A 54,566-nucleotide genomic window follows, 5' to 3' on the forward strand; every position below is an offset into this window, starting at 1 on the left:
ATGGAGCAGTCTGGTAGCTCGTCGGGCTCATAACCCGAAGGTCGTCGGTTCAAATCCGGCTCCCGCAACCAAACATCAGAAAAGGCCAATCGAAAGATTGGCCTTTTTTGTGCGCGTCTGTTTTTTTGGATCCAGCCGCATATTCCGGAAATCGTTCCGATTCCGAAACTTAGCGCTCCCCTGCGACCGTTTGCCGCGATTGCACACTTATTTGACCCTTCTCGGGATTATCGGTTGACACCCCGCCGTTCGCCTGTAGAATGCCGCCACACAGACGCGGGATGGAGCAGTCTGGTAGCTCGTCGGGCTCATAACCCGAAGGTCGTCGGTTCAAATCCGGCTCCCGCAACCAAACATCAAAAAAGGCTACTCGAAAGAGTGGCCTTTTTTGTATCTGTGGAAAAAGTCCTTTCGCAACAATGATCTGTCACTGTGCAGTGAACCGTTCAGGATCTGAAGGCCGGCCGAGTTGCGACTATGCTTCAAGTCGCAGGCAAGGCGCCTGCAATCCAGGAGCTGCCCTCGCCGATACCCGATGAGAGGCGTAGTATTTTGTGATTATTTTTTTCTACAGGGATTGGTAACTTGGCTGGATACCTCCATCCTGTCGCGCACAATCCAAGAGGTGATTGATGCGCGCCAACTCGTCTGATTCACAAGACACCGTCACAGCGAACCCACCGATCAAGCCTGAGCGTCTGCGCCTGCTGGATCGGATCAGCAAATACCGGCAACCGATCGGTCTGGCGGTCACTTTGCTGCTATTCGCCATTGCGCTGATTGCCTGTCGCCATCTGCTCAGCGAACTCGATCTCGACGCCTTGCACGACTCGATTCTCGACGTGCCGAAACCGGCCCTGCTCGGTGCCCTCGGTGCGACGGTCGTCGGCTTCATTATCCTGCTCGGCTATGAATGGTCGGCCAGTCGTTATGCCCGCGTGACGCTGGCGCCGAAAGTGCTGGCACTGGGCGGTTTCACCGCGTTTGCCATCGGCAACGCCATCGGCCTGTCGATGCTGTCCGGTGGCTCGGTGCGATACCGTCTATATGCACGCCATGGCCTGGGCGCTTCCGAAGTCGCGCACATGACCCTGTTCGCCAGCCTGTCGCTGGGCTGCGCCCTGCCGCCGCTGGCCGCGCTTGCGACCCTGAGCAACCTGCCCGCCGCCTCACAGGCACTGGGGCTCTCCGAGACCTTGTTGGGGACGGTTGCCGGCGTGGTGCTGCTGCTCGGCGCGATCCTGGCCATCGGCATCTATCGCCGGCGCCTGCCGGAACAACCTTATCCGGACAACCTGCTGGTCCGGGCCGGTCGTCGCACCCTGCGTCTGCCGGGTCGTCGGCTGACGTTCCTGCAACTGGTCATCACCGCCCTCGACGTGGCTGCCGCTGCGACCGTCCTTTATCTGCTGCTACCGGAAGCGCCGCCCTTCGGTGCGTTCCTGCTGGTTTATCTGCTGGCACTGGCCGCCGGTGTACTCAGTCACGTTCCAGGTGGCGTAGGTGTCTTCGAAGCCATTCTGCTCGCGGCGTTTGCCGACAAACTCGGCGCCGCGCCACTGGCGGCCGCCCTGCTCCTGTATCGCCTGATCTATGTGGTGCTGCCGTTGCTGGTGGCCTGCGTGCTGTTGCTGATCAACGAAGGCCAGCGCCTGTTTCAGTCGCAGACCATGCGTGCGGCTTCCGGTCTGGCAGCACCGATTCTCGCGGTGCTGGTGTTCCTGTCCGGCGTGGTGCTGCTGTTTTCCGGCGCGACGCCAGAGATCGACACCCGTCTGGAACACATCGGTTTTCTGATTCCTCACCGTCTGGTCGACGCCTCGCACTTTGGCGCCAGCCTGATCGGCGTGCTGTGTCTGATGCTCGCTCAGGGCCTGCGTCGCCGGCTGTCGGCGGCGTGGATGCTGACCACCATTCTATTGCTGGTGGGCGCCCTGCTCTCACTGCTCAAGGGTTTCGACTGGGAAGAAGCGACCCTGATGACCCTCACCGCCGCGCTGCTGGGGGTGTTCCGTCGCTCGTTCTACCGCCCGAGCCGCCTGACCGAACTGCCGTTCTCGCCGCTGTATCTGGTGGCCAGTCTGTGCGTACTCGGCGCCTCGACGTGGCTTTTGCTGTTCGCTTATCAGGACGTTCCGTACAGCCATCAACTGTGGTGGCAGTTCACTCTCGACGCCGACGCCCCGCGCGGCCTGCGCTCGCTGCTCGGCGCCGCCGTGTTGCTGCTGGTAATCGCACTGACCTGGCTGCTGCGCACCGCTCGCCCGGTGATCCATCTGCCGACACCGGATGAACTGGAACGCGCCTCGAAGATTCTGATGGCCTCCTCGCAACCGGACGGCGGCCTGGCCCTGACCGGCGACAAGGCGCTGCTGTTTCATCCCAACGACGAAGCCTTCCTGATGTACGCCCGCCGCGGCCGCAGTCTGGTGGCCCTGTACGACCCGATCGGCCCCGGCCAGCAACGGGCCGAGATGATCTGGCAGTTCCGCGACCTGTGCGACATCCATCACGCCCGCCCGGTGTTCTATCAGGTTCGCGCCGAGAACCTGCCGTACTACATGGACATCGGCCTGACCGCGATCAAGCTGGGCGAGGAAGCCCGGGTCGATCTGCATCGCTTTGACCTGGAAGCCAAGGGCAAGGAGATGAAGGACCTGCGCTACACCTGGAACCGTGGCACCCGCGACGGCCTGTCGCTGGAGATCCATGAGCCGGGCCAGGCGCCGATGGATGAGCTCAAGGTGATTTCCGATGCCTGGCTGACCGGCAAGAACGTGCGCGAGAAAGGTTTCTCCCTCGGCCGTTTCAGCGATGATTACCTGAAGCATTTCCGCATTGCGGTGATTCGCTTCGAAGGTCGCCCGGTGGCGTTCGCCAACCTGCTCGAGACCTACAGCCATGACCTGGCCAGTCTCGACCTGATGCGCGCGCACCCGGACGCCCCCAAGCTGACCATGGAATTCATGATGGTCGGTCTGATTCAACACTATAAGAGTCACGGATACGCGCGCTTCAGCCTGGGCATGGTGCCGCTGTCGGGGTTGCAACCCCGGCGCGGTGCACCGCTGACCCAGCGTCTGGGCTCGATGGTTTTCCGCCGTGGTGAGCAGTTGTACAACTTCCAAGGCTTGCGCCGCTTCAAAGACAAGTTCCAGCCTGACTGGGAACCCCGTTATATGGCCGTGCCCGCCGGACTCGATCCGCTGGTGGCGCTGGCCGACACTGCTGCCCTGATCGCGGGCGGCTTGACTGGATTGGTGAAACGCTGATGATTCAACGCTCCCTGAAGTACATCCTGGTCGCACTGCTGGTGCTGGCCGCGATTGCCGGTGGCGGTTTCTGGTACCTCAAACGCCCGGCACCGGAACCGACCCTCGAACAGCTCACCCCGGCCGATGGCGCCGCCATGACCCGGGTCATCCCCGGCACCAAGCCCAAGGCTCAGGTGCTGGTGGCGGTCAACGACGACCAGAAACTCAGCGACAAGCAACTGAGCACCCTGAGCCGCAGCGCTTCGGCGCAGATCGTTCAGGTGATTCTGCCCAAGGACTGCCTGCTGCAAAGCCGCGCCCTGCAAGCCGGCCTGCGTGAACTGAACGGCCCGGCGACCCTGGTCAGCGGCATCGGCCCCGGCGCCGTGCTGGCGTGGCGCTGGCTGTCCGAGCAGAAAGACGACAAGGCTCAAGCCGTATCGGTCGACCTGGCCCTGGAAAAACCCGGCTGCACTCACCTGCTGCCGAAGTCTGCCGCCCACGGCCATTGGCTGGTGGCGTGGAACGACAACCCGGACGACACCAGCGCCGGTTTCGTGCGCGATCAACCGAACGCCGAAACCAGCATCAGCGACTACGATATCAACCTGCCGCAAGTGCTGAACAACGAACTGCGCAAGATCCTCGTCGGCGGCGACAAGGCCAACGGCGGCCTGCAGATCCCGGTGGTGGAAGTCCCGGCCGGCCAGGCCAAGGACACCGTCACCCTGTTCCTCTCGGGTGACGGCGGCTGGCGCGACCTCGACCGCGACGTGGCCGGTGAAATGGCCAAGATCGGCTACCCGGTCGTCGGCATCGACACCCTGCGCTACTACTGGCAGCACAAGAGCCCGGAACAAAGCGCCCTGGACCTGACCGAACTGATGCAGCACTACCGCCAGAAGTGGGGCACCAAACGCTTCATCCTGACCGGTTACTCGTTCGGCGCCGACGTTCTGCCGGCCATCTACAACCGCCTGCCGGAAACCGAGCAGCAACGCGTCGACGCAATCATCCTGCTGGCCTTCGCCCGCACCGGCAGCTTCGAAATCGAAGTCGACGGCTGGCTCGGCAACGCCGGCAAAGAAGCCGCCACCGGCCCGGAAATGGCCAAGCTGCCACCGGCCAAGGTCGTGTGCATCTACGGTGAAGAAGAGACGGATGAAAGCGGTTGCACTGACAAGACCGCGGTGGGCGAAGCAGTGAAGCTGCCTGGTGGCCACCACTTCGACGAGAACTACCCGGCGCTGGCCAAGCGTCTGGTGGATTTGATCGAGAAGCGTCAGAACACGGCGCAGGTGGCGGAAGAGTGATCTGAAGCGCACCAACGAAAAGCCCCCGCAACTTCGCAGTTGCGGGGGCTTTTTCATTTCGAGGACTCCCACGATAAGCACAGGACTCAGTTAGATGTCAGCGCTTCCTGGCCATACCTCGCCCGCATGTCGTCGTGACTGATCGCTTGAGCAGGATCGAAATTGCTCAATCGCGCCTCGACTGCCGCTTGAACCCGAAGACTCTCGAGTTCATCCAGCCTTTCTTGCTCCGGTAACTCCGTCATGCAAATCGTCCTCGTGCACCGTAATGACTCTATGAGAGGCAGCCTACCAGCTACCAGAGAGGATGGGCGCCTGGAAACGTTTGGACACGGATACAAAAAAGCCCCCGCCAGCCACAAGGCTGACGGGGGCTTTTCAGTTGAGACGGGGGTTTACATCTCCACCTGCGTCCCCAACTCAATCACCCGGTTCAGCGGCAGATTGAAGAAGCGCAGGTTCCCGTTGGCATTCTTCAACATGAACGCAAACAGTGCTTCACGCCAACGGGCCATGCCTTCGAGTTTCGAGGCAATGACTGTTTCGCGGCTGAGGAAGTAGGTGGTGCGCATCGGGCTGAAGTCGAGGTCGTCGAGATGGCACAGCTTCAGTGCCTGCGGCACGTCCGGTTCGTCGGTGAAGCCGAAGTGCAGGATCACCCGGAAGAAGCCTTCGCCGTGGGCTTCGACTTCGAAACGTCGGGATGGTGGGACGCGCGGGATGTCTTCGTAGACCACCGTCAGCAGCACCACTTGCTCATGCAACACCTGGTTGTGCAGCAGGTTGTGCAACAGCGCGTGCGGCACCGCGTCGGAGCGGGCGGTGAGGAACACGGCGGTGCCCTGCACGCGGTGCGGTGGCTGCACGCGGATGCTGCTGATGAAGATCGGCAGCGGCAGCGCGCCCTCGTCGAGGCGCTCGACCAGCAGTTGCTTGCCGCGCTTCCAGGTGGTCATCAGCACGAACAGCGCGATACCGGCGATCACCGGGAAGGCACCGCCCTGGACGATCTTCGGCACGTTGGCGGCGAAGTACAGGCCGTCCACCAGCAGGAAGCCGAGCAGCACCGGCACCGCCAGAATCGGTGGCCATTTCCACAGCAGCAACATGACTGCCGAGACCAGAATCGTGGTCATCAGCATCGTGCCGGTCACCGCCACGCCGTAGGCCGAGGCCAGGGCGCCGGAGGATTCGAAGCCGATCACCAGCAACACCACGCCGACCATCAGCGACCAGTTCACGGCGCCGATGTAGATCTGGCCCTGCTCGTCGCTGGAGGTGTGCTGGATGTACATGCGCGGGATGTAACCGAGCTGGATCGCCTGACGGGTCAGGGAGAACGCACCGGAAATCACCGCCTGGGAGGCGATCACCGTGGCCAGGGTCGACAGACCGACCAGCGGAATCAGCGCCCAGCTCGGCGCCAGCAGGTAGAACGGGTTACGCGCCGCTTCCGGGTTCTCCAGCAGCAGGGCGCCCTGACCGAAATAGTTGAGCACCAGCGCCGGCAGCACCAGCAGGAACCACGCACGGGCAATCGGCTTGCGACCGAAGTGGCCCATGTCGGCGTACAGCGCTTCGGCACCGGTCAGCGCCAGCACCACGGCACCGAGGATGGCCACGCCCATGCCGGTATGAACCATGAAAAAGCGCACGGCCCAGACCGGGTTCATCGCGTGCAGCACTTCCGGGTAGTGGCTGATACCGTAGACGCCGAGGGCGCCGAGGACAAGGAACCAGGTGACCATGATCGGCCCGAACAGAATGCCGATCCGCGCCGTTCCGTGCTTCTGGATCAGAAACAACCCGACCAGCACCACCAGTGACAGCGGCACCACCCAGTGGTCGATGCCGTCGAAGGCCAGGCCCAGACCTTCAATGGCCGAGAGCACGGAAATCGCCGGGGTGATCATGCTGTCGCCATAGAACAGCGCCGCGCCGATCAGCCCGCAGACCACCAGCAACGTACGCAACCGCTTGCGCCCCGCCGCTGCCCGGCGAGCCAGCGCGGTGAGCGCCATGATCCCGCCTTCGCCCTGGTTGTCGGCGCGCAGGACGAACATCATGTACTTGATTGAAACGACCCAGATCAGCGACCAGAAAATCAGCGACAGAATGCCGAGCACTCCGTCGTGATTGACAGGCACGCCGTAAGCGCCGGAAAACACTTCTTTGAGGGTGTACAACGGGCTCGTGCCGATGTCGCCGTAAACTACCCCGACCGCCGCGACCAGCATGCTCAGCGGCTTGGTGGCCGAACCTTCGGCGCCTGCCGCGTGACTACTTGCCTGACCCATCCAACACTCCTGATTCCCAGACCGGCTTCTTAGATGAAGCACTATGCTTTGTGTGCAGCATGCGCGTTTTTACGCCCTGTAACAGACGTTTTCTTGACTGTAAAAATTCAGTAAAGCGCAACGGCGCGAAGCATAGCGCAGCACTCGTCGTATTTCCCTGCATAAAGCTGGTCAAGTGCGCTGCTCGTCGCTAGAATTGCGCACTTTTTGATCAGAGGCGCACTTCAAGCGCCCGTCCGTCGGCTTCTGCCATCAGGCAAGCGACGTCACAAAACACCGAGGTTAGACATGTCCACCACTCCTGCGCCGGCCAATCCAAAGGTTGGCTTCGTTTCTCTGGGTTGCCCGAAAGCACTGGTCGACTCCGAGCGCATCCTGACCCAGCTGCGCATGGAAGGCTATGACGTGGTGTCCACCTATCAGGACGCCGACGTGGTCGTGGTCAACACCTGCGGCTTCATCGACTCGGCCAAGGCCGAATCGCTGGAAGTCATCGGCGAAGCGATCAAGGAAAACGGCAAGGTCATCGTGACCGGCTGCATGGGCGTGGAAGAAGGCAATATCCGTGACGTGCACCCGAGCGTGCTGGCCGTCACCGGTCCGCAGCAGTACGAGCAAGTGGTCAACGCGGTGCACGAAGTCGTGCCGCCGAAGCAGGATCACAACCCGCTGATCGACCTGGTGCCGCCGCAAGGCATCAAGCTGACCCCGCGCCACTACGCGTACCTGAAGATTTCCGAAGGCTGCAACCACAGCTGCAGCTTCTGCATCATCCCGTCGATGCGCGGCAAACTGGTCAGCCGTCCGGTTGGCGACGTGCTCGACGAAGCCCAGCGTCTGGTCAAGTCCGGCGTGAAGGAACTGCTGGTGATTTCCCAGGACACCAGTGCCTACGGCGTTGACGTCAAATACCGCACCGGTTTCTGGAACGGCGCGCCGGTGAAAACCCGCATGACCGAACTGTGCGAAGCGCTGAGCACCCTCGGCGTCTGGGTCCGTCTGCACTACGTTTACCCGTACCCGCACGTTGACGAGCTGATCCCGCTGATGGCCGCCGGCAAGATCCTGCCGTACCTGGACATCCCGTTCCAGCACGCCAGCCCGAAAGTCCTCAAGTCGATGAAACGCCCGGCGTTCGAAGACAAGACCCTGGCGCGGATCAAGAACTGGCGCGAGATCTGCCCGGACCTGATCATTCGTTCGACCTTCATCGTCGGCTTCCCCGGCGAAACCGAAGAAGACTTCCAGTACCTGCTGAACTGGCTGACCGAAGCCCAGCTCGACCGCGTCGGCTGCTTCCAGTATTCGCCGGTCGAAGGCGCTCCAGCCAACGATCTGGATCTGGAAGTGGTTCCGGACGACGTCAAGCAGGATCGCTGGGAACGCTTCATGGCGCACCAGCAGGCCATCAGCTCGGCGCGCCTGCAAATGCGCATCGGCCGTGAAATCGAAGTGCTGGTGGACGAAGTCGACGAGCAAGGCGCGGTCGGGCGCTGCTTCTTCGATGCCCCAGAAATCGACGGCAACGTGTTCATCGACAACGGCAGCAACCTGAAGCCGGGCGACAAAGTCTGGTGCAAGGTGACCGACGCCGACGAATACGACCTCTGGGCCGAACAGATCTAAGCGCGAAAAATACAGAAAGCCCCGCTCTCTTTTACGAGATGCGGGGCTTTTTTACGGCTAGAGTTTGTGAGGGGAAGGACTCCCTCATCCATGACAAAGAGGCTATCGGGCATGCGTCACCACTCGGTCATCCACACGCCGAAACTCAGCGATTATCAGGAACTGACCCGGGTCTGGGAGGCCTCGGTCCGCGCGACTCATGATTTCCTGCCGGAATCCTACATCGAGCTGCTGAAGAATCTGGTGCTGACCCGCTACCTCGACGCAGTGATGCTGATCTGCACCCGGGACAGCCATCAGCGCATCACCGGGTTTGCCGGGGTCGCGGCAGGCAAGATCGAAATGCTGTTCATCGACCCGGCCCATCGCGGCCAGGGCCTTGGCAAGAAACTGCTGAAGTACGCGATGGAGCACCTGAACGCCGACGAACTGGACGTCAACGAACAGAACCCGCAGGCCCTGGGGTTTTACTTCAAGCAAGGGTTCGAGGTGATCGGCCGCTCGGAAGTCGATGGCATGGGCCAGCCGTATCCGCTGTTGCACATGCGCCTGAAACAACCGGAGCAGCGCGCCGTACGCGGCTAAAAGCCACACGGCGCAAATGCAATCGGGCTTAACCGGCCCCAGGCAGGTACAATGCCCACCCCTTTTTTTGTTACGGCCCCTGTCATGACTGACCCGATTCGCCTCTCCAAACGCCTCATCGAGCTGGTCGGTTGCTCCCGCCGGGAGGCCGAGCTGTTCATCGAGGGCGGCTGGGTCACCGTGGACGGCGAAGTCATCGACGAGCCGCAGTTCAAGGTCGGCGACCAAAAGGTCGAGCTCGACAAGGACGCCAAGGCCACCGCGCCGGAGCCGGTGACCATCCTGCTCAACGTGCCGGCCGGCATGGATGTCGACAGCGCCATGCAGTCGCTGAACGCCGAAACCCTCAGCGTAGAACACCGCTACGGCAAGCGTCCGCTGCGCGGGCACTTCCTGCGCCTGACCGCCAGCGCCGACCTGCAACCCAAGGCCAGCGGCCTGCTGGTGTTCACCCAGGACTGGAAGGTGCTGCGCAAGCTCACCGCCGACGCGGCCAAGATCGAGCAGGAATACGTGGTCGAAGTCGAAGGCGACATGGTTGCCCACGGCCTCAATCGCCTGCAGCACGGCCTCACCCACAAGGGAAAGGAACTGCCGCCGGTCAAGGCCAGCTGGCAGAACGAAAACCGTCTGCGCTTCGCCATGAAAAACCCGCAGCCGGGGATCATCGCCCAGTTCTGCGAAGCGGTCGGCCTGAAGGTCATCGGCATCCGCCGCATCCGCATCGGCGGCGTGTCCATCGGCAAGGTGCCGGTCGGCCAATGGCGCTACCTGTCCGGCAAAGAGAAATTCTAAGGCTCGCAAGCCACCCTACATTCCGGCATCGCGCCCCGCTCGGTGCCCACAGCGAACAATCAGGATTGCACACATGGTTCACAACGACGTTCTGCGCAGCGTGCGCTACATGCTCGACATCAGCGACAAGAAAGTGGTCGAGATCATCAAACTCGGCGGCCTGGACGTCACACTTGCCGATGTCGTGACGTACCTCGACAAGAAAGAAGAAGACGAAGAAGGTTTCGTGCGCTGCCCGGACGAAGTCATCGCGCACTTCCTCGACGGTCTGGTGATCTTCAAGCGCGGCAAGGACGAAAGCCGTCCGCCGCTGCCGATCGAACTGCCGGTGACCAACAACATCATCCTGAAAAAGCTGCGCGTGGCCTTCGAACTGAAGGAAGACGACATGCACGCGATCCTCAAGGCTGCCGACTTCCCGGTGTCCAAGCCTGAGCTGAGCGCATTGTTCCGCAAGGTCGGCCACACCAACTACCGCCCGTGCGGCGATCAGTTGCTGCGCAATTTCCTCAAGGGGCTCACGCTCCGCGTGAGAGCGTAAAGCAGCGACAGGCGTCGAGCTGCAAGCTTTTACTCGTAGCTCGACGCTCGCAACTTGAAGCTGGCCCTATGGCCTCCCATTCCTTCCAAAAATAGTGGCTCCGCTTTTCGCAGCCGGCGACTAGGGTGTACTGAACCCTAGCCCTCAGGATTCGCCATGCACCCGTATTTCTCCCTGCAAGGCCGCACCGCCCTGGTGACCGGCGGCACCCGTGGTATCGGCAAAATGATCGCCAAGGCGTTTGTCGAAGCAGGCGCCCGCGTGTACGTCTGCTCCCGTGACGCGGAAGCCTGTCATCAAACCGCTGAAGAACTCAGTGCCCTGGGCACGTGTCATGGCATGGCGGCGAATCTGGCGACAGAAGAAGGCGTGAAAGAGCTGGCCGCGCGACTGGGCGAGCAGATCACTCATCTGGACATTCTGGTGAACAACGCCGGCACCACTTGGGGCGCGCCGCTGGAGAGCTACCCGGTCAAGGGCTGGGAGAAAGTCATGCAACTCAACGTGACCTCGGTGTTCAGTTGCATCCAGCAGTTTCTGCCGTTGCTGCGCCAATCCGGGTCGGCGGCCAATCCAGCGCGGATCATCAACATCGGCTCGGTAGCGGGGATCTCGTCTTTCGGTGAACAGGCCTATGCCTACGGACCGAGCAAAGCGGCCCTGCATCAACTGTCGCGGATTCTCGCCCGGGAACTGGTGAGCCAGCACATCAACGTCAATGTCATCGCGCCGGGACGCTTCCCGAGCAAAATGACCCAGCACATCGGCAGCGACCAGCAGGCGCTGGCCGAAGACACTGCGCTGATCCCGATGAAACGCTGGGGGCGTGAGGAAGAGATGGCAGCGCTGGCGATCAGCCTGGCGAGTACCGCCGGGGCGTACATGACCGGGAATATCATTCCGCTGGATGGCGGGTTTAGTCTCTGATATCGGCGGTGAGGCTATCGCTGGTAAGCCAGCTCCCACAGGTCTTTTGGTGTACACACATGATGCGAACTCCCGCGAACCCTGTGGGAGCTGGCTTGCCGGCGATAGCGTCAGGTCTGCCAGCACCAGACTGGCGGCCGGACGGGTTATCATGCCAGCCCTGCTCCGCTTCGAATGCAAACCATGACTTACAGCGTTTCCCCAATCGGCTTCGTCCGCTCCTGCTTCAAGGAGAAGTTCGCCATCCCGCGCCAGCCGCAACTGGCCCCCGCCGCCCGTGGCGTGCTGGAACTGGTGGCACCCTTCGATCAGGGTGACGCGGTGCAAGGGCTGGAGCAGGTCAGTCATGTCTGGCTGCTGTTCCTGTTCCATCAGGCGCTGGAAGACAAGCCGCGACTCAAAGTCCGCCCTCCGCGCCTCGGTGGCAACAAGTCGATGGGCGTGTTCGCCACCCGCGCCACGCACCGGCCGAACGGCATCGGCCAGTCGGTGGTGAAGCTGGACAAGGTCGAGGCCAACCGCCTGTTCATTTCCGGCATCGACTTGCTGGATGGCACGCCGATTCTCGACGTCAAACCCTACGTGCCGTACGCCGACATCATTGCTGACGCTTCCAACAGCATCGCCAGTGCCGCGCCGCAACTGATCGACGTGCAGTGGACGGACGCGGCGCTGCAACAGGCGCACACGCACGCTCAGCGCCTGGCCGAGCCGCTGGTCGAGCTGATCGAGCAGTGCCTGGCCCAGGATCCGCGCCCGGCCTATCAGACGCCCGCGCCCGAACGCGAATACGGCGCGCAGTTCTGGGATCTGGACGTGCGCTGGCATTACCCTGTGCCTGAGCAGATCCGCGTCCTGGAAGTCATCCCCGCCGCTGACTGAATCGCGAAAACGAAAAAGCCCGCGCTGCCTTCTCAGGCAACGCGGGCTTTTCTTTGGCATCGTCGGGATTACTTCTCGACGAATGCGCGCTCGATCAGGTAGTCACCCGGCTCGCGCATACGCGCCGAGATCTTCAGGCCGAAGCTGTCGAGCACTTCGCTGGTCTCGTCGAGCATGCTCGGGCTGCCGCAGATCATCGCGCGGTCGTCCTGCGGGTTGATCGGTGGCAGGCCGATGTCGCTGAACAGCTTGCCGCTGCGCATCAGGTCGGTCAGACGGCCCTGATTCTCGAACGGTTCGCGGGTCACGGTCGGGTAGTAGATCAGCTTGTCACGCAGCGCCTCGCCGAAGAACTCGTTCTGCGGCAGGTGCTCGGTGATGAATTCGCGGTAGGCGACTTCGTTGACGTAACGAACACCGTGAACCAGGATCACTTTCTCGAAGCGCTCGTAGGTTTCCGGGTCCTGGATCACGCTCATGAACGGCGCCAGACCGGTGCCGGTGCTCAGCAGATACAGGTGCTTGCCCGGGTTCAGGTCGTCCAGCACCAGGGTGCCGGTCGGTTTTTTCGAGATGATGATCTCGTCGCCTTCCTTCAGGTGCTGCAGCTGGGAGGTCAGCGGACCGTCCTGCACCTTGATGCTGAAGAACTCGAGATGCTCTTCCCAGTTCGGGCTGGCGATCGAGTAAGCGCGCATAAGCGGGCGGCCGTTTGGCTGTTGCAGGCCGATCATCACGAACTGACCGTTCTCGAAGCGCAGGCCCGGATCGCGGGTGCACTTGAAGCTGAACAGAGTGTCGTTCCAGTGATGAACACTGAGGACACGCTCGTGGTTCATGTTGCTCATGTACGTGGGACTCCTGGAGATTGATCTGCGCCTGCCCGGCTCGTGTTGAAGAATGCCGACGGTGCGCAATTGCATCGCATTCTAATAGCGCCGACAATATCTGTTAACTGGATTATTAAGATAAGGGTTATCGGTTATATCGATATGCGATTTACTCTTCGTCAACTGCAAGTCTTCGTCGCTGTCGCTCAGCAGGAAAGCGTGTCCCGTGCTGCGGGTCTGCTCAACCTGTCGCAATCGGCCGCCAGCACTTCCATCACCGAACTGGAGCGCCAGTCCAGCTGCCAGCTGTTCGACCGCGCCGGCAAACGCCTGAGCCTCAACGCCCTCGGCAAACAGTTGTTGCCGCAAGCGGTGGCCATGCTCGATCAGGCCAAGGAAATCGAAGACCTGCTCAACGGTAAATCCGGTTTCGGCTCGCTGTCGGTGGGCGCTACCCTGACCATCGGCAATTACCTGGCGACGCTGCTGATCGGCGGTTTCATGCAGCGCCACCCCGAAAGCCAGGTGAAGCTGCATGTGCAGAACACTGCCAATATCGTGCAACAAGTGGCTCATTACGAAATTGATCTGGGTCTAATCGAGGGCGATTGCAGCCACCCGGACATCGAAGTGCAGAGCTGGGTCGAGGATGAACTGGTGGTGTTCTGCGCCCCACAACATCCGTTGGCCAAGCGCGGCAGCGCGACCATGGAGGAATTGACTCATGAAGCATGGATTTTGCGGGAACAGGGGTCTGGGACGCGCCTGACCTTCGATCAGGCGATGCGTCATCATCGCAGCGCGCTGAACATCCGGCTGGAGCTGGAACACACCGAAGCGATCAAACGCGCGGTGGAATCAGGTCTGGGGATTGGCTGTATTTCGCGTCTGGCGCTGCGTGACGCCTTCCGTCGCGGCAGCCTGGTGCCGGTGGAGACGCCGGATCTGGATCTGGCGCGGCAGTTCTATTTCATCTGGCACAAGCAGAAGTACCAGACCTCCGCGATGCGCGAATTCCTCGATCTGTGCCGCGCCTTCACCGCCGGGGTGCAGCGCAGCGACGAGATCGTTCTGCCGAGCATCGCTTAAAGCAGAATCACCGCCCACACCAGGGCGATCATGCTCAGTGCCACGAATTGCGCGGCACTGCCCATGTCCTTGGCGTTCTTGGACAGCGGGTGCAACTCCAGCGAGATACGGTCGATGGCCGCCTCCACCGCTGAATTCAACAGCTCGACGATCAGCGCCAGCAGGCACACGGCGATCAGCAGCGCCTGCTCGACCCGGCTGACATTGAGGAAAAACGTCAGCGGAATCAGTACCACGTTAAGCAGCACCAACTGGCGGAATGCGGCTTCGCCAGTGAAGGCGGCGCGCAAGCCGTCCAGCGAGTAACCGGAAGCGTTGAGGATGCGTTTCAGGCCCGTCTGGCCCTTGAAAGGTGACATAAAGTAGATAACCGACCGAAAGGAAGTGGGGAAGCTAGATCAACGAAAGTCAAAAAAGCGTGAAGACGCCAGTGCTTACTGGCTCGGAATTGACTCAAGTTGTTGCAGCAGTAAAGCTGCCTGGGTCCGGGTCCGCACGTTCAACTTGCGAAAAATCGCCGTGACGTGGGCCTTGATGGTCGCTTCCGACACACTCAGCTCGTAGGCGATCTGCTTGTTCAGCAAGCCTTCGCAGACCATGGTCAGCACCCGGAACTGCTGGGGTGTCAGGCTGGCGAGGCCATCGCTGGCGGCTTTGGCTTCATCCGAAACGCTGACCGCTTCGAACGCCTGGGGCGGCCAGAACACGTCGCCATCCAGCACTTTGCGCACCGCTTCCTGAATCACGCTCAGGTCGCTGGATTTGGGGATGAAACCACTGGCACCGAATTCCCGAGACTTGACCATCACCGAGGCTTCTTCCTGGGCCGAAACCATCACTACCGGAATCTGCGGGTACTGACCGCGCAGCATCACCAGCCCGGAAAACCCGAAAGCGCCCGGCATGTTCAGGTCCAGCAGCACCAGATCCCAGTCAGCCTTTTCGGTCAGGCGGGATTCCAGTTCGGCGATGCTCGCCACCTCCACCATGCGTACGTCCGGGCCAAGGCCCATCGTCACCGCTTGATGCAGTGCGCTACGAAAAAGAGGGTGATCATCGGCAATCAGGATGTCGTATGTGGCCATTTTTCAAATGATCCTGTTTTTGATGGCAGGCTCGCGCATTCGAGCCGTGCCAAGGCAAATCCAGACACCGCCCGGCAGCGGCATCCACAGGGGCACGTTCAACGCCAATCACGAACAAAAACGGCGTTTCAAACCTTGGCCGCACCCCAATCGGCGCCAAGCATGACCAGCGAAGCCGGGGTGGTCAAGCCGCACGGCCACTGCTTTAGCAGTATGGGCCAGGATCAGGCCGGTACTGGCGCCGCGTTTCGGATATAGGGCAGCAATTCGGCGTGGGCCGGCGTCGACACATTGACGTCCAGTTGCTGCTTGGCCCCCAGGTAATGCTGGCTGAACACATCGAAATAGGCATCCAGCGCCGATGCCGCGTCCGAATCACCGGCCAGCTCCAGGCACAGCGCCGCCACTTCGGCGGTGCACAGGTGCTCGCTGCGGGTCGAGCGGCGCAGGCGATAGCGCGAGAGTTTGTCGGGCAACAGGCTGAGTATCGGCAAACGGTCGAAATACGGGCTCTTGCGGAAAATCTTCCGGGCTTCGGTCCAGGTCGCATCCAGCAGGATGAACAGCGGGCGCTTGCTGCTATCGAGATCCACGGTGTTGGTCACCCGCGAAGGTTCGACGTACTCGCCGGGGAACACCAGATACGGCTGCCATTGCGGGTCGTTCAGCAGCGCCAGCAGTTGCTCGTCGGGCTCGGTCCGCGACCAGATGAAGGCATGGTTGTCGCGCACGATGTCGGCGATCAGCCAACCGGTGTTACTTGGCTTGAACACTTCCTTGCCGGTCATGATCAGGCAAACGCCCGAGCGTGTATCGACGGTTGGCCGCCAGGCGCACAGGCAATGGCTGATGATCACCCGGCAATCGCGGCAGCGCGGGGAGCGAAAGCCACGGGCCTGGATCGGCTTGATGCCTTCGTCCTCGCGCTGATCGCGCAGGCGGGCCACGGCGTTGGGGGCATGATTCATCGCAGGCGGCACCGGCAGACAGGAAAACTCGACACGAACGACACTCGGCAGGGCAATAAAGGGCGGCAGTTTACCAGAGCGACGGGCACAAGCCTGTACCCTCCCGACCGGCTCCCCTATAATTCGCCGCCACTGAACGCACAGTCACGTGGCTGGTCGAACCACCAGTCACTGAACCAGGAGAGTTTCATGCTGCGCCTTATCGTTCCCACCGCTGCCATTCTGCTGGCCTCGTCCTTCAGCGCTCAGGCTGCATCCCTGAGTGAGCAGAATCTGAACCGAGAGCTGCGCAATGTCGCCGCACAAAGCAGCGTCGGCACGCCACGGGCGATCAACGAAGACATTCTTGATCAGGGCTACACCGTCGAAGGCACCACGCTGGTCAATCACCTGAGCGTGCAAAAGAGCCACGCCGACAAAATGCGCGCCGATCCCAAAGCCGTGTATTTTCAGCTGGGCGCCTCGGTCTGCAACAATCCGTCGTACCGCAAGCTGATGGCCAAAGGCGCGATCATGCGTTATGAATTCACCGAAGTGAAAAGCAACAAGGCGATCGGCTCCGCCAGCTACCAGGAATCGGATTGCCCGAAAGCGGCTCCAGCGAAGAAGAAGTAATCATCTCGACGTGGCGCGCCGCTGTTCATCCTCGGCGCGCAGTTCGGCCAGCAAGGCCTGCAAGTACCGCGAGCGGCGATCCCCTCCCGCCAGGCGTCGGCAGCACTCCTCTTCGAGACTCACATGGTTGGTCTCGGCCGATGCTTTCAACAACCGATACAGCTGCGTATCGATCTCCAGAATGACTCTGGTCATGTGTCCTGCCTCCTTGCCACCCGCAAATCCTTGAATAGCGTGCACCTTGCGTACGGTCGTTGACGCAAAGTTATCGTACGGCGCCTTTAACTTAGTAAATCAGAGCATTCAGCCCTCGACGTGGCATCGGACGAGCGGTGAAAACACTTCGAAAAGCGGCAATAAGCAGTTGCCAGGAAAGACTTTGCGGCGCGATGTTCAATGAGCGAAAAATGCTTTGAGGGTCTAGATTCAACGTATTCCCGTTCATTTTTCTAACGGCAGGAAAGGAGCTGCCGGATGTTTGTTTTCTTGCAGCGCGGCACTGACGCCGCACGTCAGGGCCGGAAGCTCTGTGCAGAAGGAGAAGTTGCATGCCTTACCAACCGAATGACCTGCTCAGCCGCCATTTTCAGGAAAGCGGCCACGACCTCATCAGCAAGGTCGAAGAACAACTCAACCTGGTATCACCCAACAGCCCGAATTCCCCCATCTACCGCGACATGATCCTGACCGTGCTGCGCATGGCCCAGGAAGACCACAACCGCTGGAACGCCAAGATCACCCTGCAAGCCCTGCGCGAACTGGAGCAGGCGTTTCGCACGCTTGAACAGTTCAAGGGGCGACGCAAGGTCACAGTGTTCGGTTCGGCTCGCACCCCGGTCGAACATCCCCTTTACGCCATGGCTCGGGAACTCGGAGCCTCGCTGGCCCGCTCGAACATGATGGTCATCACCGGTGCCGGCGGCGGAATCATGGCCGCCGCCCATGAGGGTGCCGGCCGCGATCACAGCCTGGGGTTCAATATCACCCTGCCCTTCGAACAACATGCCAACCCCACCGTGGACGGCACCAATAATCTGCTGCCGTTCCACTTCTTCTTCACCCGCAAGCTGTTCTTCGTCAAGGAAGCCGATGCGCTGGTGTTGTGCCCCGGCGGGTTCGGCACCCTGGACGAAGCGCTGGAAGTGCTCACGCTGATCCAGACCGGCAAAAGCCCTCTGGTGCCGGTGGTGCTGCTGGACGCACCGGGCGGGACTTTCTGGCAAGGCGCGCTGGACTTCATTCGCCAGCAACTGGAGGAAAACCGTTACATTCTGCCGACCGACCTGAAGTTGGTGCGCCTGGTCTACAACGTTGAAGAGGCGGTGGAGCAGATCAACCAGTTCTACGGCAACTTCCACTCCAGCCGTTGGCTCAAGCGCCAGTTTGTCATTCGCATGAACCACAAGTTGAGCGATCAGGCCCTGGAGCATATGCAGGAAGCGTTTGCCGATTTGTGCCTGAGTGACCAGTTCCATCAACACGCCTACGCCGGCGAAGAGCACGACGATGCTCAATTCAGCCACCTGACGCGCCTGGCATTCGCCTTCAATGCCCGGGATCACGGGCGTCTGCGGGAGCTGGTGGACTACATCAACCTGCCGGAAAACTGGGCCCACTCAAAACCCCAAACCGCGCAACGCACTCGCGAACCGTCGAAGGTAACGTGAAGGCAAAAAAAAACGGCCCGCTATCGAAATAGCGGGCCGTTTTTATTTTTCAGATGAAGCTGAGCTGAAGCTGGAACAATTTAATCGTCCATCCCTCTGCCGCTGAACAAGCGGTTGATCATCTCCATCGAGAATCCCCGGTACGCCAGGAATCGACCTTGTCTGGCGCGTTCCTTGGCATCGCCAGGAAGCTGTCCGGAGAACTTCCGTTGCCACGTGTCTGTTAGCTGTTCTTGCCAGTTGATACCGCTCTCGCGCAAGGCGAGTTCGATATCGGCGCGTTGCAAACCGCGCTGGCTCAGTTCTTCACGAATCCGCAGTGGGCCGTAACCGGAGCGGGCGCGATAGGAAACAAAGCTTTCAAGATAACGGGCTTCGGAAAGCAGCCCTTCTTCCGTCAAACGGTCGAGGGCTGTTTCGATCATCTCGGGGGGAGCGCCACGCTGACGCAGTTTGCGCGTCAGCTCAACTCGACCATGCTCGCGGCGTGCGAGCAGGTCCATGGCGGTTCGCCGCACCGCGACGAGGGTATCGAGTACGGCGGTTGTCATCGGTGCAATCAGATGTCAGCGTCAGCCAGGTCGTCTTCGGTCTCTTTGACCGCAGAAGCCTTGGAGTCGGCGATCACGGCTGGCGACAGCAGTTTGTCACGCAGTTGCTTCTCGAGCTTGGCCGCGACTTCCGGATTGTCCGCCAGGAACTTGGCCGAGTTGGCCTTGCCCTGACCGATCTTGGTGCCTTCGTAGGCATACCAGGCGCCGGACTTCTCGACGAAACCGTGCAGCACGCCCAGGTCGATCATCTCGCCGTTCAGGTAGATACCCTTGCCGTAGAGAATCTGGAACTCGGCCTGACGGAACGGCGAAGCGACCTTGTTCTTCACAACCTTGACGCGGGTTTCGCTGCCGACCACTTCGTCGCCTTCCTTCACCGCGCCGGTACGGCGGATGTCGAGACGAACCGAAGCGTAGAACTTCAGCGCGTTACCACCGGTGGTGGTTTCCGGGCTGCCGAACATCACGCCGATCTTCATGCGGATCTGGTTGATGAAGATCACCAGGCAGTTGGCGTTCTTGATGTTACCGGTGATTTTACGCAGCGCCTGGGACATCAGACGGGCTTGCAGGCCCACGTGCATGTCACCCATTTCGCCTTCGATTTCAGCCTTTGGCACCAGTGCGGCCACGGAGTCGACGATGATCACGTCAACGGCGTTGGAGCGCACCAGCATGTCGGTGATTTCCAGGGCCTGTTCGCCGGTGTCCGGCTGGGAAACCAGCAGGTCGTCGACGTTGACGCCCAGCTTGCCGGCGTACTCAGGGTCGAGGGCGTGCTCGGCGTCGACGAAGGCGCAGGTCGCACCGGCTTTTTGAGCCTGGGCGATCACGGACAGCGTCAGTGTGGTTTTACCGGAAGATTCAGGACCGTAGATTTCAACGATACGGCCTTTTGGCAGGCCGCCGATGCCGAGTGCGATGTCCAGACCCAGAGAGCCGGTGGAAATGGCCGGGATCGCCTGACGGTCCTGATCGCCCATACGCATTACGGCACCCTTGCCGAATTGACGTTCGATCTGACCCAGGGCCGCAGCCAAGGCTTTCTTCTTGTTGTCGTCCATTAAAGTCCTCACGTAATCAATAAGGCCTGACGGCCAACACCTGTATAAGTAGCCAGTATTATTCCACAGCGTTCACGGATCGCCTACCCCTGATTTTCGATTTCTCGTGCCGCTAGTCGCAGCAAGCCCTCTAGCGCGGCCTTCACCGTTTGTCGGCGGACTTCGTCGCGGTTGCCGGGGAAGTGCTGGACCTCGCTGGAAACCGTGTCGCCCACACCCCACGCCAGCCAGACGGTGCCCACCGGTTTGTTCGGCGAACCACCGTCCGGCCCGGCCACGCCGCTGACCGCCACGGCAAACCGCGCCAGGCTTTTTTCCCGGGCGCCGCGCACCATGGCCTCGACCACTTCGCGACTGACCGCGCCCACGGTGCCGAACAGCTCCATCGGTACATTCAGCTGCTGGGTTTTCTGGCGGTTGGAATAGGTCACGTAACCCGCCTCAAACCACGCCGAACTCCCCGGAATGCGGGTGATGGCTTCGGCAATCCCGCCACCGGTGCAGGACTCGGCCGTCGTGACGTGGGCATTGAGCAATTGCAGACGTCGGCCAAGTTCGGCCGCCAGTTGGGTGATTTCTTTCACGGCGCGCTCCGGATCGGATGGAATGGGTACCACCGTACACGAGCCGGTTGCGCTTTCAATACACAAGCTTATTCAAAATGTGCAGGCGCCAGCGCTCTGATATAGGCCTGACAGGCCTGCAAGGCAATCAGTCCGCGGTCGCCTTCGCCGGTGATGGCGACAATTCGTCGAGCATGCGCCGGGTCAAGTCGGGCGCGTACGGCTGCATGATCCACGCCGCCGGCGCCGGAGGTGGCTGGCACACCGCAGCCTTGGGCAGCGTCGCCTGCGTCGATGAGGACTGACAGGCGCAGATCAGCAGTGGCAAGACGATCGCGCAGGCGATCCTGATCACGTTGGGCATCGTTCAGTGCTCGATAATGGGTTTGTTCACTGGCCGTGAGCCGTTGCTCCAGGGCCAGGCGCTTGTCCTGCTCGGCCTGTTGCGCTGTGGCGGCGGTCAGAGTCAATTGATTGAGGGCTTCGGCATGCAGCCGGGCCTGCTCGGCCAGCCGCCCTTCGTAGCGCCAGTCCTGGACCTGCCAGGCCAGCGTCGCCAAACCACCGGCCAGCAGCAAAGCGCCGATGACACACCAGAACTTCAGACCGAAGGCTGGCATAACACCGCCCTCGCCCGCGCCCAGATGTCGAGGCGATCCTGCAAGCCGTTCAACCCGCCGTTGATCCGCCGGGTAATGCTGTTGAACTGATCCTGATCCGCCAGTTCGTTCAAGCCATTCTTCTCCCAGAACCACGCCGCGGACTCCGCCGCCCATTGCGGTTGTTCGAGCAACTCAGGCAAGGCCAGCAGGCGCTCGTCACCGAAAAGTCCGAGACTGCACTGACGATAATTGCTGCGCCCGGTGATCTGGATCAGCCCGCGCCCGCGATACTTCTGCCCGTCGCCGTCAGCCTCGGGCGTGTTGCCCAGGCGCAAGGCCAGCGTACCGGTGTCGTATTTGCTCAGGTACTGGTTGTTGCCCAGCTCACGTACGTACTGCAATTGCCCGGACTCGTGTCCGATCTGAGCGAGAAACGTAGCGATGCGTTTCGGTGTATCGATGCGATGGCGGGCCATGGCGTCGTTGAGCGGTGAAACAAAAACGCCCGCTTGGCGGCGGGCGTTGGGCATGATGTTGAGTAGGTTGTCTTCAGTAATTTGCATAATGCTCGGTCCTCCCTGGATGCTCCGATTGAACCATGGCTGCAGGCTGATGCCAGCCAGCCATTTTTTGCCAGAATTTTCAGGAGTACCGTCGTTCGCTCCCGTGACTGACAAATGGAAAGGCGAAACCGAAGTGATCCGCAGGCACGCACTGTGCTGCCTGCGGTACCCGGTTCAGTACTTGATGACGTAAAGCAGCGCGACGTTTCGTGGGCGTGCTTCATTGCCCCCGTCTGCAGCGATCGTCACCGCGTGGGTGTGATCACCCACAGCGTTGACCGTGATCGCGTGCGAGTGATCACCGGCCGCGTTGATATAGAGACCGTGCGCGTGATTACCGCCTGGAGCCGTGACGGCGGCATAGTCACCAGGGCCACTGCCCGTACCCTGACGGCCATAGGAAGTGTTGTTACCCGAAGCCAGAATGCCGTGCTGGTGATCCCCGGACTCATTGGTGATACCGGAGTGGGCGTGATTGCCGGCAACGGACGCCGAAGCACCGTGGGCATGCGCCCCTGCCGCCGCCGCCGAAGCGCCGTGGGTATGCGAAAGGTTCTGACCGGCCTGGGCACTGCCCAGAACTCGAGCATTATCGACCTTGCGACCATCGTCCCAGCCCCGCACGAACTCGCCGCGCAGATCCGGCAGGGCAAAAGTCGTGCTGCCATTACCGGCCCCGAATCGCGTGCCGATCGCCGCAAAGAGCGCCGCATATTGCGTGCGGGAAACAATGTCACCATTACATTTGAGCCATCCCTTGGGCGGCTCTGCCGTGGCTACGGTTTTGATATCACCAATGTCACTGCCGGTCTGTTTGACCATGCCGGTGCTCGCGATCATCACCCATACGCCACCGGCAATGGTGCTGTTCCACTGCACCCACACGTCGCCGGATGCCGTGATCTCCCCTTCCTGAACCGCGTTGTGGTCAACCCCGACAATCGGTTTGGCCGCCAGTCCGTTGGCCGAGAAGGTACTGGCACCGGTGTTGGCATTGAGGGCCTTGAAACGCAGCACCAACCCGTCCACCACATTGAGAACGACCGGCGCATAGTTGGCGCGATAGGCATTGGCTGTGCCCGTGTCCATCGCGTAATCGACCAGCCCGGTCTGATTGATCCTGCGCACAGCCAGCAACAGTTGCCCCAGATCGACTTCGTCGGGAGTCACACCGGCGCCCTTGATCACGCCCAGCAATTCATCGGTGACGGAGTTGCCCCAGATCGCCGGAATCAGCGAACCGGGCGTTCCCGCCACCGGGTTTTCATCGACAAACTTGCCATTGACCAGTCCAACGCTGGGCACACTCTTTGGATAATCCATTATTCATTCCTTAGTCATAATTGATCTGCACCTGCGTATGAGCCGGTGCGCTGCGGTGAATCAGGCATTCCAGGGCAGAGCCCGGGTTCATGCCAAAACGTTCGCCCCAGTAACTGGCGCCATAACGACGGCCCAGCGACAGGCGCCCACCGGTGTTGAGTACCCACATGAACTGCGCCTTCCAGGTCCCGAAATGCGCCTGACCAAACCTTGAGCGCCCCATGCGGGGTGCCCGAAGTTCGGTGACGGTGGCGTCCGGATAGCCCTGGCTGCGAGCGATCTGAATGAAATACGCGGCCGTCTGTCCGCCCACCGCCAGCAATCGCCGGCGTACGGCAAGGCGTCGATCGTCGTACAGGGGCGTAGCGCCAAGGCACGGATCCGGCAGGTTCATGACCCGTTCCCAGTCCGGCACCAGCTCGCTGACGCCAGCCGGATCCATCTCGTTCAGCAGGACGATGGCGCGCGCATCCAGTCGTGCCAGCTCCGCAGCGATGCCATCGAGCACCTGGCCCAGTTCCGGCAGACGCTCCAGTTCCCAGGCCGGACCACTGGGCAGCAGGCTGCGCAGTTGACTGCGGTATTGCTCGGCATTTCTCAGGACAGCCATTCGCAACCTCCAAAGGTCAGCAACTCGTTGCTGGCGGCTGTCACGTTGGCTTTTGGAGAGGTGAGCGAGTGGTCGGTCTCACCGGTCGCACTGCTGATGGCTTCGGAGATATGGCTGAGCAACAAGGTCTCCCCCAGCCCGGCTTCTCGGTTGTGCAAGTCACGCAGCTGACTTTCGATCGCTGCCCGCACTGCGCTGGTATCGGGGGTGATGCGCAGCTTGTAGCTGACCAACACTTGCACCGGGGCGAGCACCCGCACATCCGCCGTCACCGGCCGCAACTGTTCGATATAGGCCTGTACTTCAGCGAGCTGCTCGTCATTGGGGATGGGCTGCGCATCGTCGTCCCGCATGACGAATACGCCGACCGTGCCCGGCCCCAGGAAGTTGCCGCGACACCATGCCCGGGTGATCCCGGGGCACTCCAGCGCCCATGTCTCGTAGTCCTGGGCCGAACCGCCGTGAGGAATGAGGCGGTAGGAGCGGATCACCCGCGAACGCAGGGACTCCAGACTTTCCCGGGCGATGCCGCCCGTCAGCCCGGGTGCCAGGACGGTAAAGCTGTTACCGGCAATGCCCAGAATCGGTTGCACCGGCACCAGTGTCAGCCCGGCATCGGCATTGCCCTGGCTACCGGGATCCAGGGCCGCAATGGTCGTGCTGTTGACGCCGTTGCTGGTGGTGCGTGCGGCAGTGACCCGGTAAGTCCGGCCGTCATTCGATTGCAACAACGTATCGACATCCAATACCGCTCCGGCGCTGGCACTGAAGCTGACGCTGCCGGTGGCAACCTGCGCGGATTTGCGCGGCTGGTTCAGGCGCAGGGCGGCGATCCGTTCCAGGGTCGACTCATCGGCCGTGTCGGGCAGGATCTGCTCGGCGATCCAATCGAGATAGCCATACAGTCCATAGACCGCACCACCGAGGGTGCGGGCCAGGACTTGCGCATCGGACTGGCGCAGCGAATCGCCGGCCAGGTCGCTTTGGGTGCGCTTGATCAGCACCGGCAGCGAAGGGGTTTCAAACGGCATAGATCACCTGCCAACTGTTTTCAGGGTTGATGTCCAGACGCTCGCCGTCGGCCAGGGTCAGGACCGTGCGCAGGTTCAGGCGCTGGGCGTCGAGGCGTTCGCTGATGATGTCGATGGCGCTGCAATGGCCGTCGTCGATCAGCCATTGCAAGGCTTCACGGGCGTAGAACTCGGCGTCCATCTGTGTCTGGCGGGTCAGCTTGACCCGACGCAGCAGCCACAGCCGCGAACCGATGCGGTCATTGGCCACGGTGGGAAAAGTGTCGCCCCACCAGCCGTAACGTTCCTCGTCGTCGAGGGCATCGTCGTCGGCAGCGCGGCGCCAGGTAAAAAGGCTGATCAACACCGCGCGAGTCAGCGCGGCGTGCAGGTTTTGACTGATAAACATCACTGGCCTCCCGCCGGCGCACCGGTCTGGCCGCTACCGGCCTGCACGCCGACGTGCACGTGCTTGATCTGGCTGATGCCGCCGGCCACCTGATCGCCGGTGGACAAGATCTTGCCGGTCTGGTTGATCACCGGTGTGTCGAAGTTCACGGCCGTACTTGCGCGGATATTGAGCGTGGCGGTTTCGATGTCGATGATCCGCCCGCGCTTGAAGTGGATTTTGTCGCCCTCGTCGGTGTAGATCGCCACCTCGCCGGCCGCCAGCGATTGCAGGCGGTAACGACGGTCAGCGACCACCAGGGCGATGGCATGAGAGCGGTCACCGCCGAGAAACGTGACGACGCCTTCGGCACCGGCCAATGGATGGCTGGTGAAACCGTAGGGTTCGAAGTGCTCCACGTCGTCGTTCACTTCACCGGCGGTGAGGCGCATTTGCAGCGATTGCAGCTTGGAGGCCGAACTGGCGAGCACGACAGTGCCGCGCGCCAGCAGGCGTGTCAGTAGGCTCATAGGGTTTCCTTGGAGGGAGGTGCCGGCTCAGGCTTTTTTCGGTGGGATCGGATTGGCGTCGAAGGTATGCGGCGGCGCCACTTGCAGGGTGGTCACCGAGCCTTGCGCCGACAACGAGTACGTGACCTTGGAAATCAGCATGTCTTCATCGAACCCGAGTACCGGATCCTTGACCTTCACCAGCGTGTTGTGGCGCCACAGATCGCCGTTGGACTGGCGCCAGCCCTGCACCTGATAGGTGGTGGTCAGCGCCCGGCCCATGCGCGTGGCGCTTTCCCACTGGGCCCGTTGCTGGGCCAGTTCGAACGTGAGTTGCGAGCCTTCGTTGATGATGGTGGTGCGTCGACGCTTGAACGTCAGATCGGTCGCACTGGATTCAACCTCGCTGACCGCCGCCCCGCTCTTCTTGTCGTTGCCCTTTTGCTGGCCGATCACCCGGTATTCGGAGAACACCTGGCTGTAATCCATCGGCGCGTTGGCCGACAGGATGTTCTTGCCCAGCACCAGCGCATCGCTGGCGCGGCCGCCGCTGCCCGGTCTGGCCAGCACCAGTCGACCTTCGGCGTCATCGGTGGAAAACACCCGGTACAGCGAGAGCAGACGATCGATCGACTGAAACACCGTTTCACCCGGGACGATCGTGTGCTTGCTCAGGCGTGCAGTCTCGGGAATCTCGTTGACCACAAACTGCGTGTATTCCCCGGCCAGGGCCTGGACGATGTTCAACAGCGATTGATCCTGCCATTGGCCGGGGATGTTTCGCGCCGCACAATCCACCAGATCCTGGGTCTTGGAACTGCCCTCGACACTCAGGCTGATCTGCCGCCCGTCATAGCTGATCGGGGCTTTGAAGACGTATCCGGTGAGGACCAGATCCTTGCCGATCCTCACCTCGCACGGGTCGCCGGCCTTGATCCGCTGATCGACGGTCTGTCCCGGCCATTGCCAGGTGATATCGAGTTTGAAGGTGCGGAACTGGCGCTCCAGATCGGCGCTGATTTCCACGCTTTTCCAGCCGCCATATTCCATGTCGCCGACCGTCAGTGTGACGTGGTTGTCCATCTCGTCCATGGCTCACTCCCTGGAGACTTTCACATCGTTGGGTGAGAACACCGGATGAGCGATGCCGTTGCGCTGGGTCACTTCCGTGACCCGGGTCGCATCGGCAAATTGCTTGTAGGCCACGACCAGCGCCGGCAGGCTTTCCTGAAACGACTTGCTGACCAGTCGCACACCGGACGACGCCACAGCCTTGAGGTGCGCGATCAGCGCTTCCTTCACATCGCTGATGGCTTGATAGTGCGCGGGATCGGCCTTGTTCTGCGCCAGCTGGAGCGCCTCGACCAGCTCTTTTTGCAGCAGTTGCAGATCGTCGGTGACCGGCACTTCCTGGCGGGTGACCGGTTGAATCGCCTGTTGCGCCACCGTGGGCGTCGACGTCAGTTTCACCGGTGTCGAAGCCACCGGCATCGAGGCGACCCACTGCGCCACTTTCACGATCAGCGTGTCCTGCACCAGATCGGCCATGGCCTGCGCCGCTGCCGTGGTGTCCTTGCCGGTGGTGAGTTTCGGCGCATCGGCCTTGCGGATGGCTTCGATCTGTTGGGACACGTCGGCAATCACGCCACGATAGCCCTCCTTCGCAAACGCCTTCAGCTCCTTGATATCGCCCAACAGCCCCTTGAACTCCGCCGCCACTTCCTTGGGCAGTTCCTTGACGGCCTTGACCAGCTCGGTGATCTCTTTGTACTGCTCGATCAGTGGCTTGAGCTGTTCCTTGATCACGTCATAGACCCCGGTGAGGCTATTGCGCAGATTGGCGATGCCGATCCGCGCAGCCTTGATCAGGGTCATGGCCTGTTCGAAACGTGCCACCGCAGAACCCAGCAAGGTATCAGCCTTGGCCAGAAGCACCTTCTGCGTGCTGACGGTGGCGGTCGGAAACGGCAAAGGACGGTCGGGATAGAACTTCAGTGCGAAAGTCACCAGCCCGCCGTCCTGGCGGGTGTGGGTCATATCGCATTCGCCGACCTTGACCTGCAGGCGCCCCAGCCACGGATGCACCAGTTCGCCGCTGCCTTGCTCCAGCGCCTTGAGCAGCTTGTCGCGCTGCTCGAGGCAATCGGGGCCGACGATAAAAGCCGTCAGGTCGTGGGTCTTGGCCTGCTGGCCCAGGTCCTCGAAAAACGGCAGGTCGCGTTGCGGATATTCGTGTAATTGCCCGTTGCGGCCGACCGGGGTTTTCGCCTGATCGACCCAAAAACCGACCCCACGAAAGGACGCCGGCACCAAACGGTCACGCCAGTTCATTGGAACCTCCCATGGACAGCGAGCGATAGCCGATGCGCGAAGACAGCGCCAGGCCCGGCTGATTGGTTTGCGGTTGATCGGTACGCAGCCCGGCCGGCGCATTTTCGAAGCGCACCGTCAGGCCGCCTTCGAGTTGCGTGCGGCTGTTGGCGGCACTTTGCTGGATCAGGGCGCTGGAGGACTGTGGCAACGGACTGTTCAACCCGGCCGCCCCCGCAGGTGTCGCAGCGCTGCCGGTTACGGTTTCGAAGAATCCGGAGAAATGGCCACCCAGCAGTTCCTTGACCTGTCCGAAGATGCTCTGCAGCCTCGTCCACATATCACTGAACCAGACGATGACGGGCTCCCACTTCTGTTTGATCGAGTCCAGCGGAGACTGGCCGAAAAGGTCACCGAACACACCCTTCACCGATTGCGCATCCGTGGTCAACGATGCCCACAAACCGGAAAAGTAGCCTGTCACGCCACCCCAGGCCGCCGTTGCGGACTCCACAGGCAAGACGTCGAACACTCGGCGCAAGCTGTCCTGCAACGAGGCCATGGAAGCCCCAACGACATCCCGCAGCGCCGAGAACACATCAGTGACCGGCTGCCAGGCTTCGTTGATGGTCTGGATCGGCGACCAACTGAACCGCGCCTTGAGCGACTCCACACCCGCCCCTGCGCTGGCTACCACGCCGTTGTAAAAATCACCGACCACACCACTGGCAGTGGCCAGCGCCTGGCTCAGCACTTCACGGGGCGAAAACGAGAACGAGGCCTTGAGTTTTTCGATGCCGGTCGTTGCATTGGCGACCGCACTGTCCCAGAAATCACTGACGACCGTACTGGCGGTTTTCAGCGCCTTGTCCATCACCTCGCGAGGCGAGAAAGAGAACTTCGCACTGAGTGCTTCGATACCCGCCTTCGTCCTGGCGATCGTACTGTCAAAGAAGTCACTGATGACTGTACCGGCGGTTGCCAGCGCCTTGTCCATCACCTCGCGAGGCGAGAAAGAGAACTTCGTACTGAGTGCCTCGATACCCGCCGTCGCGCTCGCCACGGTCTCGTCGAAGAACTTCGTGACGGTGTCGACGCCAGCGGAGAACAGCTCACGCGTCTCATCCCACGTTTTGCCGATCGAGGCGCCCATCGAAGCCAGCCCCTCCTTCACCGCCGTGACTCCGCTATCGAAGGCTTCACGGGTGGAAGTCCACATTTTGCTGAAGACCCCGGAAATCGAAGACCAGTTGTTGGTGATCAGGCGCGCACCAATCACAATCAGCGCCACAGCCCCGGCGATGGCCGCAGCAACCAGGCCGATCGGTGAAGCCAGGATGCCCAGCACTGCGACGAGCCCCATTGCACCGACCGTCACCACCGTGAACGCCACCGCCGCGGCAGCCAGTCCCTCGACGAGGTACGGATTGTTCGCGAGGAACTGACCAATCGAGGTGATCACCGGCGTGATAGCGGTGACGATGCTGTTGACTGCCGGCAACAGCGCCTGACCGATCTTCAGCGATACCTTGTCCAGTGCCTTGTTGAACTTCTCAAGGTTGGCCGAGGTTTCTCCGTGCACAACCTTGGGCACTTTCAGCCCCTTGTTCGCCCGGACTTTCTTCGCCAGCGCATCCTGCGCTTCGATGGCCTTCTTGATGCCGTCTTGAAACGGCTTGAGCAGGCCACCTTCGGAAATGAATCCGGCGACATCCAGCGGCTCCAGGCCGCTGTCTTCCATGCTTTTCTTGAATGCTGCGACCTTGCCGCGCAGCCCCTTCATCTCGGCCTCCATTTTCTCGGCGCCCTTGAGCACCACGAGCATGTTGACCGTGACGGGGAAGTTCTGCGGGATCAGGCTCAATTGTGTATTAGCCATCACTGCACCTGCTGCATCGCATTGATCCGTTGCGCGTGCTCCAGCGATTCGCGAAGCACATCCAGTGGCCTGGCCATCATCTGTTCGGGGTCAACCTTCCAGAACCAGGCCAGGTCATAGGCGACCGAAATCAGGTCGGTGATGGTTCCGACGCCGCACTCATGAAAAAACCTGCAACGGCCCAGCTCAGCGCGTTGAGGTCAGCCAGGTCCAGCTGGTTGACCGACGACGGCGGAATGCCGGCGCACACGGCGATGTATTTGGCCGCCACGTCCATGTCGAGGCTGACCTCTTCGCTCTTGTCGATCTTGTACGGCAGCGCCTTGATCGCTCGCACCTCCTGCACCGTCGGACGGCGCAGGACGAGTTCGGTCAGGGGCTCGCCGTGAGCTTCGATCGCAACTTGAAGCTTCACGGCGCCGCTCATTGCCAGGTCCCCTTGATGCCTTCGAATTTCAGTTCGATGGTGGCGTCATCGCCTTTGGAGACTGGCTCTTCGACCAGGTAGGCACCGGCCAGTACGTAGACTTTGCCGTTGCTGAATTCGCAGGTGACGGTGATATCGGTGCCTTCGATCAGCTTCTTCAGCGGGAAGTCGGCGGTGTGCAGCGCGGTCACCTTGAACGACGGCGCGACGTCGGTTTCCTTGTAGAAACCCGGCACGACGGTTTCGCGTTTGACGGCCATCAGCGGGGCTTCGCAGCCGCCGTTGATAGTCAGTTGTGCACCGTCGACCTTGACGTAGCAGGTGCCTGCAATCAGTTGACCCATGGTGTTACTCCCTTCAAATAAAAAGCCCACGCAAGGTGGGCTGAAATCACAGTGTCAAACGCGCCGATCAGGCGACGTCGTCGTACTGCAGTCGGAACTGGTTGAGCAGTGCGAACACGCGCAGACCGTTGATGTAATCCGGCGGGAACAGCACGTTCACGCGGCTCGGGTCCTGCACGTCGCGCTCGACGATCAGGTGCTCGGCGAACAGCTCGGCGTTTTCCACGTGGCCTTCGAGTTCGAGCTTGGCGTACTGGGCGATCAGCTCACCGCGAATGGTTGCCGGCGTGACGATCGGCTGGCCGGCGCCGAAGCGGGTGCCGTCGGAGGCCAGTTTGTGGCGACCGTATTTGCTGGTGATCACGCTTTGCAGACGACGCACGATGAACGCCGACTGGTGCATGGTTTCGCTGTCCAGGTATGAGTTGTCGGCCTGGCCGTAGGCGTTCTTCTGGTAGGTGGTGATCGAGCGCTGGATGCGCACGTAGCCGCCTTCGTAGTACGCGGTGGCGATGCCGTAGTTGAGCAGCGACTGACGCTCGGTCAGGGTGAAGCGCTCGCTGGCAGGGGCCGGGTCAACACCCGGCAGGCTGCCGCTCTGGGTCGGACGGCTGGCGTCGGCGGAAATGAACACGGCGGTGCGCGCAGTCAATGCGGCGGCTTGCACCCAGACCGGTTGCGGAACGCCCTGCTCCAGCGCCTGAATGGTCACATGCTGGTCGTTGCGCGCCTGACCGGCTGCCACCAGAGTGCCGACGGTGCCGCGCTTGGCGCTGTACACATGACCGAACAGTTGCTTGGCCCACGACCAGCGACCGGTGCTGTCGTCCATCACCGCTTGCCAGGTGTTGAGGGTGGCCAGGTCGGACCATGGCAGAGCGATAAACTCGAAAGGCTCGTCACCCAGCGCAGCAACCGCTGCCACCTGATCCGGCACGCCGACGCCACCGATCATCGGCGTGATCGCGGTGACCAGGCCGGCCGGCGTTTCTTCGCCGTTGCTCTTGCCCAGGCGATTGAATTGCAGACTGATGTCGTTACCGCTGTCGCCAGTCCATTTGGCGTTGAGCGTTACGACACCCTCTGCGACGGTCGCGCTCACCGGCAGATCGGCGGTGGCGTTGACCTTCTGCGCCAGCGAAGTGGCCGCTTGTGCGGCGGTGGCGCCGTTGGCGATAGTGGCCTGTACGCGGACGCCGCCGACATACAGGTTGAGCACGCCAGCCTGGGTCGCGGTGCCGGTCAGGGTCACGACGCCTTTGGCGATGGCGCCGGTAGCGTTGTGCAGCGGCAGGCACCAGATCTCGCCGATCGGGTCAGCCTTGCGGAAGGTTTCGTACATGGACGCGAGCATCGAGCCCTGGCCGCCAATGCTCTTGGCCAGCGCCACGCTGGAAACCAGCACCAGTTTGCCGACTTCGCCCGGAGCGATGTCGTCGTTGACCTGCGCCACGATCAGGCGACGCATGGACGAGGTCGCGCTATTGGCGGCCGAGTTGTCCATTTCGGCATAGAACAGCGGTACACGAATGTCCGCAGGGATGTTGCTGAATCCGATCGCCATTATTTGGCTCCCTTTTGTTTAGCTGTTGCGGTTTTGAGGGTGATATCGCCGTCGGCCAGACGCCGGCGCCACCAGGCGCTGTCCAGCACTTCACGGCCTTCCAGTGGCAGCAGGTCGCCTGCTTCCGGGTCCGGCACGGCACGGCCGGCAGCCGGCACTACGGTGATGCGGTTGCTCATGGGATTACGTCTCCAGAGAAAGTCAGTTCCACGCGCCCGTCAGGGCCCGGGCGTTTCAGGTTGGGGTCGGCCGGGTCGATCGCATCAACCCGCACAGTGGCCCCGGTAAAGGACGACAAACCGTCCAGTTCGCGTTCGTGCCAGCTCTCCGCAGGCTGACTTGGCAGATTGCGGCCCAGCTGGAACTCGGCAAAAAAGCGCAGCCGGTAGAACGCGCGGCTGCTGTTGATCGAGACCGTTTCGCCGCCGTCGTAAACGATGGCGCTGTAGTTGGAATCGGGTTTGAACCCCACCAGCGCACGCCACAGTTCGGCGCGCAGGTCGTGCAACAGATCCAGCGCTTTTGTGGCGTCCGTGGCATCCAGTGCCAGGATGATTTCGAAGCGGTCGCGGATCGGCTGGCTGAGGGAGTTCTGTGCGGTGCTGGCGCTGGCTACGTCAGCCAGCGGTAAAACATGGGCCGAGGGCATCGGCAGATTCGGGTCGCCTTGCAGAAGCACCAGGTCGACACCTGTCGCGATATGGCCGGCAAGGCTTGGGCATTGCGCACGCAGCTGCGTGAGGATCGGGGAGATCTTCATGGGGAGCGTTCCAGGATGTGTGAGTGGCCACAGTGAGGTGTGTGGCGGTGAGATCGGGGGATCAGTCCCTGGCTTTTGCCTCGGGATCCCGGCCGTTTGCTTCGATCAGACAGCGATAGCTTTCCTCGCGCTTGCCGCTGGCCGTGACCTTTTCAATCGACCAGCGCCCGCGCATGAAATCCGGCCAGGTATCGTCGAGCACCAGCAGACCTTCGGCCGCCAGCAACGGATCGCCCGGACAGGTGACCTTCAGCTTGTATTTCTCGCGCAGCATCTTGCGCACTTCGGCCTCGCCGATGGCTTTGGCTTCTTCTTCGCTGGCCAGTCTCTGGCGGATGACCTTGTAGGGTTCGGAACCGGTGACCACTTCGCGCAGTTTGCCGAGCGCACTGTCCCAAAAGGAGGTTTTGCAACCCTGATTCTGGGTTCGGGCGGTTTCTTCCAGCGTGGCGCTGATGAAGGCGTGATCGCCCGGTCGATTGTTATGGGTGACCGACAGCCTGACGTCCGGTATGACCTGTCCCGACAGGTTTTTCAGTTGCGCCGGTTTCGCCAGCACGTAGAGGTCGTTGAACGGCTTGGCCACCGCGTCGTACTTTTTCGCCAGGCGTGTGATGAAGCCCATGTCGGTTTCGTTCGACTGGTCGACATGGGCGATCCTGATCAGCGCCAGCTCGGGGTCGACGCGCGGCGAGAATCCGTGTCTCGAGACCAGCTCGCGAAACAGTCCGCCAAGGGTTGTAGGGCCATGACTGGCCGTGCGCCGTTCCTTGAATCCGGTGTCGTCCTTGCCGCTGAAAGGCGCGGCGGTCGCGACCAGCGTCAGGCGCAGCGGGAACAGCGTCGGCGTCAGTCGGGTCACCTTGAACTGGCCCTTTTCCACCAGTCCGGTCTCCAGATAACCCACCCGCAGGCCGATGGTTCCGCCCAGGCTCGGCAAGCCTTCGAGGCCTTCCAAGTCGAGCACCAGCGTCAGTTGATCGGACTCCATGCCGGCGGCATCGATGTGTTCCCAACTGATCAGGCGCTGGTTCAGCAGGTCCTTGTGGGCGCCGTAGATTTCGATCGCCGGCGTAAATCCCTGTGCCATGCAGCCTCCTTAATCCCAAGCCAGAACCGGTTTGATTGCAGCCGGTTTCGAGTCGAGCTCCGGCAGCGTCACCCAGACACCTGCCGGCAGTATCGGGCCGTGCTCGGCCAGGGTCGGGCTGAGTGTCCACAGGGCTTCTTCGGCGCTGTCATCGCTGCGACCGGTTTCGCGGTACAGCAAAAGATTCACCGAGTCACCGGCCACGCTTCGTACCTTACGCATTGTTGAACTCCGACAATCCGATGACCCACTTGATCACCATCGCGGTGCCGTCATCGATGACCTCGCTCTGGTTTTCGTCGATGCTGTTGATCCGCCACAAACCCCAGTTGCGGCCGATGCCGTCAATCAACGGCAGCGGTACTCGCAACGCTTGCAGCGCACGCAGCTCATCGAGCCGCTCCATCGCCACGGCGTACATCGAGGTGCCGGAGATGGTCAGGGATTCGGGCTTCTGTCCTGTCTGGTGGGATCTGGGTTTGCTGTTGAGAATCTGCAGGTCAGTCCAGCCGCCATCGGACTTTCGCGCCAGCGTGCTGTACGCAAAATCCCGGGACAGTCCGAAGATGAAACTGCCCAGTGCCATTTGTTGTTTCATGTGGCGACTCCATCGGTCAGGGCTGCGTCACGTCGTGTGGCGAGCGGATTGGTCGGCATGATCTGGCCCAACTGGCTCATCGTTGTCTGCACCACCAGATTGGCCAGTGCCTGGGCGCTGCCCTGATCCTGACCGTTGATGTGGATGGTGGAGTTGAACGTGACAGGCTGGCTCGCGGCTGTAGAGGCTGTGGTGGCAAGCGCCGCGGGGATCGTGGAGGTCGCCGAGGTCGCGATCAGGTCTTTACTGACCTGTGCAGGAGTGCCGAGACGATCGACTTGTTTCCCTAGCTTGTCGCCCAGGGAATCACCGATGGCCCCGCCCGTCATGCTCCCCAGCCAGCCGCCGACCATGGTGCCCACACCCGGCAGAATCAACGTACCCAGTGCAGCACCGACAGCGGCACCGGCAGACGACCCCGCTAACGATGCACCCGACGACACGACGGCACGCTTATCGCCCTTCATGACGCCGGTGACCATTTCGTATCCGGCGCTGAGCAACCGCAGCGGCGGTGCCCGTCTGGCAAGCAGTCTGCCTGCCCTGGCGTAAGAACCGGACAGTGGAGCGGCCGGTGCAGAACTGACGGCTGATGAGCCTGCAAATGCCGTCATGGTTCCCGGTATGGGCGTGCCGGACATGAGGGGCAAAACGGGTCGAGTCGGCGGCGCGAGCGGTGCCGACGGTGCACTGATCCGTGGTGCCCGAGGGGTCACCCGACCGATTTTTTCACGTCCGACTCGAGCCCTGATGCTTGACTGGCGAGGCTTGAGCTTGCCGCCTGTCCCGCCACCCAGCGGTTTGCAGCAGCAACAGTCATGGCCCGCGCTATTTCCGGCGGACGTTTTCTTCGCTTTCGGGTCTTCAATATCGGCAATCAGACCGCCAAGACCGAACGGCAATTTTGAAGCGACGCCCTTGAGCAGTTTGTCGGTGAAATTGCCGAATGCCTTGGCCATCACCGCGACTACGATGGCCGACAGTCCAGCGCCCGCAAGGGCCAATGCCGTCGAGGTCTTGGGATGGGCTTCAGCCATATCGGCCACGCCATTGGTCATATTCGTCAGCGAGTCCAGCGTGCCGGTCGCATCCGGCGCCAACGCCGTGATCAGACGATTGAGACTGGCATCGAACGCGTTCCAGCTTCGCTGCGGGTCTTTGCCCGCAGGCTCGGCGCTGCGTTCAATCGCGCCGCTGTAAGCCGGTGTCAGTGGATCATTGGGCTTGAGCAATGAAATCGGCGTCTGTGCTTCACCGGGCTTGCCCATCCATTGACGCACGCCTCCTTCACCCTTGAATGGCGATGCGAGGCTGCTCTGGGCCGCTTGCGAGGACACAAGCGTCGACGTTCCTTCCAGTCTGGCCGGAGCGACCAGCGCAAATGCTTTTTGCAGGTCTTCAGGTTTCGCCAGCAGTTTGCGTACACCGTCGTCGCCACTGAAAAGTGTCTTGACCAGCGCCGCTTGCTGCTCTGCCGGTTGTTGCTTCAATGTCGCCAACGCTTTGACAAGGTTGTCCGCTACGTTTTCGGTCAGCTTGCCGGGATCAAGCCCCAACGCCTTCCACGCCGACTGCTCGGCCGCCGAGCCTTGGGTGCCTTTGCCCAGGGCTGCGCTGATGCTTTTCACCGCTGCCCCGGCCCCGGCCTTGTCGACGTCAGCGTTGAGCAACGCGGCTGACAGCGCCGCCAACTGCTCGGGCAGAATCCCCGCTGCAACGGCCGACTCGCCGGATTGCTGCACGACCGAACCGATATCGGCAGCCGTCGCATTCAGTCCGCTGTTGCCCAGTTGCTGAGTCGCATCGGCCAGCAGTTGACCTTGAGCGCGATCCAGTTTCATCGAAACTTGCCAGGCCGACAGCATTTCACCGGCCGACTTCAGGCTGATGCCGAACGCCGACGCATTGACCGCTGCATCCTGGGCAAAGTCCAGCAGCACTTGTTCCTTGTCGGCGCCCTTGAGACCGGCGCCAATCCCGGATCTGCCAGCCGCGACCTCGACCTGCACCAGATCCACGACCGTCGCCCCACTGCCGGCAACCCGTTTGTCGGTGGCCAGTTTGAGGTTGGCTTTCGACAGCGTGTCGAGGTCGCCACTCAGGCCTTGAACCTGCTTGAGCTGGGCCATGGCGGTTTCCAGGGCCATGTCCGATTGCAGGTAGGCCGGCGGCGAGCGTTGTTCAATCTCAGCCTTGAGCTTTGACTTGCTCTCGCCGCCTGCCGCCGGCGCGGCAGTTACAACTGGCACCTTGAACGATGCCATGGCCGTGTTCAGCCCCAGGACAACGGCGCCGAGTTTGATCTGTTCACGCACCAGACTGCGGATGTCCAGGCTGGCCGTGAGCAGCGCCTCTTTCAGTTCGGACAGTGGTTTGATCAGGCTGTCCGTGGCCGATCCCCCTGCCGACAAACCGGAACCTGCGCCGCCGGTTTGCGCGGCGTACATCAGCGAAAACGATGTGTCTGCCATGCCGCTCTACTCCTGTTTCACGCCAAGGCGAGTGATCGCTATGTCGTAGCGGCGCAACGCCTTTTCGGCGTCCCACTCCAGAATTTCCGCCTCACTTACCGGGTAAATGAGCGGCACGATATCGAGGATTACTTCGATGTCGCGTTCTGAAAGAAGGCCGCCGGCTGGTTTAAAAAATCGTCGATGCGCACCTGCAATTGCGTCCAGTCCGGCACGCTCAACAGGGCCAGATCGGGGATCATCAGGCCGGTGCAATGGGCGGTGATGAACTCGGCGCGTTCCTTGGCCGTTTTCAGTTTCTTCATCACTTTGGTGGCCCGCAGCGCCGGCATTTCCAGACTCAGCGAAGTCACGGTGCGGCCGGTGACGGCGAGCGGCAACAGCAGTTGCACCTGATCGGGATCATCGGACTGTTCCGCGTCTTCGACCTGGTCGAGAAAGAACGACGCCGGACGGGTCGAGAATTCGTGCACGTACTGCGCGATGGTCACGTAGTCCGGGCGCTTGAGCTGGTCGAGTTCCTTGACCGACAAGCCGGTGGCCAGCAGCGCCAGTTCGAAGAACTGGTCGTCTTCATCGTCGCCTGCGCGTTCCAGCGCTTCTTTCTGGGCGGCGTAGAACAGCGGCTTGAGCTGGATCGATTCGATCTGCGAGCCGTCGTCACCGGTGATCGGCGACAGCAGGTCATGCTTGGGTGGCATCCACGACATGAAAGGAATTCCTTGGGTGTTCTTGAAGATTCCTGTGGGCATGAACGCCCACAGGTTTTGTGCCTGATCTGCCGAAAGGCTTACGGCATCAGTACCGCACGACGGGCATCACCGAGGATGTCGACGCCGTTGAGGACGAACTTCTGGGTACGCACGTCGATGTCGATCACCGGCACGCCGTTTTCCAGGCGGTTGTAGGTGCGGCAGGAAAACTCAAGCGTCGTCAGGGCTTTGCCACCCATTTTGATTGCTTCTTCACCCATGGTTTTGAGCTTGCCGCCAATGGTGTGATAGGTGAACCAGGTGTTGCCGTCCTGATCCTGACCGGCTTCACGCACGTTCAGCAGAATGTCGTCGCCCAGTTTCACTCCCATCGCCAGCAGCACTTCAGCGCCGGTGCCTTGCAGCTTGAGCGTGGCATTCAGCGCCTTGGCGCTCTTGGCCATTTCCTCGACGATGAAGCGACCGCCCGTCATGCTTTCCATGTCGAAATCGATTTTCGGCGGAGTGAATTCCTCCACGGTCGCCGACAGCGGCAGGCCTTGCAGGGTGGCCGCGATGGCCTGTCTTACGCGGTTGGTAAACATTAGAGAACGTCCTCCAGGAACTGCTCGATGATTTCATCGCGGGCGTTGAGTTGATAAACCATGTGTTCGTTCGGCGCGTAGCGGCCGTAGTCGATGACCACGTACCAGGTGCCGTTCTTGTACTTCTCGACGCTGTTGAGTTCCGGGTGCAGATACACGCTGCCGCCGGGAATGGTTTCGTCGGCGACCAGGGTTTGCAGCCAGTCGTTGATGCGTTTGACTTCCTGATCCATGAACGACTTGGTCAGGTTCTTGGCCATGGCTTTCTGGCCGGCTTTCACCAGCTTGCGGCTGATGGCGTCTTCGAGACCGACGTAGCTGATGAACTTGCCGGTGATCGAGCGGTTGCCCAGCAGCGAGAAGCCGCCAAGGATGGTGCGGGCGTAGTAGCTGACGCCGTAGCGGTTGAGCAGATCGCCTTCGGTGGAGGTGTCGAGGATGTTGTATTCCACGACCCGCGACACGTCTTCGGCGTAGGTCACCTGGTTGCCCGCGCTCTCCCATTGCTTGACCTTGGCCAGCGCGGCAATCGCCAGACTGGATGGCGCGAGGAACACGTTTTTCTTCGCGGCTTTCGAGTACACGGCCGGCATGTTGTGCACCACCAGGCAACGGTCGAAACCCAGATCCGCACCGCCCAGTTCCTGGCTGTACAGCACTTGGTCGGCGACCGAGACGTCCTTGCCATCCAGCACCACACGGGCCTTGATGCGCTTGCCGAACGAGGCGAACTCGCTGGCCACAGCCTTGGTGCCGGTGAAACCCGGCGCGCCGATGATGGTCAGGTCTTCCGGGACGCTTCCCAATGCGGCCAGACCAAGCTTGCGGCCGGTGGCCGGTTCAACACCGCCGATCACGGCGTTGACGGTATCGGCCGGGGTCGCGCCCGCTTCGACGATCACTACATATACCGGCACCTTGACCACTTTGAGGATCTGGTAAACGGCGTGGTACAGGGTGCCCTCTTCCGAGCCAGTCGGATCGAGCAGCGCGTGGGTGGTGAAGCTGTTGATGCGAAACGGTGCGTTGCGCGGAATCAGCGGATCGGCTTTCGGCGCGGTGCCGACCAGACCGATGACGTTGTCGCCCAGGCCACCCATGGCCTCGGGGGATTCGGTGGCATTGACGGTAATGCCGTTGTGCTCGAAGTTCAGAACCTCAGCCATAGTCAGTCAGCCTTCTTGGCAGCGGCCTTCACGGCCTTGGTGGTAGGTGTTTTCAGCTCCAGTCGACCGGCGCTGTGCAATGCGCTGGCTTCGACGTCGAGCAGATCGAGTTCCTGGCCGACGCTCGACCAGTGCCCACCGCCGGTGGGGAATGGGACGAGCACGGTGTAGGTTTGGCGGGTTGCCATTTTTCGTTTCTCCATAAACGGGAAAGCCCCTCGTTGGGAGGGGCTTGGCGGGTGTTGAATGAATTGGGCGTCAAAGAAAACGCCCCGGGGTGCGGGGCGTTTATCAGGTTTGGTCAGTTAGCCAGTCAGGTGCTACCGGGCGATGTTCAAGCGTTGGAAAGAGCGCGCCTTGAGGCCAAGTACGCAACTCCTGGCGATAGGCTTGGAGTTCTGCATATCGCTCAGCGGTGAACGTAGTTGCTCCGCCGGCCTCCAGTTCGTCGCGCTGGCGTGCAACGACTCCATCGGTCTTTAACAATTGTGCATTACGCCATACTCGCTCAAGCTCAGCCAATTGTTCAGCTTGAAGGGGTGGCCGTTCAATCAACGCAGGAGGATATGTATCAAAACTGATACTCAGAAACTGTGACTGACCGTTCAAAAGCTCAGCATGTAGTTCGCGCGATATTTCGATGGCATCCGACGGCAGATCGCCACCCAAATCAGAATCGTGAAAAAGACCGGTTTCCTTGCTGCAATAAATCATGTTTCACCTCTTTAAATTCCGAACGCAAGTACTCGAACTGCCGATGAACTGAATGCGTAGTTCGACTGCAAAATCACCTGCCCTCGACCATTTGCCATACCCGCAACAACCGGCGCTCCATCAGGGGCATAAATTGTGCTGTCGGTGAGCGATACCGTGCAGCCAAAGTTCATGTTCGGGAAAGCAGTCGGCAAATTAAAAGGTGTTGAAAGTGCCGCCTTTGAAAAATTTGCTGTCATCCACTGAATGATCAAACCGGAGGGCAGTCGCTGATAGCCGTTCGCTGACAGCAACGCAGAGAACTCATTCGAGTACTTCAGCGAAGAAACTCCTTCCTCAACGACATAATTGTTATCGCCGCAAGTAACGACAAGATTGGAACCGCTCTGAATCGTAATGCTTGTAAGCGTTTTAGCGAGCGCTACGATGGTGTCATTGCCCTGACGATTCAGTGTCACGTCAGCCGCTCCGATGTTGAGAATGTAGAACTTAGTCCCAACAGGGCTGGCTACCAATGGAGGCAATGTCACGGCTCCCGGCCCGGTAATAACGATTCTGCGCCCGGCCATGGCCGGAGTCAGCGAAGCCGGCAGAGTCACGATATTCGTCTGACCGCTGAAATTTCCTGCCGCACGCTGAACGAACTCAGTGGTGGCAAGTGCCTTGCTCGTGTCGAACTGTGGCTGAGTGGTGAATACCGGAGCGCTCATAACACTTGAATAGCGGACAGCGACGCTTCCACCTATCAAACGCCATTGTCCGTTTAACCTGATGAACTCTGCCGTATCCCCCAGACCAAGAACAATTGGCCCAACGACCCCGGTCGACGTATTCAGGGTGTCTCCACCAGCGTTTGCGGAAATCGTTACAGCCCCGGTACCAGCGCTGACTATTGTGATGATCGCAGTTGCGGTAGCGGGAACCGACGAGGTCGGCGGGAGGGTGCAATTGATCGGACCGGCATTCGAAAGACTGACCAGTCCACCAATGTCAGCCAGCGTCACGACGTAACTGGTTCCAACCGACTTGAACGACGAGTATTGCAATCCCTGGCGCCGCACAAACTCCGCGTTGACCAGCAACTGACTACCATCGAATTGCGCCGGTGTCGGACAAGTCGGCACACCCTCAAACGCGGGCGACATCAAACGAGCAAAACCCGCCGTCACGTCCTGGAACGTCAATGGGGTTGTATCAAGTACTATCGGGCCATCTGTTATCAGCTGCCAGATCGTATCAGCGAGGGTTGCCCCTGCTTCCACCGTAACCTCTAGATTAGGCGTTACCTTCGCACTGGTATCGGCATCTTTCGCCCGAATCCAGGCACCGTTTGCCGCAATGTAAATTCCGTTGTCTTTTGCTTGCGTCTGGTTTTTAACGAGCACGCGATCGCCTGAAATGACAGCAACCGCGTCAATCATTTGGGCGCCGCTCAAAACAATATTTGCCTTGGTTGCGACCCGTACCGACTGTTTTTTGTCGAGCTTAGCCAGTTCATCCGCCACGTAACCAGCCACCCACGCCCGAGTGGCCTTGACCACCGTGTCATCGATCAGCAGCGTCACCAGCGAGGCATTGCTGGTCTCGAAAATCGAGCGGATGTAGAACTCTTTGCCCGAGCCCGAGGTGGCCAATACCGGCTTGAACGACTCCGGGTATTTGACGATGGCGTAGAGAATGCCGGTGTCGGTCCACAGCCCGGCTTCACGCACATACCAGCCGCCGACGTCCGGCGGGATGGTGACTTCGGCGAGCAGCCAGCTCGGATTCTTCTCGTCCTGGAACAGCGCATTGAGCGGACCGCGCCAGACTTCGCGTTTAAGCGCAGTAGCCGTCGCGGCCGGGTTGTAGACCGCGCCGCCGCCGTCGCCGACGGAAATCTGCGTCAGCTTGATCGGTACGCCCGCCGCCTTGCAGGCAGTTTCGTAGGCAATCCCTGCGTTGGTGAGCAGGGTGTAATAGTCAGCCATTCAGGCCCCCTGAGGATAAATAGTGGATGTTTCGACGGTGTACATGCCTGCGCCCAAGAACGCCTCTCCCGAGGTTTCGAGCCCTTCAATGAACACCGGATAGACCGTGGTCAACTCACCGCAGAAGGTCGCAGCGCCAATGACGTGATTGCCAAAGGCGCTGAGGCCGACCGACACCGACAGCACGTCCCGCTCGCTCTTGGCATCGGCCAGGCGTCGGTCGAGACGGGCGTCGATGGCTTCGCTGTAGGGTTGTTCGGTGAAGGCCCGCACGGAAAAGCTGTAAGGCTCGCCGGGCGGTGTCTGTTCGTACCAGGCGCGGATTTCCGGCCTGAGCTGCAAACCCTTGGCGGCGTTCTCCAGTGCCTTGCGAGTGCCGGCCTGGCGCGCGGTGGGCCAGGCCAGTTCGACGGTCAGGCGCTTTTCCGCTTCCGGTGCGTCGGTGCTCCATTCGGCAACACCACGATCTGCCGCGAGATACGGCAGGAAGGCGACGGGAGTTGAAGCCGGATTCATCAGTTCGGGAAACGGCGGCGCGACGCGATCAAGTAGTGCGCCGAAGCCGATGTCGAGGGCCCGTTCCAGCGCCGAGCTGTTGGCTGGCAGCAGGGTCGGACGCGGTGTCTGATCGGTCATAGCGTCTGCACCTCGACTTCGACCGCCGTGCAGTACGGCGCTTGAAATGCGCTGCAGACGATGGGCGTCAGCGGTTCAAGAATCTGCAATTGCACGGCGCCGGCGCTGTGCAGCGTGTAGTCGATCCAGCTCGGATCGACCCGGCCCTCCAGGCGATGGCAGCTGTCGGCGTAGGCCTGCAGGTGTTGCTGCGCGGCGACCTTGGTCAGGCCCGAATCCGGACCGGAATTGATCTTCGCCACGACGCGGATTTTGTAGCGCTGAATCTCTGCGCCTTTGACCGTGACCTTGTCGGTTTCCGGACAGACGTCGGGCCGGGAAAAGTGTTGGCGCACGCCTTCAAGCAAGGTCGGGGACGGCGTACCGTCGCCCTCGCGGGCAAGCACGGTGACTTGCACTTCGCCAGGCGCCGTGCGGCGACCGTTGCCGTCCTTGACCTGCGCGGCGAGTCCGTCCCGGGCGAAGGTATAAGTGACGTTCACGACACCGGCATCGGTGGATTCGACTTTTACCGTCGGACGTTCGCCCAAGGTGAACACCTCGCGGCGGTATTGCATCCGCGAACCCGCCGCCGGAGCGTGGGGCGCCAGGTAATAACGCAGCCGCGCGTCGTCGTCGCTTTCGTAAATCGCTGGCACTGGCGGGAACGCCGCCGGATCGCCCGGGTCGAGCAACTGCCGCTCCAGGCCCATGTCAGCCAACCGCGCATCAAGGTTGCTGCCCGTTGCCCACCACGCCAGCATCTGCTTGATCCGGGCGTTGTATTTGCGTTCATGGGTTTGCAACCGAACGCAGAAAGCCTCAAGCGCCAGTGTCAGCAGTTCGCTTTCGTTCTCCAGGCTGGCCTTGAGTTTGGCCGCGCTCTGCGGCGAACGCGCGCCGACATACTCGACGACGAACGTCTTGAACTCGGCGAGCAAGTCTTCGAAAACGTCGACGGTGATCAGCGACGGTTCGGCCAACTGGTTCTGGCCAGGGATCAACATGCTCATGTCACGACCTCGAAAGTCTGTTGGCGGTTTTTCCAGGTGCCGGCAAATCGCAACAGCAAACCCGCGCCCTGTCGGGTGGCGACGATCACGCCGGGCTGAAAATCGCTGATGCCGTTTTGCGGGTTGTAGAACGCTTGAGCTGCGTGGCTCTGGGCGAGCAACAGGATGTCGTCGCCCAGGTTTTGCCCTAGCAGCGTGGGTATCAACGAACCATAAAGGGGCCTTTTTTGCCGGGTGCCCAGCGGCGTGGTCAGGGCTCGTGTCGCGCGCTGCACGAATTGCAGCCAGTCGTCGACCGTGGCCCCGCTGTCTCTATCGATTCCGATCATGGGAGGCTCTTGATTCAGGGGCTGATGACGCGACCCTGGTGATCCACCAGCGGGCCACTGAAGTGCACGCCAGAGGCGTCGATGGTCAGCCCGACAGCACCCAGTTGCAGGTTGATCAACTGGGGCGTCATCGCCAGCCGCGCCGGGCCGATGCTCAGCTCAAGCGATTCGCGAGAACCGTTGAAAGCTGCCGGACCGTTTTGCCAGTGCAGGGTGTGCGTGGCGTCGTCGTAGCCGCTTTCGCTGCCGTCCTGATGGACGCGACGAGTCAACGTCGGCACCGTCGAGGTAGGCGGAAAGCGGTCGCTGTTCAGGCCGAACAACGCCACGCTCTGCGCACCGCTTTCGCCACTGCCGTAGTTGAACAGCAGACACTGTTCGCCCTCCGTCGGGATCCGCGACTCGCTCTGCGCGCCGGCGCTGGGGTTGAAGAATTTGATGGCCGGGGTGAGCAAACCACCGTGACTGACCCGGCAGGTGTTGCTCGCGGCATCCACTTCCTGACAGATGCCGATGCGGCAATAACTCTCGGCACGCCGGTGCAGGTCTTCAATCTCCGCTTCCATTTCCGCCAGGCGCTCGATGATCGGTGCCATGTGCATTCGCAGTAATGCGTCGAACATCGATCAGGCCTCCAGCGAGGTGTATTGGTCGGGATCGTCGATGTCGCTGACTTCCCAGGTGCGGGCGAATTTCGGTGTGCCGAGCGGGTCGTCCAGCAGGGTCGGGCCCAGGTAGAGGGTCTGGTTGAACGACAGCGTCCAGGCTTTGTTTGGCTGATCGGCGTGGACGAGCAATGACGGCATTCCATCGATGTTCATCGGCAGATCGCATTGCTCGCCGGGCAAGCCCCAGCGGTTGTCGGTGATCAGGTTCTTCAGCGCGGCGATCAGATCACAGGCGGCAAATGCCGTGGCGGACAGCGCCGGAATGACTTGCAGCGACAGCGTCAGCACATGGGCAATCCGTCCGTTGGCGGCGCGCTCTCCCGATGCATTGCGTTCGATATCGATCAACACCCAGGCCTTGTCGCCGGGGGCCGTGAAGTCATCGTGATTACCGACCTGCACGTTCAGATCGGAGCTGTTGCGCAAGGCTGTCGCCATCGCCGTGAACAACTGCGAAGGCTGCTGGATCGGTGTGGGCATGCTTGACCTCCTTTTTCTGATGTCCACGCGAAGTCCTGCCGCACGGCGTGCAGCGAGACAGGAAAGTGAATGGGTTATTGCGGGTCGCGCGGCGGAACTTCGCAGACGCCGATGCGCTTGGCAGCCCAGCGTTCGTAAAGGCCGATGGCGACGTCGGCACCGGCCATTGCAGTGAGGCAACCAAATGCCCCGGCGGCCCAGATCGACATGCCGGCGGCGTACAGCAGCATGATTGCCGACACGCCGCAGATCATGCAGGCACCGGAGCGCAAGGCAAGCCGCCGCAGCAGCGGCCAGCCGCGGGCGCCCTCCTTGTCGGCGCGCCACATTTCGCCGGACACCCCGCCCGCCACGGCAAGGAGGATGACCAGCCAGATTGGCATGTCCAGCAACGCTTGTTGCTCGTTTGTCATGTCACGCCTCCTGAAAGCGTTGATGAATGAAGAGAAAGTGAAGAGGCGACACCGGACGGGTGTCGCCTCTGATGCGGGGAAGAACAGCGAAAGGTTCCGCGCATTCAGCAGTTACAGGCGCTCGACAATGACGTTGTCGATGAAGGCGTAGTTGGCGTACGGGTTCTGCTCGTTGGAAAACGCCAGAGTTGTCTGCGCGGTAATCGCGGTGAACTCGTAAGTGACGGTGCTCCACTCGACCGCGACGCCTTTGGCTGTCGGTGTGTTGAACGCAGCGGTTTGCCCGGCCACTTTCACCTGAATGACACCGTCGCCGGAGCGGCTGGCGAATCGGGAGTTGCCGGCACTGAAAGTCAGACGGTACTTGGCGCCCGGAGTGGTCGCGAAATTCTGCTGAATCCCGCCACCGTTGCCATAAACGTAGTTGGCCAGGTCGACGATCATCACGCCATCCGCTGCCACAGAACCGCCGATGGCATTGGGCATGTTGAAGTATTCGGCACCGGACAGGAACGTCGTCCAGCCTGTGATGGCATTGGTTTTTGCCGGGGTGTCCAGAATGCAGCCACCACCGCATGTCGATTGTTCAAAGCTGCCGTTCACCAGGAGGTTGGCGGCAATTGCGCTGCCGCCATTGCCCAGCAGTGCAACAGCGAGAAACGGTGCTACGTATTTCTTGAGAATGTTCATGTCTTTACCTATGAGGAGATTGATCAGGTTGTGCTGACGATGCAGCACGCATGTCGCTCACAGGCGATCGCTCGGGGCTCGCGGCCTTCACATGATTCAACGTTCCGCAGCGGGAACATTTGATCTGGAGTTCTGTGTACTCGCCCACCCGGGCGAGCAGTCTTTTGCAATGGCCGCAGCGGCACTCTTTCAACATCGACAAATCCTTTTGATTCTCTGCGTGGCCTTGCTCATGCCGCGAAACCTTGTTGAAGCGCCTGCCTCAGGCAGGCATTCCAGAAAGCCCGGCGCAGGGGCCGGGCTTTTCGGTCATACAGACCAGAACAATCGGGTCGTCGATTCAAACCAGCGAAAAAGGCTCTGTCGGCCAAATCATGGTGTACGGGTAACCCGGTTGATTCCTGTAATCGCACACGGCGATGACGTATTGCTTGTAAGCCAGCAACGCCGCTTCTTCCTCCGGCGTTGCGATGCCCAGATCCTGCTTGTAATCCAGCGGGTTGAACGTCAGCCAACCTTTGGCATTCGATAGCTTCTCAGTGGCGAGGAACTTGACCTGGCTTGCCACCTCTTCGAAAGTGGGCGCATGCAACTCCCACTGGTTGTTGACCAGTCGGGCATTCCATCCGACCACGACTTCCGTGTTTCCTGTGGCATCCACCCACAGCCCCCCCAATCCGTCAGGAAAGCTGACCGGCATCCCTTCGTCGGTATCAACCACCCGATATACCTTGGAATTGGGCATCGTGATGAAAACGTATCGATTCATTCTTATCGTCCTTTTTGATTGCCGGAATCCCGGCATTTCCGTTCCTGCCGGACAGGCAATCCAGAAAGCCCGGCTATACGCCGGGTCATTCAGTCATGCGGTCCTTATGCAGAGTCATGAAACGGTGATTTATGGAACTTCAGGCCAGGTGATTGCCAGCGGGTAACCTAGCTGTTTGTTGACGTTGCTCATATCAACGAAAAACTGCTTGTAAGCCTGCAACCCCGCGATATCGGCAGGCGTCGCCAGACCCAGCTCAACCTTCTGCTCCAGGGCGGTAGCCAGCAGAGTGGCGTTGACTCGATCAAATCGGCGGGAACGTTCGGCGCGCAGCTGCATGGACAACTGCGATGGCTGACCCCACATATCGCTGTCGGTAAAGGTCCAGACGCCATCGGTATTCACCGCGTTCCAGGAGTAGTCGATCTTTGGCAATGCGGTGACATCCACCCAGACTTGACTCGCCGGAAAATCGTCGGTGATCGGGTTGTTGGTTTCGAAGATGTTGTCGACTTTGCCATCCACAACACGCACGTACTTCTTCATGGTCATCATCCTTTTTGATTGCCGGCCTCCCGGCATTTCTGTTTCTGCCCAGAAGGCATTCCAAAAAGCCCGGCAATCCGCCGGGCTTTTCAGTAATGCACTCCTTTGCCTTCCTTCAATCCTGTGTTCGTGAAGGAAGCTGACTTTTCGGCGCTACTGGCGCGGTACGAGTCCATTCAAATTGTTTTTCCGACCGCGGTCCCTGCCCGCCGGATAACTGCTTCTGGTGCTTTACGCTGCACACCCGGGTCAGTTGCCAACCCTCTGAACCGTTGAGGCCGGTTCATCGCTGCCTGTTCTTGTGGAACTAAAGAGCTGTTGTTGCCAGCCGCTTTGTCGAGCGGCTTGGTGGCAAGAATATGCATGGATGCATATACAGTCAATGCGTAAATGCATTTATTTATGCACGAGAAATGCGCGGATGCATGGAAGCCCCGCCAATCAAGGGTTGCCCGGTTTTCTACAGGCGAAAAAAAACCCGCCGAGGCGGGTTTTGTCAGAAAGAAATCAGGTTACCGGGCGTACATGCCCCACCAGAAGACGTGACCGAGGATGACGATCTGCTCTTCCTGCATATCCTGGAAGCTGTAGTCCTCGTCCGGATGTTCATCGCGGTTGAAGCTGCGCAGACGGATACCGGTAGGCAGGCGATAGAGCTGTTTCACCCGAAGTTGACCGTTGTGGTTGATGGCGTAGAGGTCGCCATCGATGATGTCGCCGATCCCGCACTTGCCGGCGTTGACGCCAACCGTGGCACCGTCGCGTAGTACCGGCAACATGCTGTTGCCCCGTACCGTCACGCATTTGGCCTGATCGAACTGCACACCGTTATGGCGCAGGCTGCGCTTGCCGAAGCGCAGGCTGGAGCGTTCGCTCTCTTCGATGACGAATCTTCCTGATCCAGCAGCCAATTCAACCTCGCGAAGAAAGGGCACCGACACCTCATCGTCATCGACGGGGGTGTCGTCGTCCCACAGGCTTATGTCCTTGAGTTCGGAATGCAACTCGTCGCGTCCGCCGTTGGCGGCAGGCGCAACATCCGCGCGCCCGCGCAACTGATCGGTGCTCACGGCGAAGTACTCGGCGATCTTCGAGATGTGTTTATCCGAAGGATCGACGATCTTCCCGCTGAGAATCCGCGAGAGCGTGGATTGAGGCACGCCGGTGCGACGGTGGAGCTCCGTGGGGGAGATCCCGTGCTGGTCGAGCAGTGCTCTTAAGACGGTAGATACGTTGCGTTTTTGCATAACGCGCATAGTGCTTGAAGTTTTTCGGGAAGACAAATGCTGATTTGCATAAATCGTGCATAGTCGACCTTTTTACCACCGATGCATGTCACCCGACCGCGATGCCTGCGTCCGACAGACCGCCCATGGTAACCTTGCGCCCATCGCGGAAAAGCCCGGCCACTGCCGCGCTTTTGCCCCACACCTTTGAACGAGTTGCCTGACAATCCGATGAATAAAGCCGTCTCCGACCTGTCCTCCCACACTCCGATGATGCAGCAGTACTGGCGCCTGAAAAATCAGCACCCGGACCAGCTGATGTTCTACCGCATGGGCGACTTCTACGAGATCTTCTACGAGGACGCGAAGAAGGCGGCCAAGTTGCTGGACATCACCCTGACCGCGCGCGGGCAGTCGGCTGGGCAGGCGATTCCGATGTGCGGGATTCCGTATCACGCGGCGGAAGGCTACCTGGCGAAGCTGGTCAAGCTCGGCGAGTCGGTGGTGATCTGCGAGCAGGTCGGCGACCCGGCCACCAGTAAAGGCCCGGTGGAACGTCAGGTGGTGCGGATCATCACCCCGGGTACGGTCAGTGACGAGGCGTTGCTGGATGAGCGTCGCGATAATCTGATCGCGGCGGTGCTGGGCGACGAGCGCCTGTTCGGCCTGGCTGTGCTGGACATCACCAGCGGCAATTTCACCGTGCTGGAGATCAAGGGCTGGGAAAACCTGCTGGCGGAGCTGGAGCGGGTCAATCCGGTCGAGTTGTTGATCCCGGATGATTGGCCAAAAGACTTGCCGGCAGAAAAACGCCGTGGGGTACGTCGTCGTGCACCGTGGGATTTCGAGCGCGATTCGGCGCTGAAAAGCCTCTGTCAGCAATTCTCCACCCAGGACCTGAAAGGCTTTGGCTGCGAAACCCTGACCCTGGCAATCGGCGCCGCCGGTTGCCTGCTGGCGTATGCCAAGGAAACCCAGCGCACCGCCCTGCCCCACTTGCGCAGCTTGCGCCATGAGCGGCTGGACGACACCGTGGTGCTGGACGGCGCCAGCCGCCGCAACCTCGAACTCGACACCAACCTGGCTGGCGGCCGCGACAACACCCTGCAATCGGTGGTCGACCGTTGCCAGACGGCCATGGGCAGCCGTTTGCTGACCCGTTGGCTCAACCGTCCGCTGCGCGACCTGACTGTGCTGCTGGCTCGCCAGACCTCGATCACTTGCCTGCTCGACCGCTATCGTTTTGAAAACCTGCAACCGCAACTCAAGGAAATCGGCGACATCGAGCGGATTCTGGCGCGGATCGGCCTGCGCAATGCCCGCCCTCGCGACCTCGCTCGCCTGCGTGATGCGCTCGGTGCGCTGCCTGAACTGCAAGTGGCGATGTCCGATCTCGAGGCGCCGCACCTGCAACGTCTGGCGACCACCACCAGCACTTACCCGGAACTGGCGGCGCTGCTGGAAAAAGCCATCATCGACAACCCGCCAGCGGTAATCCGTGACGGCGGCGTGCTGAAAACCGGTTACGACAGCGAGCTAGACGAACTGCAATCGCTGAGCGAGAACGCCGGCCAGTTCCTGATCGATCTGGAAGCCCGTGAAAAGGCCCGCACCGGCCTCGCCAATCTCAAAGTCGGCTACAACCGCATTCATGGCTACTTCATCGAATTGCCAAGCAAGCAGGCTGAATCGGCGCCGGCAGACTACATCCGCCGTCAGACCCTCAAAGGTGCCGAACGCTTCATCACCCCGGAACTGAAAGAGTTTGAAGACAAGGCACTGTCGGCCAAGAGCCGCGCTCTGGCTCGCGAGAAAATGCTCTACGAGGCGTTGCTGGAAGACCTGATCAGCCAGTTGCCGCCGTTGCAGGACACCGCTGGCGCCCTGGCTGAGCTGGACGTGCTGAGCAACCTCGCCGAACGTGCGCTGAATCTCGACCTGAATTGCCCGACATTCGTCAGCGAACCGTGCATGCGTATCTCCCAGGGCCGTCACCCGGTGGTCGAGCAAGTGCTGACCACGCCGTTCGTGGCCAACGACCTGAGCCTGGACGACAACACCCGCATGCTGGTGATCACGGGTCCGAACATGGGCGGTAAATCCACCTATATGCGCCAGACTGCTCTGATCGTGCTGCTGGCACACATCGGCAGCTTCGTGCCGGCGGCCAGTTGCGAACTGTCGCTGGTGGACCGGATTTTCACCAGGATCGGTTCCAGCGACGACCTCGCCGGCGGGCGCTCGACCTTCATGGTGGAAATGAGCGAGACCGCGAACATCCTGCACAACGCCACCGAGCGCAGCCTGGTGCTGATGGACGAAGTCGGTCGCGGCACCAGCACCTTCGACGGTCTGTCCCTGGCGTGGGCGGCGGCGGAGCGTCTGGCGCAGCTGCGCGCCTATACTCTGTTTGCGACGCACTATTTCGAACTGACCGTGTTGCCGGAAGCCGAACCGCTGGTGGCCAACGTGCACCTCAACGCCACCGAACACAACGAGCGCATCGTGTTTCTGCACCATGTGTTGCCAGGGCCCGCGAGCCAGAGCTACGGCCTTGCGGTCGCGCAGTTGGCCGGTGTGCCAAGCGAAGTGATCGTACGTGCTCGTGAGCACTTGAGCCGCCTGGAAGATACCGCGCTGCCGCATGAGGCGCCAAAACCGGCCGTCAAGGGCAAACCGGCGACGCCGCAGCAGAGCGACATGTTCGCCAGCCTGCCGCACCCGGTGCTGGATGAGTTGGCCAAGCTGGATCTGGATGACGTGACACCGCGTCGTGCACTCGAAATGCTCTATGCACTAAAGAACCGGATCTAAGCACCGACGAACCGGATATAACGCAAACGGCTTCAAGCTGTTAGAATCTCGCGCGGTTTGGGATGCTGCTGGCTAATAGCCTGGCTGGCAGACATCGCTCCCGAACCTGGCGACCCCAACCGTGAAGGGGCAACGCTGCCGCCGCCTGAGGAGAAAATTAGAAATGACCTTCGTCGTCACCGACAACTGCATCAAGTGCAAGTACACCGACTGCGTAGAAGTCTGTCCGGTGGACTGCTTTTACGAAGGCCCGAACTTCCTGGTGATTCACCCGGACGAGTGCATCGACTGCGCCCTGTGCGAGCCGGAATGCCCGGCCGTGGCCATTTTCTCAGAGGACGAAGTTCCGGAAGAGATGCAGGAATTCATTCAGCTGAACGTAGAACTGGCCGAGATCTGGCCGAACATCACCGAAAAGAAAGAATCGCTGCCGGATGCCGAAGAGTGGGATGGCGTCAAAGGCAAGATCAAAGACCTCGAACGCTGATCTGTCCCGCGTTTGAAGAAAAGGCCCCTTGCGGGCCTTTTTGCTTTTGCGGGTTTTGCTTTATTTCAGGCAAAAAAAAGGGGCGGTTTGACCCGCCCACATTTTTTCCCTATTCCCTGTGTTCCTTTTCATCGTCCTGATGAATCGCTTCCTGCGATGTCCGTTCCCCTCTTCCTTGAAGGGCGTGTCTATCCGTCGACACAACCCAGATACTAGAGATTTCCCCGCCGGCGGCAACTGGCCTCCAGCGCACTAACCTGCTGTCATAAGCCCTTCACATTAAAAAATAACCATATAAATCATTGCGTTACGATTCAGCCATGAGCGCAATCGCCTTCAGCGGCAGTGTAAAAATAACGAACACTTACGATACAGTCAGCAAAGGCTTACAACGCAAACCTACAAGGTGGGAACGCCTCCCGCTTTCAGTGCGCCAACAAAAAGCCCCGAACCAGTCGGGGCTTTCTGTATAGCGGTCATGCGGGTGGCTTATTGAAACAGCGACTCGCTCGACAGGCCGTTTTTCTCGAGAATTTCCCGAAGGCGCTTGAGGCCTTCTACCTGGATCTGTCTCACCCGTTCCCGGGTCAGGCCGATCTCCAGGCCTACATCTTCCAGCGTGCTGCTCTCATGGCCGCGCAGGCCGAAGCGGCGCACGACCACCTCGCGTTGCTTGTCGGTCAGCTCCGAGAGCCATTGATCGATGCTCTGCGACAGGTCGTCATCCTGCAGCAGTTCACATGGATCGGTCGGACGGTCATCCGTCAGGGTGTCCAGCAGGGTTTTATCCGAATCCGGACCCAGCGAGACGTCGACCGAAGAAACCCGCTCGTTCAAGCCCAGCATGCGCTTGACTTCGCCCACCGGTTTTTCCAGCAGGTTGGCGATTTCTTCGGGTGAAGGTTCGTGGTCGAGCTTTTGCGTCAGCTCCCGTGCAGCCCGCAGGTACACGTTGAGCTCCTTGACCACATGGATCGGCAACCGGATGGTCCGGGTCTGATTCATGATCGCGCGTTCGATGGTCTGACGAATCCACCAGGTCGCGTAGGTCGAGAAGCGGAAGCCACGCTCCGGATCGAACTTTTCCACCGCGCGGATCAATCCGAGGTTGCCCTCTTCGATCAGATCCAGCAGCGACAGCCCCCGATTGACGTAACGCCGGGCGATTTTGACCACCAGCCGCAGGTTACTTTCGATCATGCGCTTGCGCCCGGCAGGGTCGCCACTTTGCGACAAGCGCGCAAAATGAACTTCTTCTTCCGGGGAGAGCAGTGGGGAAAAGCCGATTTCGTTGAGGTACAGCTGCGTGGCATCGAGTGCCCGAGTGTAATCGATGTACTTATGTTGTTTAAGTGAAGCGGAGTGTTTGGATTTGGCACGAACGGAAGGTGGAGCAGCCCCTTCATCATTCGACATCGAATCCGAATCGATGCCGGTCTCCATCAGGAGAACCTCATCGTCGATGTCAAACTCCGGCACTTCTTTACTGAGAGCCATTGTTATAGTCCTTTGGTGAGTTCGACCCCAAGCTCAAGCGGCGCCTTTATCCTTGGCAACGCTGGAGCCTGTCCCCTCTACGCGACGGAACAGGCTGGTCTGCAAATCAACGTCTTGGCAGGAACTGCAGCGGATCTACAGGTTTACCTTGTCGGCGAATCTCAAAATGCAGTTTCACCCGGTCTGTACCCGTTGACCCCATTTCGGCAATTGTCTGTCCGACCTTGACCTGCTGCCCCTCCCGTACCAACAGCCGACGGTTGTGTCCGTAAGCACTGACGTAGGTTTCGCTGTGTTTGATGATGACCAATTCGCCGTAGCCCCTTAAGCCACTCCCGGCGTATACCACCGTCCCATCAGACGCAGCTAAAACAGGCTGTCCCAAATCTCCGGCGATATCAATTCCTTTATTCAAACTACCGTTTGAAGAGAATTTTCCAATCAGAATGCCATTAGATGGCCATCCCCAGCCGGTCGGGGCCGGGCCCGGTGGAGGCAACGGAGCGGGGGTTTGCTTGTTGGCGACGGACGGTACAACCGCCGTGGAAGCCGCACCGGAACCCGTGGTCGTGGTGGTTGTCGTGCCATTTGCCTGGCGCCGGATAACCGTGGTTTTGCTGGACGAAGACGCTGAAGAGCCGGAGTTGGTGACGACCGCCGTCGACGTTGAACCGGTGCGTCCGTCGAAGCGAATCGTCTGACCCGGATGGATCGTGTATGGCGTAGGAATGTTGTTCCGGGCAGCGAGGGCTTTGTAGTCCCAGCCGTA

Annotated in this window: 60 protein-coding genes and 1 tRNA gene (1 of these 61 only partly in view); 14 read left to right on the top strand and 47 right to left on the bottom strand. The window is 60.7% G+C overall.

Annotation, left to right across the window (positions count from 1 at the left end; translation table 11 throughout):
* The first annotated feature begins 275 nt into the window (after positions 1-275).
* The 3 genes from AC07XZ_RS12760 to AC07XZ_RS12770 all read left to right on the top strand — a co-directional run bounded on the left by AC07XZ_RS12760 (position 276) and on the right by AC07XZ_RS12770 (position 4,567).
* Positions 276-352 (top strand) — tRNA-Met (locus AC07XZ_RS12760).
* A gap of 280 nt (positions 353-632) precedes the next feature.
* The gene (gene mprF, locus AC07XZ_RS12765) at positions 633-3,272 is read left to right on the top strand and encodes a bifunctional lysylphosphatidylglycerol flippase/synthetase MprF (protein WP_102686587.1); all 2,640 of its coding nucleotides are present in this window, start codon (positions 633-635) and stop codon (positions 3,270-3,272) included.
* Positions 3,272-4,567: a virulence factor family protein gene (locus tag AC07XZ_RS12770; RefSeq protein WP_102686586.1), complete on the top strand. Its 1,296-nt coding sequence runs from the start codon at positions 3,272-3,274 to the stop codon at positions 4,565-4,567. The genes mprF and AC07XZ_RS12770 overlap by 1 nt, the downstream gene beginning before the upstream one ends.
* A 395-nt stretch (positions 4,568-4,962) precedes the next feature.
* Here AC07XZ_RS12770 and AC07XZ_RS12775 read toward each other — a convergent pair whose 3' ends face one another.
* Complete coding sequence (locus tag AC07XZ_RS12775) at positions 4,963-6,804, bottom strand: potassium transporter Kup (RefSeq protein WP_371857361.1); 1,842 nt, start codon at positions 6,802-6,804, stop codon at positions 4,963-4,965.
* A gap of 348 nt (positions 6,805-7,152) precedes the next feature.
* Here AC07XZ_RS12775 and rimO point away from each other — a divergent pair, with 348 nt between their 5' ends.
* The 6 genes from rimO to tsaA all read left to right on the top strand — a co-directional run bounded on the left by rimO (position 7,153) and on the right by tsaA (position 12,220).
* Positions 7,153-8,490, top strand: coding sequence for a 30S ribosomal protein S12 methylthiotransferase RimO (gene rimO / locus AC07XZ_RS12780; protein WP_102686585.1), 1,338 nt, complete (start codon positions 7,153-7,155; stop codon positions 8,488-8,490).
* A 111-nt stretch (positions 8,491-8,601) separates the two neighbouring features.
* Positions 8,602-9,075, top strand: a complete 474-nt coding sequence (locus AC07XZ_RS12785) for a GNAT family N-acetyltransferase (RefSeq protein WP_041475157.1) — start codon at positions 8,602-8,604, stop codon at positions 9,073-9,075.
* A gap of 84 nt (positions 9,076-9,159) precedes the next feature.
* A complete protein-coding gene (locus tag AC07XZ_RS12790; RefSeq protein WP_102686584.1) occupies positions 9,160-9,870 on the top strand; it encodes an rRNA pseudouridine synthase in 711 nt (236 codons plus the stop codon).
* Between the two features lie 73 nt (positions 9,871-9,943).
* Positions 9,944-10,411 (top strand): YehS family protein, encoded by a 468-nt coding sequence (locus AC07XZ_RS12795; RefSeq protein ID WP_085748159.1) that lies wholly within the window; start codon positions 9,944-9,946, stop codon positions 10,409-10,411.
* 156 nt (positions 10,412-10,567) lie between these two features.
* On the top strand, positions 10,568-11,338 hold the full coding sequence (locus tag AC07XZ_RS12800; protein ID WP_085748158.1) for an SDR family oxidoreductase: 771 nt from the start codon (positions 10,568-10,570) through the stop codon (positions 11,336-11,338).
* Positions 11,339-11,521: 183 nt separating this feature from the next.
* A complete protein-coding gene (tsaA, locus tag AC07XZ_RS12805; RefSeq protein WP_165369569.1) occupies positions 11,522-12,220 on the top strand; it encodes a tRNA (N6-threonylcarbamoyladenosine(37)-N6)-methyltransferase TrmO in 699 nt (232 codons plus the stop codon).
* Between the two features lie 68 nt (positions 12,221-12,288).
* Here the strand turns inward: tsaA and fpr are convergent, their stop codons facing one another.
* Complete coding sequence (fpr, locus tag AC07XZ_RS12810) at positions 12,289-13,068, bottom strand: ferredoxin-NADP reductase (protein ID WP_007908723.1); 780 nt, start codon at positions 13,066-13,068, stop codon at positions 12,289-12,291.
* Positions 13,069-13,212: 144 nt separating this feature from the next.
* Here fpr and AC07XZ_RS12815 point away from each other — a divergent pair, with 144 nt between their 5' ends.
* On the top strand, positions 13,213-14,139 hold the full coding sequence (locus AC07XZ_RS12815) for a LysR family transcriptional regulator (protein ID WP_007954941.1): 927 nt from the start codon (positions 13,213-13,215) through the stop codon (positions 14,137-14,139).
* Here the strand turns inward: AC07XZ_RS12815 and AC07XZ_RS12820 are convergent.
* The 3 genes from AC07XZ_RS12820 to AC07XZ_RS12830 form a co-directional block, all read right to left on the bottom strand.
* Positions 14,136-14,498: a diacylglycerol kinase gene (locus AC07XZ_RS12820; protein WP_003222276.1), complete on the bottom strand. Its 363-nt coding sequence runs from the start codon at positions 14,496-14,498 to the stop codon at positions 14,136-14,138. The genes AC07XZ_RS12815 and AC07XZ_RS12820 overlap by 4 nt on opposite strands.
* Positions 14,499-14,573: 75 nt before the next feature.
* Positions 14,574-15,224, bottom strand: coding sequence for a response regulator transcription factor ErdR (gene erdR / locus AC07XZ_RS12825; protein ID WP_102686582.1), 651 nt, complete (start codon positions 15,222-15,224; stop codon positions 14,574-14,576).
* 224 nt (positions 15,225-15,448) lie between these two features.
* Complete coding sequence (locus AC07XZ_RS12830) at positions 15,449-16,192, bottom strand: tRNA-uridine aminocarboxypropyltransferase (protein WP_007954936.1); 744 nt, start codon at positions 16,190-16,192, stop codon at positions 15,449-15,451.
* A gap of 189 nt (positions 16,193-16,381) precedes the next feature.
* On the opposite strand from AC07XZ_RS12830, the gene AC07XZ_RS12835 reads away from it, so the two are divergent.
* A complete protein-coding gene (locus AC07XZ_RS12835; RefSeq protein ID WP_085748156.1) occupies positions 16,382-16,807 on the top strand; it encodes a PA3611 family quorum-sensing-regulated virulence factor in 426 nt (141 codons plus the stop codon).
* On the opposite strand, the gene AC07XZ_RS12840 is transcribed toward AC07XZ_RS12835, so the two are convergent.
* Positions 16,808-17,002, bottom strand: a complete 195-nt coding sequence (locus AC07XZ_RS12840; RefSeq protein ID WP_007954932.1) for a hypothetical protein — start codon at positions 17,000-17,002, stop codon at positions 16,808-16,810. It abuts the gene before it with no gap.
* Between the two features lie 353 nt (positions 17,003-17,355).
* Here AC07XZ_RS12840 and AC07XZ_RS12845 point away from each other — a divergent pair, with 353 nt between their 5' ends.
* On the top strand, positions 17,356-18,474 hold the full coding sequence (locus AC07XZ_RS12845) for an LOG family protein (protein ID WP_102686581.1): 1,119 nt from the start codon (positions 17,356-17,358) through the stop codon (positions 18,472-18,474).
* 80 nt (positions 18,475-18,554) lie between these two features.
* Here the strand turns inward: AC07XZ_RS12845 and recX are convergent, their stop codons facing one another.
* The 39 genes from recX to AC07XZ_RS13040 all read right to left on the bottom strand — a co-directional run bounded on the left by recX (position 18,555) and on the right by AC07XZ_RS13040 (position 49,020).
* On the bottom strand, positions 18,555-19,025 hold the full coding sequence (recX, locus tag AC07XZ_RS12850) for a recombination regulator RecX (RefSeq protein ID WP_039771298.1): 471 nt from the start codon (positions 19,023-19,025) through the stop codon (positions 18,555-18,557).
* A gap of 8 nt (positions 19,026-19,033) precedes the next feature.
* The gene (gene recA, locus AC07XZ_RS12855) at positions 19,034-20,092 is read right to left on the bottom strand and encodes a recombinase RecA (RefSeq protein WP_003222269.1); all 1,059 of its coding nucleotides are present in this window, start codon (positions 20,090-20,092) and stop codon (positions 19,034-19,036) included.
* A gap of 83 nt (positions 20,093-20,175) precedes the next feature.
* Positions 20,176-20,676, bottom strand: coding sequence for a CinA family protein (locus tag AC07XZ_RS12860; RefSeq protein ID WP_102686580.1), 501 nt, complete (start codon positions 20,674-20,676; stop codon positions 20,176-20,178).
* Positions 20,677-20,744: 68 nt separating this feature from the next.
* Positions 20,745-21,275, bottom strand: coding sequence for a lysis system i-spanin subunit Rz (locus AC07XZ_RS12865; RefSeq protein WP_102686579.1), 531 nt, complete (start codon positions 21,273-21,275; stop codon positions 20,745-20,747).
* Positions 21,257-21,820, bottom strand: a complete 564-nt coding sequence (locus AC07XZ_RS12870; RefSeq protein WP_085748151.1) for a glycoside hydrolase family 19 protein — start codon at positions 21,818-21,820, stop codon at positions 21,257-21,259. Before AC07XZ_RS12870 ends, AC07XZ_RS12865 begins: the two co-directional genes overlap by 19 nt.
* 174 nt (positions 21,821-21,994) lie before the next feature.
* The gene (locus tag AC07XZ_RS12875; RefSeq protein WP_085748150.1) at positions 21,995-23,143 is read right to left on the bottom strand and encodes a tail fiber protein; all 1,149 of its coding nucleotides are present in this window, start codon (positions 23,141-23,143) and stop codon (positions 21,995-21,997) included.
* 10 nt (positions 23,144-23,153) lie between these two features.
* Positions 23,154-23,753 carry a YmfQ family protein gene (locus AC07XZ_RS12880; RefSeq protein ID WP_085748149.1) on the bottom strand — a complete coding sequence of 200 codons (600 nt, stop codon included), beginning with the start codon at positions 23,751-23,753 and terminating at the stop codon, positions 23,154-23,156.
* Positions 23,741-24,784, bottom strand: a complete 1,044-nt coding sequence (locus AC07XZ_RS12885) for a baseplate J/gp47 family protein (RefSeq protein ID WP_102686578.1) — start codon at positions 24,782-24,784, stop codon at positions 23,741-23,743. The genes AC07XZ_RS12880 and AC07XZ_RS12885 overlap by 13 nt, the downstream gene beginning before the upstream one ends.
* Positions 24,774-25,172, bottom strand: coding sequence for a phage GP46 family protein (locus AC07XZ_RS12890; RefSeq protein WP_085748147.1), 399 nt, complete (start codon positions 25,170-25,172; stop codon positions 24,774-24,776). The genes AC07XZ_RS12885 and AC07XZ_RS12890 overlap by 11 nt, the downstream gene beginning before the upstream one ends.
* Positions 25,172-25,681, bottom strand: coding sequence for a phage baseplate assembly protein V (locus tag AC07XZ_RS12895; RefSeq protein WP_102686577.1), 510 nt, complete (start codon positions 25,679-25,681; stop codon positions 25,172-25,174). The genes AC07XZ_RS12890 and AC07XZ_RS12895 overlap by 1 nt, the downstream gene beginning before the upstream one ends.
* A gap of 27 nt (positions 25,682-25,708) precedes the next feature.
* Entirely contained in the window at positions 25,709-26,752 is a 1,044-nt protein-coding gene (locus AC07XZ_RS12900) for a phage baseplate assembly protein (protein WP_102686576.1), read from the bottom strand.
* Between the two features lie 3 nt (positions 26,753-26,755).
* Entirely contained in the window at positions 26,756-27,991 is a 1,236-nt protein-coding gene (locus AC07XZ_RS12905) for a DNA circularization protein (protein ID WP_102686575.1), read from the bottom strand.
* Positions 27,978-29,849: a phage tail tape measure protein gene (locus AC07XZ_RS12910; protein ID WP_102686574.1), complete on the bottom strand. Its 1,872-nt coding sequence runs from the start codon at positions 29,847-29,849 to the stop codon at positions 27,978-27,980. The genes AC07XZ_RS12905 and AC07XZ_RS12910 overlap by 14 nt, the downstream gene beginning before the upstream one ends.
* 130 nt (positions 29,850-29,979) lie before the next feature.
* Positions 29,980-30,276, bottom strand: a complete 297-nt coding sequence (locus tag AC07XZ_RS12915; RefSeq protein WP_085748142.1) for a phage tail assembly protein — start codon at positions 30,274-30,276, stop codon at positions 29,980-29,982.
* Positions 30,273-30,620 (bottom strand): phage tail tube protein, encoded by a 348-nt coding sequence (locus AC07XZ_RS12920; RefSeq protein ID WP_085697365.1) that lies wholly within the window; start codon positions 30,618-30,620, stop codon positions 30,273-30,275. The genes AC07XZ_RS12915 and AC07XZ_RS12920 overlap by 4 nt, the downstream gene beginning before the upstream one ends.
* Positions 30,621-30,687: 67 nt before the next feature.
* Positions 30,688-32,184 carry a phage tail sheath subtilisin-like domain-containing protein gene (locus AC07XZ_RS12925; RefSeq protein WP_085748141.1) on the bottom strand — a complete coding sequence of 499 codons (1,497 nt, stop codon included), beginning with the start codon at positions 32,182-32,184 and terminating at the stop codon, positions 30,688-30,690.
* Positions 32,184-32,363 carry a DUF2635 domain-containing protein gene (locus AC07XZ_RS12930; RefSeq protein WP_007954893.1) on the bottom strand — a complete coding sequence of 60 codons (180 nt, stop codon included), beginning with the start codon at positions 32,361-32,363 and terminating at the stop codon, positions 32,184-32,186. The genes AC07XZ_RS12925 and AC07XZ_RS12930 overlap by 1 nt, the downstream gene beginning before the upstream one ends.
* Positions 32,360-32,944, bottom strand: a complete 585-nt coding sequence (locus tag AC07XZ_RS12935) for a phage tail terminator protein (RefSeq protein ID WP_085748140.1) — start codon at positions 32,942-32,944, stop codon at positions 32,360-32,362. The genes AC07XZ_RS12930 and AC07XZ_RS12935 overlap by 4 nt, the downstream gene beginning before the upstream one ends.
* 61 nt (positions 32,945-33,005) lie before the next feature.
* Entirely contained in the window at positions 33,006-34,034 is a 1,029-nt protein-coding gene (locus tag AC07XZ_RS12940; RefSeq protein WP_085748139.1) for a phage tail protein, read from the bottom strand.
* A 9-nt stretch (positions 34,035-34,043) separates the two neighbouring features.
* Positions 34,044-34,256: a tail protein X gene (locus tag AC07XZ_RS12945; RefSeq protein ID WP_085748138.1), complete on the bottom strand. Its 213-nt coding sequence runs from the start codon at positions 34,254-34,256 to the stop codon at positions 34,044-34,046.
* On the bottom strand, positions 34,249-34,632 hold the full coding sequence (locus tag AC07XZ_RS12950) for a phage tail protein (protein WP_102686573.1): 384 nt from the start codon (positions 34,630-34,632) through the stop codon (positions 34,249-34,251). The genes AC07XZ_RS12945 and AC07XZ_RS12950 overlap by 8 nt, the downstream gene beginning before the upstream one ends.
* Positions 34,629-37,103 (bottom strand): phage tail tape measure protein, encoded by a 2,475-nt coding sequence (locus tag AC07XZ_RS12955; RefSeq protein ID WP_102686572.1) that lies wholly within the window; start codon positions 37,101-37,103, stop codon positions 34,629-34,631. Before AC07XZ_RS12955 ends, AC07XZ_RS12950 begins: the two co-directional genes overlap by 4 nt.
* A 128-nt stretch (positions 37,104-37,231) precedes the next feature.
* Positions 37,232-37,813, bottom strand: coding sequence for a phage tail assembly protein (locus tag AC07XZ_RS12960; RefSeq protein WP_102686571.1), 582 nt, complete (start codon positions 37,811-37,813; stop codon positions 37,232-37,234).
* A gap of 80 nt (positions 37,814-37,893) precedes the next feature.
* On the bottom strand, positions 37,894-38,400 hold the full coding sequence (locus AC07XZ_RS12965) for a phage major tail tube protein (RefSeq protein ID WP_102686570.1): 507 nt from the start codon (positions 38,398-38,400) through the stop codon (positions 37,894-37,896).
* Positions 38,400-39,566, bottom strand: coding sequence for a phage tail sheath protein (locus tag AC07XZ_RS12970; RefSeq protein ID WP_102686569.1), 1,167 nt, complete (start codon positions 39,564-39,566; stop codon positions 38,400-38,402). Before AC07XZ_RS12970 ends, AC07XZ_RS12965 begins: the two co-directional genes overlap by 1 nt.
* Before the next feature lie 2 nt (positions 39,567-39,568).
* Positions 39,569-39,754, bottom strand: a complete 186-nt coding sequence (locus AC07XZ_RS12975) for a hypothetical protein (protein ID WP_039771239.1) — start codon at positions 39,752-39,754, stop codon at positions 39,569-39,571.
* Positions 39,755-39,857: 103 nt separating this feature from the next.
* A complete protein-coding gene (locus tag AC07XZ_RS12980; RefSeq protein ID WP_102686568.1) occupies positions 39,858-40,280 on the bottom strand; it encodes a phage tail assembly chaperone in 423 nt (140 codons plus the stop codon).
* A gap of 11 nt (positions 40,281-40,291) precedes the next feature.
* Positions 40,292-42,250, bottom strand: coding sequence for a phage tail protein (locus AC07XZ_RS12985; RefSeq protein WP_085748133.1), 1,959 nt, complete (start codon positions 42,248-42,250; stop codon positions 40,292-40,294).
* The gene (locus AC07XZ_RS12990) at positions 42,251-42,886 is read right to left on the bottom strand and encodes a phage tail protein I (protein WP_102686567.1); all 636 of its coding nucleotides are present in this window, start codon (positions 42,884-42,886) and stop codon (positions 42,251-42,253) included.
* On the bottom strand, positions 42,883-43,878 hold the full coding sequence (locus AC07XZ_RS12995) for a baseplate J/gp47 family protein (RefSeq protein ID WP_102686566.1): 996 nt from the start codon (positions 43,876-43,878) through the stop codon (positions 42,883-42,885). The genes AC07XZ_RS12990 and AC07XZ_RS12995 overlap by 4 nt, the downstream gene beginning before the upstream one ends.
* Complete coding sequence (locus tag AC07XZ_RS13000; protein ID WP_085683341.1) at positions 43,875-44,207, bottom strand: phage baseplate protein; 333 nt, start codon at positions 44,205-44,207, stop codon at positions 43,875-43,877. The genes AC07XZ_RS12995 and AC07XZ_RS13000 overlap by 4 nt, the downstream gene beginning before the upstream one ends.
* A 14-nt stretch (positions 44,208-44,221) precedes the next feature.
* Positions 44,222-44,830, bottom strand: a complete 609-nt coding sequence (locus tag AC07XZ_RS13005; protein WP_102686565.1) for a phage baseplate assembly protein V — start codon at positions 44,828-44,830, stop codon at positions 44,222-44,224.
* A 3-nt stretch (positions 44,831-44,833) separates the two neighbouring features.
* On the bottom strand, positions 44,834-45,355 hold the full coding sequence (locus tag AC07XZ_RS13010; RefSeq protein WP_102686564.1) for a hypothetical protein: 522 nt from the start codon (positions 45,353-45,355) through the stop codon (positions 44,834-44,836).
* Positions 45,356-45,429: 74 nt separating this feature from the next.
* Positions 45,430-45,768 (bottom strand): phage holin family protein, encoded by a 339-nt coding sequence (locus AC07XZ_RS13015; protein ID WP_007954843.1) that lies wholly within the window; start codon positions 45,766-45,768, stop codon positions 45,430-45,432.
* A gap of 111 nt (positions 45,769-45,879) precedes the next feature.
* Positions 45,880-46,458: a DUF642 domain-containing protein gene (locus AC07XZ_RS13020; RefSeq protein WP_102686563.1), complete on the bottom strand. Its 579-nt coding sequence runs from the start codon at positions 46,456-46,458 to the stop codon at positions 45,880-45,882.
* A gap of 4 nt (positions 46,459-46,462) precedes the next feature.
* Positions 46,463-46,654, bottom strand: a complete 192-nt coding sequence (locus AC07XZ_RS13025) for a Com family DNA-binding transcriptional regulator (protein ID WP_085748127.1) — start codon at positions 46,652-46,654, stop codon at positions 46,463-46,465.
* 144 nt (positions 46,655-46,798) lie between these two features.
* Complete coding sequence (locus AC07XZ_RS13030) at positions 46,799-47,227, bottom strand: tail fiber assembly protein (protein WP_085748126.1); 429 nt, start codon at positions 47,225-47,227, stop codon at positions 46,799-46,801.
* A gap of 129 nt (positions 47,228-47,356) precedes the next feature.
* Positions 47,357-47,773, bottom strand: coding sequence for a tail fiber assembly protein (locus tag AC07XZ_RS13035; protein WP_102686562.1), 417 nt, complete (start codon positions 47,771-47,773; stop codon positions 47,357-47,359).
* Positions 47,774-48,285: 512 nt separating this feature from the next.
* Entirely contained in the window at positions 48,286-49,020 is a 735-nt protein-coding gene (locus AC07XZ_RS13040; RefSeq protein ID WP_085666844.1) for a LexA family transcriptional regulator, read from the bottom strand.
* Positions 49,021-49,230: 210 nt separating this feature from the next.
* Between AC07XZ_RS13040 and mutS the strand changes: the two genes are divergently transcribed.
* Both mutS and fdxA read left to right on the top strand, forming a co-directional pair.
* Entirely contained in the window at positions 49,231-51,813 is a 2,583-nt protein-coding gene (mutS, locus tag AC07XZ_RS13045) for a DNA mismatch repair protein MutS (RefSeq protein WP_102686561.1), read from the top strand.
* A gap of 163 nt (positions 51,814-51,976) precedes the next feature.
* A complete protein-coding gene (fdxA, locus tag AC07XZ_RS13050) occupies positions 51,977-52,300 on the top strand; it encodes a ferredoxin FdxA (RefSeq protein WP_007908827.1) in 324 nt (107 codons plus the stop codon).
* A gap of 489 nt (positions 52,301-52,789) precedes the next feature.
* On the opposite strand, the gene rpoS is transcribed toward fdxA, so the two are convergent.
* Positions 52,790-53,797 (bottom strand): RNA polymerase sigma factor RpoS, encoded by a 1,008-nt coding sequence (gene rpoS / locus AC07XZ_RS13055; protein WP_007954831.1) that lies wholly within the window; start codon positions 53,795-53,797, stop codon positions 52,790-52,792.
* 106 nt (positions 53,798-53,903) lie between these two features.
* On the bottom strand, positions 53,904-54,566 hold the 3' portion of the coding sequence (locus AC07XZ_RS13060; RefSeq protein ID WP_085748123.1) for a peptidoglycan DD-metalloendopeptidase family protein. It continues 219 nt past the right edge of the window; 663 of the gene's 882 nt are visible here — the last part of the coding sequence; its start codon lies beyond the right edge, outside the window; the stop codon is at positions 53,904-53,906.

Source organism: Pseudomonas sp. GW458-11-26-14-LB4, from assembly GCF_059423925.1.

Excerpts from the sequence above, each read along its gene's own strand:
- AC07XZ_RS12830 (WP_007954936.1), bottom strand. The coding sequence starts at position 16,192 with ATGAATCATGCCCCCAACGCCGTGGCCCGCCTGCGCGATCAGCGCGAG.
- AC07XZ_RS13000 (WP_085683341.1), bottom strand. The coding sequence starts at position 44,207 with ATGATCGGAATCGATAGAGACAGCGGGGCCACGGTCGACGACTGGCTG.
- AC07XZ_RS12885 (WP_102686578.1), bottom strand. The coding sequence starts at position 24,784 with ATGCCGTTTGAAACCCCTTCGCTGCCGGTGCTGATCAAGCGCACCCAA.
- AC07XZ_RS13035 (WP_102686562.1), bottom strand. The coding sequence starts at position 47,773 with ATGAAGAAGTACGTGCGTGTTGTGGATGGCAAAGTCGACAACATCTTC.
- AC07XZ_RS12775 (WP_371857361.1), bottom strand. The coding sequence starts at position 6,804 with ATGCTGGTCGCGGCGGTCGGGGTAGTTTACGGCGACATCGGCACGAGC.
- erdR (WP_102686582.1), bottom strand. The coding sequence starts at position 15,224 with ATGGCCACATACGACATCCTGATTGCCGATGATCACCCTCTTTTTCGT.
- AC07XZ_RS12895 (WP_102686577.1), bottom strand. The coding sequence starts at position 25,681 with ATGAGCCTACTGACACGCCTGCTGGCGCGCGGCACTGTCGTGCTCGCC.
- AC07XZ_RS12930 (WP_007954893.1), bottom strand. The coding sequence starts at position 32,363 with ATGAGCAACCGCATCACCGTAGTGCCGGCTGCCGGCCGTGCCGTGCCG.
- AC07XZ_RS12985 (WP_085748133.1), bottom strand. The coding sequence starts at position 42,250 with ATGGCTGACTATTACACCCTGCTCACCAACGCAGGGATTGCCTACGAA.
- AC07XZ_RS13025 (WP_085748127.1), bottom strand. The coding sequence starts at position 46,654 with ATGTTGAAAGAGTGCCGCTGCGGCCATTGCAAAAGACTGCTCGCCCGG.
- AC07XZ_RS12880 (WP_085748149.1), bottom strand. The coding sequence starts at position 23,753 with ATGGCTGTCCTGAGAAATGCCGAGCAATACCGCAGTCAACTGCGCAGC.
- AC07XZ_RS12995 (WP_102686566.1), bottom strand. The coding sequence starts at position 43,878 with ATGAGCATGTTGATCCCTGGCCAGAACCAGTTGGCCGAACCGTCGCTG.
- tsaA (WP_165369569.1), top strand. The coding sequence starts at position 11,522 with ATGACTTACAGCGTTTCCCCAATCGGCTTCGTCCGCTCCTGCTTCAAG.
- AC07XZ_RS12910 (WP_102686574.1), bottom strand. The coding sequence starts at position 29,849 with ATGGCTAATACACAATTGAGCCTGATCCCGCAGAACTTCCCCGTCACG.
- AC07XZ_RS12915 (WP_085748142.1), bottom strand. The coding sequence starts at position 30,276 with ATGAGCGGCGCCGTGAAGCTTCAAGTTGCGATCGAAGCTCACGGCGAG.
- AC07XZ_RS13030 (WP_085748126.1), bottom strand. The coding sequence starts at position 47,227 with ATGAATCGATACGTTTTCATCACGATGCCCAATTCCAAGGTATATCGG.
- mutS (WP_102686561.1), top strand. The coding sequence starts at position 49,231 with ATGAATAAAGCCGTCTCCGACCTGTCCTCCCACACTCCGATGATGCAG.
- AC07XZ_RS13020 (WP_102686563.1), bottom strand. The coding sequence starts at position 46,458 with ATGAACATTCTCAAGAAATACGTAGCACCGTTTCTCGCTGTTGCACTG.
- AC07XZ_RS13040 (WP_085666844.1), bottom strand. The coding sequence starts at position 49,020 with ATGCAAAAACGCAACGTATCTACCGTCTTAAGAGCACTGCTCGACCAG.
- AC07XZ_RS12875 (WP_085748150.1), bottom strand. The coding sequence starts at position 23,143 with ATGGATTATCCAAAGAGTGTGCCCAGCGTTGGACTGGTCAATGGCAAG.
- AC07XZ_RS12955 (WP_102686572.1), bottom strand. The coding sequence starts at position 37,103 with ATGGCAGACACATCGTTTTCGCTGATGTACGCCGCGCAAACCGGCGGC.
- AC07XZ_RS12785 (WP_041475157.1), top strand. The coding sequence starts at position 8,602 with ATGCGTCACCACTCGGTCATCCACACGCCGAAACTCAGCGATTATCAG.
- AC07XZ_RS12975 (WP_039771239.1), bottom strand. The coding sequence starts at position 39,754 with ATGGCAACCCGCCAAACCTACACCGTGCTCGTCCCATTCCCCACCGGC.
- AC07XZ_RS12865 (WP_102686579.1), bottom strand. The coding sequence starts at position 21,275 with ATGCCAGCCTTCGGTCTGAAGTTCTGGTGTGTCATCGGCGCTTTGCTG.
- fdxA (WP_007908827.1), top strand. The coding sequence starts at position 51,977 with ATGACCTTCGTCGTCACCGACAACTGCATCAAGTGCAAGTACACCGAC.
- fpr (WP_007908723.1), bottom strand. The coding sequence starts at position 13,068 with ATGAGCAACATGAACCACGAGCGTGTCCTCAGTGTTCATCACTGGAAC.
- AC07XZ_RS12980 (WP_102686568.1), bottom strand. The coding sequence starts at position 40,280 with ATGATTTATTGCAGCAAGGAAACCGGTCTTTTTCACGATTCTGATTTG.
- AC07XZ_RS12920 (WP_085697365.1), bottom strand. The coding sequence starts at position 30,620 with ATGGGTCAACTGATTGCAGGCACCTGCTACGTCAAGGTCGACGGTGCA.
- AC07XZ_RS12845 (WP_102686581.1), top strand. The coding sequence starts at position 17,356 with ATGCCTTACCAACCGAATGACCTGCTCAGCCGCCATTTTCAGGAAAGC.
- recX (WP_039771298.1), bottom strand. The coding sequence starts at position 19,025 with ATGACAACCGCCGTACTCGATACCCTCGTCGCGGTGCGGCGAACCGCC.
- AC07XZ_RS13015 (WP_007954843.1), bottom strand. The coding sequence starts at position 45,768 with ATGACAAACGAGCAACAAGCGTTGCTGGACATGCCAATCTGGCTGGTC.
- AC07XZ_RS13005 (WP_102686565.1), bottom strand. The coding sequence starts at position 44,830 with ATGTTCGACGCATTACTGCGAATGCACATGGCACCGATCATCGAGCGC.
- AC07XZ_RS13010 (WP_102686564.1), bottom strand. The coding sequence starts at position 45,355 with ATGCCCACACCGATCCAGCAGCCTTCGCAGTTGTTCACGGCGATGGCG.
- AC07XZ_RS12960 (WP_102686571.1), bottom strand. The coding sequence starts at position 37,813 with ATGTCGTGGATGCCACCCAAGCATGACCTGCTGTCGCCGATCACCGGT.
- AC07XZ_RS12770 (WP_102686586.1), top strand. The coding sequence starts at position 3,272 with ATGATTCAACGCTCCCTGAAGTACATCCTGGTCGCACTGCTGGTGCTG.
- AC07XZ_RS12990 (WP_102686567.1), bottom strand. The coding sequence starts at position 42,886 with ATGACCGATCAGACACCGCGTCCGACCCTGCTGCCAGCCAACAGCTCG.
- AC07XZ_RS12940 (WP_085748139.1), bottom strand. The coding sequence starts at position 34,034 with ATGGCACAGGGATTTACGCCGGCGATCGAAATCTACGGCGCCCACAAG.
- AC07XZ_RS12905 (WP_102686575.1), bottom strand. The coding sequence starts at position 27,991 with ATGAACTGGCGTGACCGTTTGGTGCCGGCGTCCTTTCGTGGGGTCGGT.
- AC07XZ_RS12900 (WP_102686576.1), bottom strand. The coding sequence starts at position 26,752 with ATGGACGAGATGGACAACCACGTCACACTGACGGTCGGCGACATGGAA.
- rimO (WP_102686585.1), top strand. The coding sequence starts at position 7,153 with ATGTCCACCACTCCTGCGCCGGCCAATCCAAAGGTTGGCTTCGTTTCT.
- AC07XZ_RS12870 (WP_085748151.1), bottom strand. The coding sequence starts at position 21,820 with ATGCAAATTACTGAAGACAACCTACTCAACATCATGCCCAACGCCCGC.
- AC07XZ_RS12890 (WP_085748147.1), bottom strand. The coding sequence starts at position 25,172 with ATGTTTATCAGTCAAAACCTGCACGCCGCGCTGACTCGCGCGGTGTTG.
- AC07XZ_RS12950 (WP_102686573.1), bottom strand. The coding sequence starts at position 34,632 with ATGAAACAACAAATGGCACTGGGCAGTTTCATCTTCGGACTGTCCCGG.
- rpoS (WP_007954831.1), bottom strand. The coding sequence starts at position 53,797 with ATGGCTCTCAGTAAAGAAGTGCCGGAGTTTGACATCGACGATGAGGTT.
- AC07XZ_RS12935 (WP_085748140.1), bottom strand. The coding sequence starts at position 32,944 with ATGAAGATCTCCCCGATCCTCACGCAGCTGCGTGCGCAATGCCCAAGC.
- recA (WP_003222269.1), bottom strand. The coding sequence starts at position 20,092 with ATGGACGACAACAAGAAGAAAGCCTTGGCTGCGGCCCTGGGTCAGATC.
- AC07XZ_RS12970 (WP_102686569.1), bottom strand. The coding sequence starts at position 39,566 with ATGGCTGAGGTTCTGAACTTCGAGCACAACGGCATTACCGTCAATGCC.
- AC07XZ_RS12835 (WP_085748156.1), top strand. The coding sequence starts at position 16,382 with ATGCTGCGCCTTATCGTTCCCACCGCTGCCATTCTGCTGGCCTCGTCC.
- AC07XZ_RS12820 (WP_003222276.1), bottom strand. The coding sequence starts at position 14,498 with ATGTCACCTTTCAAGGGCCAGACGGGCCTGAAACGCATCCTCAACGCT.
- AC07XZ_RS12925 (WP_085748141.1), bottom strand. The coding sequence starts at position 32,184 with ATGGCGATCGGATTCAGCAACATCCCTGCGGACATTCGTGTACCGCTG.
- AC07XZ_RS12790 (WP_102686584.1), top strand. The coding sequence starts at position 9,160 with ATGACTGACCCGATTCGCCTCTCCAAACGCCTCATCGAGCTGGTCGGT.
- AC07XZ_RS12945 (WP_085748138.1), bottom strand. The coding sequence starts at position 34,256 with ATGCGTAAGGTACGAAGCGTGGCCGGTGACTCGGTGAATCTTTTGCTG.
- AC07XZ_RS12795 (WP_085748159.1), top strand. The coding sequence starts at position 9,944 with ATGGTTCACAACGACGTTCTGCGCAGCGTGCGCTACATGCTCGACATC.
- mprF (WP_102686587.1), top strand. The coding sequence starts at position 633 with ATGCGCGCCAACTCGTCTGATTCACAAGACACCGTCACAGCGAACCCA.
- AC07XZ_RS12840 (WP_007954932.1), bottom strand. The coding sequence starts at position 17,002 with ATGACCAGAGTCATTCTGGAGATCGATACGCAGCTGTATCGGTTGTTG.
- AC07XZ_RS12800 (WP_085748158.1), top strand. The coding sequence starts at position 10,568 with ATGCACCCGTATTTCTCCCTGCAAGGCCGCACCGCCCTGGTGACCGGC.
- AC07XZ_RS12965 (WP_102686570.1), bottom strand. The coding sequence starts at position 38,400 with ATGTTTACCAACCGCGTAAGACAGGCCATCGCGGCCACCCTGCAAGGC.
- AC07XZ_RS12815 (WP_007954941.1), top strand. The coding sequence starts at position 13,213 with ATGCGATTTACTCTTCGTCAACTGCAAGTCTTCGTCGCTGTCGCTCAG.